The 57,671-nt window shown below is 67.6% G+C and carries 45 protein-coding genes, 1 tRNA gene and 1 pseudogene (2 of these 47 cut by a window edge); 24 read left to right on the top strand and 23 right to left on the bottom strand.

The genetic code is table 11. The annotated features are described in order from the left end of the window. On the bottom strand, window positions 1-3,276 hold the 5' portion of the coding sequence (locus ACMHYJ_RS04035) for a glutamate synthase-related protein (protein ID WP_414244930.1). The gene continues 1,530 nt to the left of window position 1, outside the view; only the first 3,276 of its 4,806 coding nucleotides appear in the window; it begins with the start codon at window positions 3,274-3,276; the stop codon falls past the left edge of the window. Window positions 3,277-3,293: 17 nt separating this feature from the next. Between ACMHYJ_RS04035 and ACMHYJ_RS04030 the strand changes: the two genes are divergently transcribed. After that, window positions 3,294-3,797: a hypothetical protein gene (locus tag ACMHYJ_RS04030; RefSeq protein ID WP_414244929.1), complete on the top strand. Its 504-nt coding sequence runs from the start codon at window positions 3,294-3,296 to the stop codon at window positions 3,795-3,797. On the opposite strand, the gene dhbA is transcribed toward ACMHYJ_RS04030, so the two are convergent. Genes dhbA through ACMHYJ_RS03970 form a run of 12 tightly spaced genes read right to left on the bottom strand, consistent with a single transcriptional unit; the run spans window position 3,788 to window position 18,203 of the window. Further along, window positions 3,788-4,621, bottom strand: a complete 834-nt coding sequence (gene dhbA / locus ACMHYJ_RS04025; RefSeq protein ID WP_414244928.1) for a 2,3-dihydro-2,3-dihydroxybenzoate dehydrogenase — start codon at window positions 4,619-4,621, stop codon at window positions 3,788-3,790. The two genes, ACMHYJ_RS04030 and dhbA, sit on opposite strands and share 10 nt — an antisense overlap. 47 nt (window positions 4,622-4,668) lie before the next feature. Next, window positions 4,669-5,316, bottom strand: coding sequence for an isochorismatase family protein (locus ACMHYJ_RS04020; protein ID WP_414244927.1), 648 nt, complete (start codon window positions 5,314-5,316; stop codon window positions 4,669-4,671). Further along, complete coding sequence (locus tag ACMHYJ_RS04015) at window positions 5,313-6,476, bottom strand: isochorismate synthase (RefSeq protein ID WP_414244926.1); 1,164 nt, start codon at window positions 6,474-6,476, stop codon at window positions 5,313-5,315. The genes ACMHYJ_RS04020 and ACMHYJ_RS04015 overlap by 4 nt, the downstream gene beginning before the upstream one ends. A gap of 2 nt (window positions 6,477-6,478) precedes the next feature. Further along, window positions 6,479-7,588 (bottom strand): YncE family protein, encoded by a 1,110-nt coding sequence (locus tag ACMHYJ_RS04010; RefSeq protein ID WP_414244925.1) that lies wholly within the window; start codon window positions 7,586-7,588, stop codon window positions 6,479-6,481. Further along, window positions 7,585-11,616 carry an amino acid adenylation domain-containing protein gene (locus ACMHYJ_RS04005; RefSeq protein WP_414244924.1) on the bottom strand — a complete coding sequence of 1,344 codons (4,032 nt, stop codon included), beginning with the start codon at window positions 11,614-11,616 and terminating at the stop codon, window positions 7,585-7,587. Before ACMHYJ_RS04005 ends, ACMHYJ_RS04010 begins: the two co-directional genes overlap by 4 nt. Beyond that, entirely contained in the window at window positions 11,613-11,867 is a 255-nt protein-coding gene (locus ACMHYJ_RS04000) for a phosphopantetheine-binding protein (RefSeq protein ID WP_414244923.1), read from the bottom strand. Before ACMHYJ_RS04000 ends, ACMHYJ_RS04005 begins: the two co-directional genes overlap by 4 nt. Window positions 11,868-11,890: 23 nt before the next feature. Further along, window positions 11,891-13,549, bottom strand: coding sequence for a (2,3-dihydroxybenzoyl)adenylate synthase (locus ACMHYJ_RS03995; RefSeq protein WP_414244922.1), 1,659 nt, complete (start codon window positions 13,547-13,549; stop codon window positions 11,891-11,893). Between the two features lie 27 nt (window positions 13,550-13,576). Continuing rightward, window positions 13,577-14,269 (bottom strand): 4'-phosphopantetheinyl transferase family protein, encoded by a 693-nt coding sequence (locus ACMHYJ_RS03990; protein ID WP_414244921.1) that lies wholly within the window; start codon window positions 14,267-14,269, stop codon window positions 13,577-13,579. 24 nt (window positions 14,270-14,293) lie between these two features. Continuing rightward, the gene (locus tag ACMHYJ_RS03985) at window positions 14,294-15,085 is read right to left on the bottom strand and encodes an alpha/beta hydrolase (protein ID WP_414244920.1); all 792 of its coding nucleotides are present in this window, start codon (window positions 15,083-15,085) and stop codon (window positions 14,294-14,296) included. After that, window positions 15,082-16,317, bottom strand: a complete 1,236-nt coding sequence (locus ACMHYJ_RS03980) for an ABC transporter substrate-binding protein (protein WP_414244919.1) — start codon at window positions 16,315-16,317, stop codon at window positions 15,082-15,084. The genes ACMHYJ_RS03985 and ACMHYJ_RS03980 overlap by 4 nt, the downstream gene beginning before the upstream one ends. Before the next feature lie 44 nt (window positions 16,318-16,361). After that, window positions 16,362-17,144 (bottom strand): ABC transporter ATP-binding protein, encoded by a 783-nt coding sequence (locus tag ACMHYJ_RS03975; RefSeq protein ID WP_414244918.1) that lies wholly within the window; start codon window positions 17,142-17,144, stop codon window positions 16,362-16,364. A gap of 3 nt (window positions 17,145-17,147) precedes the next feature. After that, complete coding sequence (locus ACMHYJ_RS03970) at window positions 17,148-18,203, bottom strand: FecCD family ABC transporter permease (protein ID WP_414244917.1); 1,056 nt, start codon at window positions 18,201-18,203, stop codon at window positions 17,148-17,150. 230 nt (window positions 18,204-18,433) lie between these two features. On the opposite strand from ACMHYJ_RS03970, the gene ACMHYJ_RS03965 reads away from it, so the two are divergent. The 8 genes from ACMHYJ_RS03965 (at window position 18,434) to ACMHYJ_RS03930 (ending at window position 30,244) form a co-directional block, all read left to right on the top strand. Continuing rightward, window positions 18,434-19,315, top strand: coding sequence for a serine aminopeptidase domain-containing protein (locus tag ACMHYJ_RS03965; protein ID WP_414244916.1), 882 nt, complete (start codon window positions 18,434-18,436; stop codon window positions 19,313-19,315). A gap of 88 nt (window positions 19,316-19,403) precedes the next feature. Beyond that, entirely contained in the window at window positions 19,404-20,003 is a 600-nt protein-coding gene (locus ACMHYJ_RS03960; RefSeq protein WP_414244915.1) for an RNA polymerase sigma factor, read from the top strand. Further along, a complete protein-coding gene (locus ACMHYJ_RS03955) occupies window positions 20,003-20,884 on the top strand; it encodes a FecR family protein (RefSeq protein ID WP_414244914.1) in 882 nt (293 codons plus the stop codon). The genes ACMHYJ_RS03960 and ACMHYJ_RS03955 overlap by 1 nt, the downstream gene beginning before the upstream one ends. Before the next feature lie 124 nt (window positions 20,885-21,008). Beyond that, window positions 21,009-23,417, top strand: coding sequence for a TonB-dependent siderophore receptor (locus ACMHYJ_RS03950; RefSeq protein WP_414244913.1), 2,409 nt, complete (start codon window positions 21,009-21,011; stop codon window positions 23,415-23,417). Between the two features lie 42 nt (window positions 23,418-23,459). Then, window positions 23,460-24,620, top strand: coding sequence for a YncE family protein (locus ACMHYJ_RS03945; protein WP_414244912.1), 1,161 nt, complete (start codon window positions 23,460-23,462; stop codon window positions 24,618-24,620). 13 nt (window positions 24,621-24,633) lie between these two features. After that, window positions 24,634-25,878 (top strand): efflux RND transporter periplasmic adaptor subunit, encoded by a 1,245-nt coding sequence (locus ACMHYJ_RS03940; RefSeq protein WP_414244911.1) that lies wholly within the window; start codon window positions 24,634-24,636, stop codon window positions 25,876-25,878. Beyond that, window positions 25,875-27,899, top strand: coding sequence for an ABC transporter permease (locus ACMHYJ_RS03935; RefSeq protein ID WP_414244910.1), 2,025 nt, complete (start codon window positions 25,875-25,877; stop codon window positions 27,897-27,899). Before ACMHYJ_RS03940 ends, ACMHYJ_RS03935 begins: the two co-directional genes overlap by 4 nt. A gap of 74 nt (window positions 27,900-27,973) precedes the next feature. Next, window positions 27,974-30,244 (top strand): TonB-dependent siderophore receptor, encoded by a 2,271-nt coding sequence (locus tag ACMHYJ_RS03930; RefSeq protein ID WP_414244909.1) that lies wholly within the window; start codon window positions 27,974-27,976, stop codon window positions 30,242-30,244. A gap of 76 nt (window positions 30,245-30,320) precedes the next feature. Here the strand turns inward: ACMHYJ_RS03930 and ACMHYJ_RS03925 are convergent, their stop codons facing one another. Beyond that, window positions 30,321-31,091, bottom strand: a complete 771-nt coding sequence (locus ACMHYJ_RS03925) for a hypothetical protein (protein ID WP_414244908.1) — start codon at window positions 31,089-31,091, stop codon at window positions 30,321-30,323. 346 nt (window positions 31,092-31,437) lie between these two features. Here ACMHYJ_RS03925 and ACMHYJ_RS03920 point away from each other — a divergent pair, with 346 nt between their 5' ends. The 11 genes from ACMHYJ_RS03920 (at window position 31,438) to ACMHYJ_RS03870 (ending at window position 46,320) form a co-directional block, all read left to right on the top strand. Continuing rightward, complete coding sequence (locus ACMHYJ_RS03920; protein WP_414244907.1) at window positions 31,438-33,861, top strand: 3-hydroxyacyl-CoA dehydrogenase/enoyl-CoA hydratase family protein; 2,424 nt, start codon at window positions 31,438-31,440, stop codon at window positions 33,859-33,861. A gap of 11 nt (window positions 33,862-33,872) precedes the next feature. Further along, window positions 33,873-35,069 (top strand): acetyl-CoA C-acyltransferase, encoded by a 1,197-nt coding sequence (locus tag ACMHYJ_RS03915; RefSeq protein ID WP_414244906.1) that lies wholly within the window; start codon window positions 33,873-33,875, stop codon window positions 35,067-35,069. A gap of 80 nt (window positions 35,070-35,149) precedes the next feature. Beyond that, window positions 35,150-36,736, top strand: a complete 1,587-nt coding sequence (gene pgi, locus ACMHYJ_RS03910) for a glucose-6-phosphate isomerase (RefSeq protein WP_414244905.1) — start codon at window positions 35,150-35,152, stop codon at window positions 36,734-36,736. 119 nt (window positions 36,737-36,855) lie between these two features. Then, window positions 36,856-37,416: a D-alanyl-D-alanine dipeptidase gene (gene ddpX / locus ACMHYJ_RS03905; protein WP_414244904.1), complete on the top strand. Its 561-nt coding sequence runs from the start codon at window positions 36,856-36,858 to the stop codon at window positions 37,414-37,416. A gap of 36 nt (window positions 37,417-37,452) precedes the next feature. Further along, window positions 37,453-39,015, top strand: a complete 1,563-nt coding sequence (locus tag ACMHYJ_RS03900; RefSeq protein ID WP_414244903.1) for an ABC transporter substrate-binding protein — start codon at window positions 37,453-37,455, stop codon at window positions 39,013-39,015. Window positions 39,016-39,028: 13 nt separating this feature from the next. Next, on the top strand, window positions 39,029-40,051 hold the full coding sequence (locus ACMHYJ_RS03895; protein ID WP_414244902.1) for an ABC transporter permease: 1,023 nt from the start codon (window positions 39,029-39,031) through the stop codon (window positions 40,049-40,051). Further along, window positions 40,048-40,881, top strand: a complete 834-nt coding sequence (gene ddpC, locus ACMHYJ_RS03890; protein WP_414244901.1) for a D,D-dipeptide ABC transporter permease — start codon at window positions 40,048-40,050, stop codon at window positions 40,879-40,881. The genes ACMHYJ_RS03895 and ddpC overlap by 4 nt, the downstream gene beginning before the upstream one ends. After that, window positions 40,881-41,951 (top strand): ABC transporter ATP-binding protein, encoded by a 1,071-nt coding sequence (locus ACMHYJ_RS03885; RefSeq protein WP_414244900.1) that lies wholly within the window; start codon window positions 40,881-40,883, stop codon window positions 41,949-41,951. The genes ddpC and ACMHYJ_RS03885 overlap by 1 nt, the downstream gene beginning before the upstream one ends. Further along, window positions 41,948-42,934, top strand: a complete 987-nt coding sequence (locus ACMHYJ_RS03880; RefSeq protein WP_414244899.1) for an oligopeptide/dipeptide ABC transporter ATP-binding protein — start codon at window positions 41,948-41,950, stop codon at window positions 42,932-42,934. The genes ACMHYJ_RS03885 and ACMHYJ_RS03880 overlap by 4 nt, the downstream gene beginning before the upstream one ends. A 112-nt stretch (window positions 42,935-43,046) precedes the next feature. Beyond that, a complete protein-coding gene (locus ACMHYJ_RS03875; protein ID WP_414244898.1) occupies window positions 43,047-44,474 on the top strand; it encodes a chloride channel protein in 1,428 nt (475 codons plus the stop codon). Beyond that, window positions 44,464-46,320 (top strand): cation:proton antiporter, encoded by a 1,857-nt coding sequence (locus ACMHYJ_RS03870; RefSeq protein ID WP_414244897.1) that lies wholly within the window; start codon window positions 44,464-44,466, stop codon window positions 46,318-46,320. The genes ACMHYJ_RS03875 and ACMHYJ_RS03870 overlap by 11 nt, the downstream gene beginning before the upstream one ends. A 124-nt stretch (window positions 46,321-46,444) precedes the next feature. Here ACMHYJ_RS03870 and ACMHYJ_RS03865 read toward each other — a convergent pair. The 6 genes from ACMHYJ_RS03865 to petA all read right to left on the bottom strand — a co-directional run bounded on the left by ACMHYJ_RS03865 (window position 46,445) and on the right by petA (window position 50,661). Next, window positions 46,445-46,520 (bottom strand) — tRNA-Thr (locus ACMHYJ_RS03865). 87 nt (window positions 46,521-46,607) lie between these two features. Then, window positions 46,608-47,027 carry a ClpXP protease specificity-enhancing factor gene (locus ACMHYJ_RS03860; RefSeq protein WP_414244896.1) on the bottom strand — a complete coding sequence of 140 codons (420 nt, stop codon included), beginning with the start codon at window positions 47,025-47,027 and terminating at the stop codon, window positions 46,608-46,610. 1 nt (window position 47,028) lies between these two features. Further along, the gene (locus ACMHYJ_RS03855; protein ID WP_414244895.1) at window positions 47,029-47,637 is read right to left on the bottom strand and encodes a glutathione S-transferase N-terminal domain-containing protein; all 609 of its coding nucleotides are present in this window, start codon (window positions 47,635-47,637) and stop codon (window positions 47,029-47,031) included. Window positions 47,638-47,710: 73 nt separating this feature from the next. After that, window positions 47,711-48,556 (bottom strand): cytochrome c1, encoded by an 846-nt coding sequence (locus ACMHYJ_RS03850; protein ID WP_414244894.1) that lies wholly within the window; start codon window positions 48,554-48,556, stop codon window positions 47,711-47,713. A gap of 27 nt (window positions 48,557-48,583) precedes the next feature. Beyond that, window positions 48,584-49,969 carry a cytochrome b gene (locus ACMHYJ_RS03845; RefSeq protein WP_414244893.1) on the bottom strand — a complete coding sequence of 462 codons (1,386 nt, stop codon included), beginning with the start codon at window positions 49,967-49,969 and terminating at the stop codon, window positions 48,584-48,586. A gap of 44 nt (window positions 49,970-50,013) precedes the next feature. Continuing rightward, window positions 50,014-50,661 (bottom strand): ubiquinol-cytochrome c reductase iron-sulfur subunit, encoded by a 648-nt coding sequence (gene petA, locus ACMHYJ_RS03840; RefSeq protein ID WP_414244892.1) that lies wholly within the window; start codon window positions 50,659-50,661, stop codon window positions 50,014-50,016. Between the two features lie 192 nt (window positions 50,662-50,853). Here petA and mscL point away from each other — a divergent pair, with 192 nt between their 5' ends. Beyond that, window positions 50,854-51,306 (top strand): large conductance mechanosensitive channel protein MscL, encoded by a 453-nt coding sequence (gene mscL / locus ACMHYJ_RS03835; RefSeq protein WP_414244891.1) that lies wholly within the window; start codon window positions 50,854-50,856, stop codon window positions 51,304-51,306. Window positions 51,307-51,310: 4 nt separating this feature from the next. Here the strand turns inward: mscL and ACMHYJ_RS03830 are convergent, their stop codons facing one another. Next, complete coding sequence (locus ACMHYJ_RS03830; protein WP_414244890.1) at window positions 51,311-52,090, bottom strand: Nif3-like dinuclear metal center hexameric protein; 780 nt, start codon at window positions 52,088-52,090, stop codon at window positions 51,311-51,313. Between the two features lie 58 nt (window positions 52,091-52,148). Here ACMHYJ_RS03830 and ACMHYJ_RS03825 point away from each other — a divergent pair. Beyond that, window positions 52,149-52,982, top strand: a pseudogene (locus tag ACMHYJ_RS03825) (S1C family serine protease); the annotation flags it as partial. Between the two features lie 104 nt (window positions 52,983-53,086). Here ACMHYJ_RS03825 and hemB read toward each other — a convergent pair. Continuing rightward, window positions 53,087-54,097: a porphobilinogen synthase gene (gene hemB / locus ACMHYJ_RS03820; protein WP_414244889.1), complete on the bottom strand. Its 1,011-nt coding sequence runs from the start codon at window positions 54,095-54,097 to the stop codon at window positions 53,087-53,089. Between the two features lie 112 nt (window positions 54,098-54,209). Next, a complete protein-coding gene (gene yihA, locus ACMHYJ_RS03815) occupies window positions 54,210-54,833 on the bottom strand; it encodes a ribosome biogenesis GTP-binding protein YihA/YsxC (protein WP_414244888.1) in 624 nt (207 codons plus the stop codon). 188 nt (window positions 54,834-55,021) lie between these two features. Between yihA and ACMHYJ_RS03810 the strand changes: the two genes are divergently transcribed. After that, window positions 55,022-55,711 carry a c-type cytochrome gene (locus ACMHYJ_RS03810; RefSeq protein WP_414244887.1) on the top strand — a complete coding sequence of 230 codons (690 nt, stop codon included), beginning with the start codon at window positions 55,022-55,024 and terminating at the stop codon, window positions 55,709-55,711. 264 nt (window positions 55,712-55,975) lie between these two features. Continuing rightward, window positions 55,976-57,671: the 5' portion of a cytochrome c biogenesis protein ResB gene (locus ACMHYJ_RS03805; RefSeq protein WP_414245197.1), read on the top strand. It continues 284 nt past the right edge of the window; 1,696 of the gene's 1,980 nt are visible here — the first part of the coding sequence; the start codon lies at window positions 55,976-55,978; its stop codon lies off the right edge, out of view.

The raw sequence follows: 57,671 nt of genomic DNA, 5'->3' as shown, positions 1-57,671 counted from the left end.
CTGTTCATTGACGTTCTTCAGATCGTGGATCAGCTGGGCCAGGTCTTCGATGGAATAGATGTCGTGGTGCGGCGGCGGCGAGATCAGCCCCACCCCCGGCACGGAATAGCGCAGCTGGGCGATGTAGTCGGTGACCTTGTGGCCCGGCAGCTGGCCGCCTTCGCCGGGCTTGGCCCCCTGGGCCATCTTGATCTGGATCTGGTCGGCGCTGCACAGGTATTCGGCGGTCACGCCGAAGCGCCCGGAGGCCACCTGCTTGATGCGCGAGCGCAGCGAATCGCCCGCCATCAAGGGGATGTCGGCGACGATGCGATCCGGCCCCAGCACCGAGGCGATGGTGTCGCCCTTGCGCACGGTGGGCTTTCCGCCGCGCAGGTCGGCGCGGTAGCGCAGCGCGTCTTCGCCGCCCTCGCCGGTGTTGGATTTGCCGCCGATGCGGTTCATGGCCACCGCCAGCGTGGTGTGCGCTTCGGTGGAGATCGAACCCAGCGACATGGCCCCGGTGGCGAAGCGCTTGACGATTTCCTTGGCGGGTTCCACTTCGGCCAGGGGAATGGCGCGGGCGGGATCCACGCGGAACTCGAACAGGCCGCGCAGCGTCATGTGGCGTTGCGACTGGTCGTTGATCAGCTGGGCGTATTCCTTGAACGTGGAATAGTTGTTGGCGCGGGTGGCGTGCTGCAGCTTGGCGATGGAATCCGGCGTCCACAGGTGGGTCTCGCCGCGGATGCGGAAGGCATAGTCGCCGCCTTCGTCCAGGCGGTCGGCCAGGATCGGGCTGGCGCCGAAGGCGGCCTGGTGCGTGCGCAGGGCTTCTTCGGCCACCTGGAAAATGTCGATGCCTTCGATGTTGCTGGCGGTGCCGTTGAAATATTTGTCCACCAGGCTGCTGTGCAGCCCGACGGCCTCGAAGATTTGCGCGCCGGTGTAGGACATGTAGGTGGAGATGCCCATTTTCGACATGACCTTTTTCAAGCCCTTGCCGATGGCGTGGATATAGTGGTCGATCGCTTGCTCGGCGGACAGCACGCCGTCAGGCGCAGCGTGGGGGCCACCCGTCGCCGCCGGGCCGCCCCAAGGCGATGGCGCCCCCCCGGGGGGCAGCAAGCCATCAGGCGCAGCGTGGGGGCCATATTCGCCTTTTGACAGCGTTTCCAGCGCCAGCCAGGGGTGGATCGCCTCGGCCCCATAGCCGGCCAGCAGGGCGAAATGATGGGTCTCGCGGGCCGAGCCGGTTTCCACCACCAGCCCCGTCTTGGTGCGCAGCCCGGCGCGGATCAGGTGTTGGTGAATGGCCGACGTGGCCAGCAGGGCCGGGATGGCGACGCGCTCGGCGTCCACCTTGCGGTCACTCAGCAGCAGAATATTGCTGCCGCTGCGCACGGCGTCGGCGGCGGTGGCGCATAGCGAGGCCAGGCTGGCTTCGATGCCTTCCCGTCCCCAGGCGGCGGGGTAGGTGATGTCCAGTTCGCCGCAGCGGAATTTGTCGTTGGTCTGGCGGCTGATGTGGCGCAGTTGCGCCATGGCCGCCTGATCCAGCACCGGCTGGCTGATTTCCAGCCGCAGCGGCGGGTTGACGTTGTTGATGTCCAGCAGATTGGGCTTGGGGCCGATGAACGACACCAGCGACATCACCAGCTGCTCGCGGATCGAATCGATCGGCGGGTTGGTCACCTGCGCGAACATCTGGCGGAAATAACTGTAGAAGGGCTTGGGCCGGTCGGACAGCACCGTCAGCGGGGCGTCGTTGCCCATCGATCCGATGGCTTCCTGGCCAGTTCTGGCCATGGGTTCCAGGACGAACTTGAAGTCTTCCTGGGTCCAGCCGAAGGCCTGCTGGCGGTCCAGCAGGCTGGCGCTGGATTCGGGCAGGTCGTCCGCCTTCAGGGGCGGCAGGTCTTCCAGCTTCATGCGCAGGCGCTGTATCCACTGCGGGTAGGGGTGGGCGTTGGCCAGTTGGGACTTGATTTCAGCGTCTTCAATGATGCGGCCCTGCTGCAGGTCGATCAGCAGCATCTTGCCGGGCTGCAGGCGCCATTTCTTGACGATGCGGTGCTCGGGGATCGACAGCGTCCCGGCCTCGGAGGCCAGCACCACCATTTTGTCGTCGGTGATCAGGTAGCGGGCGGGCCGCAGGCCGTTGCGGTCCAGGGTGGCGCCGATCTGGCGGCCATCCGTGAAGGCGACGGCGGCGGGGCCGTCCCAGGGCTCCATCATGGCGGCGTGGTATTCGTAGAAGGCGCGCCGGGATTCATCCATGTCGGCGTGCTGCTCCCAGGCCTCGGGGATCATGATCATCATGGCGTGGGCCAGCGAATAGCCGGACATCACCAGCAGTTCCAGGCAATTGTCGAAGGTGGCGGTGTCCGACTGGCCTTCGTAGACGATGGGGTACAGCTTGGCCAGGTCGTCGCCTAGCACGGCGGACTGCATCATGCCTTCGCGGGCGCGCAGCCAGTTGAAATTGCCCTTGACCGTGTTGATTTCGCCATTGTGCGCAATCATCCGGTAGGGGTGGGCCAGCGGCCAGGCGGGGAAGGTGTTGGTGGAAAAGCGCTGGTGCACCATGGCCAGGGCCGAAACCACGCGGGTGTCGGTCAGGTCGCGGTAGTACACCCCCACCTGGCTGGCCAGCAGCAGGCCTTTGTAGACCACCGTGCGCACCGAGATGGAGGGCACGAAATATTCCTGGCCGTGGGCCAGCCGCATGTGCTGGATGGCGTGGCTGGCGGTCTTGCGGATGACGTACAGCTTGCGCTCCAGCGCGTCGGGCACCATGATGTCCGGCCCCCGGCCGATGAACAGCTGGCGGATCACGGGCTCGCAGGCGCGCACCGTGGGCGACATGGGCATGTCGTGGTCGATGGGCACGTCGCGCCAGCCCAGAACCACCTGGCCCTCGTCGCGCACGGCGCGTTCCAGTTCGCGTTCGCAGGCCAGCCGGGACGCGGTTTCCTTGGGCAGGAACACCATGGCGACCCCGTAGTCGTCGGGGGGCGGCAGGGCGACGCCTTGCGCGGCCATGTCCTCACGGTACAGCTGGTCGGGGATCTGGATCAGAATGCCCGCGCCGTCGCCCATCAGTTCGTCCGCGCCCACCGCGCCCCGATGATCCAGGTTTTCCAGGATTTTCAGCGCCTGCTGGATCACGGTATGGCTTTTATGCCCTTCGATGTGGGCGACGAAGCCGACGCCGCAGGCGTCATGCTCGTATTCGGGGCGGTACAGCCCTTGGGCGGCCGGCAGGCCGGGGGGACAGGAGGCAGGATGGGTCATGGCAGGCTCGTCAGGTAATGCGGGGTTCCGCCCGCCAGGAAGACGGGATCGGCGGTGCCGCGCCGGACGCGGGCGTTTCCAGAAATCCCCTGGGCAGAATCGAGAAATTACGCTGTCAAGGCCTGGGTGACAATTATTTTTTTCTGATCCGTCCCTATTTATTTTCTATTGTCTGTCTTGTCCTTACAAAAGGGGTCGGATCAAAAAAATTGAAATTAAACTCGTTTTTCAGGATGCGGGTTTTCTTTGGAAAAAAAACCCTGCAGACAGGCACGGAATTTTTTTGCGCGGGCGAGTCGCCTGCGCGGGTCTCATGCGCGGGCGCTTCGGGCGAGGGCGGCGCGTTTGGTTCCGAGCAGCGCCGGATTTTGTTGGCCTTTGCCGATCAGCGCCCGCTACGTGCAAAGCACTGGGCTTGCGCGGCTTCAGGGCTTGCGCAGCTTCAAGATGATCGCCGGGGGGCGACAATGCCCCCGGCGCGCCAGGTTCCGGGGCTGACCAGTCGTCGGATTCAGCCCTGATCCAGGGTGGCGCCGCCGTCCACCCGCAGGTCGTGCAGGGTGATGTGGCTGGCCTGATCCGACAGCAGGAACAGGACGGCGTGGGCGATTTCGTCGGGGGTGGCGATCTTGCCCAGGGGAATCCCCAGGCGCCACTGGGCGGCGTCGCCCTGGATCACGGTGGCCCGTGAACTGCCGCGCGCCCACATGGCTTGCTGCATGGCCGTGTCGGTGGAACCGGGCGAGACAATGTTCACCCGGATGCCCCGGGGGGCGAGTTCCAGCCCCAGGCAGCGCGAAAACTGCGTCACGGCGGCCTTGGACGCGGCATAGGCCGACATGCCGGCGCGTGGCGTGGCGGCGGCGTTGGAGCTGACCACCGCGATGGCCCCGCCGGCATCCCGCGCCAGGAGCTGGCGGGCGACGGCGCGGCAGACGTGGAATACGCCGGTGGCATTGACGTCGAAGCAATGCGCCCACTGTGCATCATCCAGATCGACGACCGAGCCCATTTCCAGCACCCCGGCCACGCTGGCCAGGCCGTTCAGTGGCCCCAGGGCGGCCTGGGCCTGTTCGACGGCGCGGGTGACGGCGGTGGCGTCGCGCACGTCCAGGCGGGTTGACCACAGGCGTCCGGCCGTGCCGGTGGCCTGTCCGGCGTCGCCGTGGCTGGACGCGGCCTCGGGCGGCGGGTCGCCCAGTTGCCGCAGGCCGCTTTCGTCCAGATCGACGGCGGAGACACGCGCCCCCCGGGCCAGCAATTGGCGGGCCACGGCGGCGCCGATGCCGCTGGCCGCGCCAGTGACCAGGATGTGGCGGTCTTGAAAATCAGTGGAATGAGGCACGGTGTCTTGGATGTCCTGTCGGTCGGGTTGGTGTGCTGGGATGCGGATCAATCGGGATGCGCGGCCAGGGCCTGCAGGATTTCGGCGGTGGTCAGGCTCATGCCGCAGCAGCGCGACACGTGGCGGATGGCCATCCGGTGGTCGTCCAGGCTGAAGTCGGCGCAGGCGTCCAGCGCCAGGAAGGGCTGGACATCCTGCATGAAGGCTTCCAGGGCGGTGCTGAGGCAGCCGATGTGCGCATAGACGCCGGTGATGATCAACTGGTCGCGGCCCTGATCCGCCAGCCGCTGGCGCAGGTCGGAGCGCTGGAAGGCGCTGTAACGCCACTTTGTCAGCACCGTATCCTGGGCCTCGGGCGTCAGGGGGGCGGCGATGCCCGCCCCGGCCTGCTGCGAGGGTTCGGTCAGGCCGGGCCCCCAGAAATCGTTCAGCAGTGCGCGGTCTTCGACGGGCTGCACGGGCGGCTGGGCGGTGTAGTACACCGGGATGCCCAGGGTATGGCAGCGTTGGCGCAGGCGCGCAATGGCGTCGATCAGTGCCGGGATCGGGGCCTGGGCGATGTCGAACTTGCCCAGAAAATAATCCTGCATGTCGTGGATCAGCAGGGCGGCGCGAGCGGGGGCGATGGCCCAGTCGACCCGGTTGGATACGGGGTCGGCGGGCATCGGATAGGCGGTCAGGCTGGGGATGGTCATGGGGTGGTGTCAATGCCGAGCGCATCCAGAACGGTGCGCAGTTTGTTTCCGGTTTCAATACATTCTTGGGCGGGCACCGAGCCGGGCACGATGCCCGCGCCGGCGTACAGGGTCAGTTGGCGGCCGATGGCCTGGGCGCAGCGGATCGCCACGGCCCAGGCGCCGTCGCCCTGGTGGTCGCACCAGCCCACGGCCCCGGCGAAATAGCCGCGCTCGAAGGGTTCGATCCGGGCAATCGCCCGGCGGGCGTCGGCGGTGGGCAGACCGCAGACCGCGGGGGTCGGATGCAGGGCCAGCGCCAGATCCAGGGCGGTGATGGCCGGGTCGGCCAGTTCGCCCTGGATCGGCGTGCCCAGGTGCCACAGGCGGGCGGTGGCGGTCAGGCTGGGGCGGGCCGGGATATCCAGGGTGCGGCACAGGGGGCGCAGCACCGCGTCGATGGCTTCGACCACGACGGCGTGTTCATGCAGATCCTTGGGGGAATCCAGCAAGGTTCGGGCGCTGTCGGCATCCAGGGCCGGATCGGCGTGGCGGGTGGCTGTGCCCGCCAGCGGGTGCACCGTCACCTGGCGGCCGCGGCGGCGCACCAGCAGTTCGGGGCTGGCCCCGATGAAATAGCGCCGGTCGTCGCCCAGCGGCATGGCATAGGTGTAACCATGCGGGTTGCGTTGCCACAGGCGCTGGATGACATGGTGCAGATCCAGGTCTTGGGCCAGTTCCAGCTGCAGGGTGCGGGCCAGCACCAGCTTGCGCAGCGCGGGTTGGCTGTCCAGCTGATGCAGAGCGTCGCGCACGCCTTGCTCGTAGGCGGCGCGCGACGGGTGTTCGCGCCGTTGCAGGGTGCGCGCCCGAGGCATGGCGGGCAGTTGCGCCGGCGCCCCGGGCCGGTGGGTTTCACGCGGGATGCGCAGCTGCGCGGGCAGGGCCGGGTCGTAGGGCAGCAGCCCCAGCAGCACCGGGGCCGTCTGGCTGTCGGCCGCCTGGGCCAGCAGGCTGGCGGCCTGCTGGCTGACGCCGTCTTGCGGCGCGGCCTGCAACAGGCAGCCGCGCCCGTGAAACACCTCGTCTTCAGTGGCGAACAGGCAATCGCCCGCCTGGAAGCCGGTTGCGGGCGCCGGGCCGGCCGCCTGCTTGGATGATGCGCGCGTCAGCATGTCCATGGTCAGTGGCGGGCCTCGATGCGCACCACGCGATCGAGGCGGGGGTCGTCCTTGTTTTTCTTCACCAGGGCCCAGGCGGTGCCGTCGGGCGTGGTGGTGATGTGGTTGGGGGAGGAACCCGTGTCGATCTGCGCCAGGATGGCCCCGGCGTCATTGACGACGGTGACCGAACCGGCCCCGCGATTGGCCACGTAGGCCAGGCGGTTGACCGGATCGAAAGCCACATTCAGGGCGCCGGCCCCGGTGGCCAGCTGGTGCAGAACCCGGCCGCTTTGGGCGTCCAGAATGACCAGGTCGCCGGACTTCTGGGCCGTCACGTACAGCTGTTGTTTTTGGCTGTCGATGGCGATGCCCGCCCCGCCCTGGACGTTCGGGATCGGGTGGCTGGCGATTTGTTTACCCGTGGCGGTGTCGATGACGAACACTTCGGCCGTGTTCAGGCTGACGGTGTACAGGCGCTGATGGGCGCTGTCCAGGGCCAGGCTCATGGGCTTGGGCGCTTCGCCCGCGCCTTTCAGGGTGATGCCGGGCAGGGGTTTCAGCGTGGCGGTGTCGAAGACGAAAATCGTGTCGCCGGCGGGGCTGGAGACATAGGCGCGCTGGTGGGCGGCGTCGACCGCCACGTCGCGGGCGTGCGGGGCGGCCTTGTCGCCAAACTGCTTGACCAGCTTCAGGCCGTCCTGCGCATAGACGGCCAGCGAACCGCTGCGGGTGTTGGTGACCCAGATGTGCCCGTGCGGATCGTCCGTGGCGATCCCGTAGACGGCCTGCAGCTGGCCGTCCTTGTGGCCCGCTTGCACCGCCGGCACGACTTCGGCGCTGATGCGTTGGCTGGCGGGATCGAAGGCCACCAGGCGGGATTCGCGCACCGGCGGACGGCCCACGGCGCTGGTGATGTACAGCTGTTGGGTATTGGCGCTGTAGGCGCCTTGGTAGATGCCGGGGACGAGGTCGGTGACCTGAGTGGTGAAGGCCCAGGCGGACGTGGCGGCCGCGCCGGAGGAGGCGGTCGGTTGCGTGGCGCAGCCGGCGGCCAGGCCCAGGAGGGCGCTGGCGATCAGGATTTTTGTGCTGCGTGAAAACAGGCGGCCGTGGGCCGGGGCGGAAGTCATGCGGTTTCCTTTTGTGTGGGAAGAATCGAGGGCGTCGCGGCGGCTGAGTCGGCCGCTGCCAGACAAGGGTTCAGGAGAGGGGCGATCCGGGCGACCGCGTCTGCCCCGGGCAGGCCGGCGTGGGTGGCCGGGATCGCATGGCGGGTCAGGCGGGTGCAGTGGGCCTGCCAGGCCCGGGGATCCAGATCGGTTCCGGCGGTGTGTTCCAGGGCGGCCTGGAAGTGCAGCACCGCGCCGTCGTAGGGCCGTTGCCGGTGGCGTCGCACCAGCGCGTTGGTCTGGCCGACGGTGTCGAAGATCGCATCCAGGCGGGCATCGGGCAGTTCGCCCAGCGGGTGGCCTTCGGCGCGCAGGAAGTCGATCACGCCGGCGCGGTTCAGGCGCTCGGGCGGCAAAGCCTGGGGGTCGGCCCCGGCAATGTGCAGCAAAGCCTTGTATAGGTCGTCGGCGGCGGGTTCGGGGCGGTCGCGCCAGACTTCGCAGGGGTAGGCGTCCAGCAGGGCCACGACGCCGATGGCTTGCCCGCGTTGCTGCAGCTCGGCCGCCACGGCGTGCGCCAGGATGCCGCCCACCGACCAGCCGGCCAGGTGGTAGGGGCCCTGGGCCTGCAGGGCCTGAACCTGGTCGGCATAGCGGCGGGCCATGGCCGCCAGGCTGTCGTCGAGCGCTTGGCCAGACAGGGCGGGGGCCTGGATGCCGTGCACCGTGCGGGCGGGCGACAGGGCGCGCGCCAGGGTGCCGTAGCACCAGGACAGCCCGCCGGCGGGGTGGATGCAGAACAAGGCGGGCCGGCCGGGCGCTTCGCGCAGCGTGACCACCGGCCCGAAACCGGCGGTGTCCGGGGCGGCGGCGTCGGCCTGCGTATCCAGGTGCCGGGCCAGGCGCTGGACGGTGGGGTACTGGAAAATAGTGCCCAGGGAGATGTCGCGGGCGTCGCGCAGCCGCAGGGCCAGGCGGGCCGCCAGCAGTGAATGCCCCCCCAGGGCGAAGAAGTCGTCCTCGACGGCGGGGCAGTCGGCCAGGCCCAGCACGGCCTGGAAGGCTTCGGCCAGGCCCAGCACGGCCTGGAAGGCTTCGGCCACCAGTTGCTCGGCGGGGGTGCGGGGGCTGTGGCCGTGCGGGCGGGGATCCAGCGCGGGGCGCGGCAGGGCCTTGCGATCCAGTTTGCCGTTGGCCGTGACGGGCAGGGCGGGCAGCCGCACCCAGGCGGTGGGCACCATATAGTCCGGCAGCAGGCCGGCGGCGTGGGTTTTCAGGGCGTCGGGATCGGCGTCATGACCGGCGGCCGCCACCAGATAGGCCGCCAGATAGGCGCGGCCCGGCTCGTCCTCGCGCGCCAGCACGGCGACCTGGGCCACGTCCGGGTGATCGGCCAGGACGGCTTCGATTTCTCCCAGCTCGATGCGCTGGCCGCGCAGCTTGACCTGGTGGTCGAGCCGCCCCAGGTAGAGAATGGCCCCGTCTTCGCGGCGGCTGGCCAAGTCGCCCGTGGCGTACAGCCGTGGCCCGGGCAGGCCGTCGGGGGCGGGGATGAAGCGTTCGGCGGTCAAGTCGGGCCGCCCCAGGTAACCGATGGCCAGCTGGCTGCCGCCCAGGTACAACTGGCCGACGACGCCGGGCGGCACGGGGCGCAGTCCGGCATCCAGAACGTGCAGCTGCGTGTTCCAGACCGGCCAGCCGATGGGCATGGGCTGGCTGCGGTCGTCCGCGCCGGCGGCCCAGTAGGAAACGTCGACGGCGGCTTCGGTGGGGCCGTACAGATTGTGCAGCTGGGCCGCGACCAACTGGTGGAAGCGGTCGCGCAGCGCGCCGGGCAGGGCTTCGCCGCTGCAGAACACCAGCCGTGTCCGCAGACCGCGGGCGTCGGGTTCGTCCAGGATGGCGGCCAGCATGGAGGGCACGAAATGCAGCACGCTGATGGCATGTTGGCGGATCAGGCGGCACAGCCAGGCGGGGTCGCGGTGCGCTTCGGGGGGGGCGACGACCAGGCGGGCGCCCGACAGGAATGGCAGGAACAGTTCCCAGACCGAAACATCGAAGGTGGCCGGGGTTTTTTGCAGGATGCGGTCGGCGGGGCCGATGGCGTAGTGCGCCCGCATCCATTCCAGGCGGTTGACGATGGCCGCGTGGGACACGATCACCCCCTTGGGCGCGCCGGTGGAACCCGAGGTATAGATCAGGTAGGCCGGGTCTTGCGGGCCGGCCGGCCCGGGGTCGGGGGCCAGAGGCGCGGGCGCGTCGCCGGCGGGTTGATCCAGGGTGTCCGGGTCCAGGGCCTGGGTGGCCAGGCCCTCGCATAGATCCAGCTGTGAAATCAGCGCCAGGGCCTGGGCATCGTCCAGGATATGACGCAGGCGGGCGGCGGGCTGGGCGGGATCCAGGGGCAGGTAGGCCGCCCCGCTGCGCAGAATCGCCAGCAGGCACAGTACCCGCCGGGCCGATCGGGGCAGGGCCACGGCGATGCGGGTGCCGACCCGCGCGCCTTGCTGCCGCAGCCGGCGGGCGGCCCGGGCCGTCCAGGCGTCGATTTCGGCGTAGGTCCAGGGATGGGCGCCGTCCTCGGCGTCCTGCAGGCCGATGTGTTGGGGCTGCGCCAGCAGGCGGGCCTGAATGCGCGACCAGAGCGTGCCGTCGGGCAGGGGGTGGTCGGTGCGGTTGGGCGCCAGCGCCCAGCGTTCGTGTTCCGCCGGGGTCAGGGTGGCGACGTCGGCCAGGCGGCCGGCCTTCAGGGCGGCGGCCAGGAAATGGGCCAGCCGCGCCAGATAGGCGTCGGCCTGCTCGGCGCTGTACAGCTTGGGATTGGCTTCGATTTCCAGGCGCAGAGCGCTGCCGTCGGGCGCGGCGCGGAAGCTGAGGGTCAGGTCTTCGACGGGGCCGGTGCACAAGACTGTCTGGTGGGCATCCAGGCCGGCGGCGGCGTAAGGGGCGTCGAAGGGCAGCACGTTGAGGATCGGGCCGTGCAGGCGCGTCAGGCCGCCCGCCAGGGACAGGTCGCGGCGCAGGTGCTCGGCGCGATAGCGGCTGTGGCGGCGCACGGCGCGCAGGCTGCGGGCGCCCTGCGACAGGGTGTCCGCCAGGGGGGCGCTTTCGTCCAGCGGGCAGACCCAGGGGACGACGTTCATGACGGTGGCCACGGCCCGGGCGCTGCGGCTGCCGAGGCGGCCCATGGCGGGCACGCCCGCGATGCAGTCGGCGGGCCCCAGGTGGCGCGCCACGAAAGCCGCGCCCAGCACGGTCAGGATATCGGGCCAGCTGACGTCCGTGGCGGTTTCCAGCGCCTGCAGCGCCGCGACCAGGTCGGGCGCGGCGTCGATTTCGCGGCGCAGGCAGGTGTGGGCGCTGAACGCCGTGTCGGCCGCCAGACCGGCGGCGGGCAGGCGGCCCGCGCAGTGTTCGCGCCAGAATGCCTGTGCCCGGCTGCGCGCCTCGCTTGCGCGCCAGTGCTGGTCTTCGGCCCAGACGGGGACCAAGGGCGCCAGCGGGGCATCGGCCGGGCCGGGCGCTTGCCGGGCCGCATACAGGTGGAGGGCGCGGCTTTCGATCAGCGCCATGCCGTAGCCGTCGGCGGCCAGATGGTGGACGCGCTGATACCACAGCGTCAGCCGGGGGCCGCACAGGATCAACACCTGGCGGGACAAGGGCTGGCGCAGCGGGTCGACGAGGCGGGCCAGGTCGTCTTGAATCCAGGCCAGGGCGCGCTCATGCGCCGGGGCCGGCGCGCCCAGATCGCGCCAGTCCAGGATTTCCAGGCGGGGCGTCCGGGCGGGATCCAGCGCCTGCAGCGGGCCATCGGCGGTTTCCTGGAAGCGCAGCGACAGCGCCTCGGCCTCGGCCAGGGCCTGGTTGACGGCCTGGGTGAAGCGGGGGATGTCCAGCGGGCTGCGCACCGTGGTGCAGTGGGCCGGGTTGAAAATCGGGTTGCCCGGATCCAGCCGCTGGGCGTACCACAGGCCCTCCTGGGCCTCGGTCAGGGGCGCCCAGTCCAGCCCGCCGGCGGCCGGCGGGACGGGCGGCGCAATGCGGGTCATGGCGTGTCGTTGCCGGATGACGCGGCGCCGGCGTCGATCAGCGCCCACCATTGGCCCAGGGTGGCCTCGACGGCGAGGTCGGCGAACTCGACCCGGGCGCCCGCTTCGCGCCATAGCGAAGCCAGTTTCATCAGGCGCATGGAATCCAGCCCGAGATCCATCAGATTGTCGTCGTCGTGGATGTCTTCGGGCGGTTCGTGCAGCAGGCGGGCGACATCGGCGCGCATGCGCTCCAGGGTCAAGCGGTTCATGGTGGCAGGCAGGTGACGGGAAGTTATGGGTTGGACGGTGCGGCGGCCTGGGCGGCCTCCTGGGCCAGCAGACGCGCCCTGAGTTCTGCGCGCAGGGCCTTGCGGCTGATTTTCAGGGCGGCGGTGGCGGCGAACTGATCGACGAAAACGACTTGGTCGGGCACTTTGAAGTCGGCGATGCCGCGCCCGCGAATCCATTTCTTGAGTTCGGCGGCACGGGGCTTTTCACCCTTGGGGATGATGAAGGCGCAGCTGCGTTCGCCCAGGTATTCGTCGGGGATGGAGACTACGGCGGCGTCGAATACCTGCGGGTGCGACAGCAGGTGGTCTTCGATTTCCTCGGCGGAGATTTTCTCGCCGGCCCGGTTGATGTGATCCCCGGCGCGGCCCTGGACTTCCAGGTAGCCGTCGGCGGTCATGCGCACCATGTCGCCGGTGCGGTAGTAGCCGTCTTCCGTGAACGAGCGGGCATTGGCCGACGGGTTGTCGTGGTACGCCCGGATCGTGTAGGGGCCCCGGGTCAGCAGGTGCCCGACCTGGCCCGGCGCGACCGGCTGGCCCGCGTCGTCCAAGATCAGGATTTCGTCGTCGGGGCTGATGGGACGGCCCTGGGTGTGGATGATGGTGTCGTCCGGGTCGTCCAGGCGGGTGTAGTTGACCAGGCCTTCGGCCATGCCGAAGACCTGTTGCAGGGTGGCCCCCAGCACGGGCCGCACGCGGCGGGCGATTTCCGCGGAAAGCTTGGCCCCGCCGACCTGGATGGCGCGCAGGCTGCTGAGGTCGTGCGGGGTCTTGGCGGCCTGATCCAGCCACTGCAGCAGCAGGGGGGGCACCAGGCTGGTGACGGTGACGCGCTCGCGCTCGATCAGGGCGAAGCCGGATTCGGCGTCGGGCGACGGGCTGAGGACGACGCGGCCTCCGGCGTACAGCGTCCCCAGGAACCCGGGGGAGCTCATGGGGAAATTATGCGCGATGGGCAGGGCGCCCAGGAAGACGGCGTCCGCGCCCAGGCCGCAGATGCGGGCGGATTCGCGCAGCGTGTAGATGTAGTCGTCGTGCGTGCGGGGGATGAGTTTGGACAGGCCCGTGCTGCCGCCGGATATCTGCAGGAAGGCGACGTCCGACCCTTGGGCGGCGCTGGCGGGGATGGCGCTGCCGTCTGTGGCGGCCAGGGATGCCAGCGAGGCGAAAGGGCCGGCTTCGCCGCTGATCCAGACATGCTGGATGGCGGGCCGGCGTTGGCGCAGATCCGTCGCCAGGGCGCGGTAGTCGAATCCCGCGTGGCGGTCGGCCGCCACATAGGCGCAGGCGCCGGAACCCTGGGCGAAGTGTTCGATTTCGGTGATGCGGTGGGCGGGCAGGGCATAGACCGGGATCAATCCGGCGCGGAACAGCCCCATGACGACGGCGATGAAATCCGGGATGTTGGGCAGGTGCACCAGCACGCGGTCGCCGCGCACCAGGCCTGCCTGCAGAAACCCGGCGGCCAGGGCGGATGCCCGGTGATCCAGATCGGCGTAGGTCCAGCGCTGCGGCCCGCCCACGACCGCCACCCGATCCGGGTGCGCCAGGGCGCGTTCGCGCAGCCAGGCGCCAAAGGTTTCGTTGCGCCAGTAACCGGCCGCACGGTAACGGGCGGCGAATTCATCCGGCCAAGTTTGAACGGGAAGCAGCGACGACATATTTCATGCGTATGATAATGAGAATGGTTATATTCTAGTATAAAACCATGAAGACATTGTGTAGTGTTCCAGCCGCCAGGCGGTTTCCGTCACCGGCAGGCACAAGGCGGCGCAGTGCGCGTCGGATTGCCACAGCAGCCGGACATGCAGGCGGTTTGCCCGAGGCAGGCCGGAAACCCGCTGCCATCCGCCCGGGCCGGGATGCAGGCGCAGGGTGTCCATGGGACGGGCCAATCCGGTGCCGTGGGCCTTCAGGATCGCCTCCCGGCAAACCCATTCGCGGCAAAAGACCTGCGGGTCGGGCGGCAGGTTTGCCGGCCCGCCGGACTCGCCGGTCGTCAGTTGGTACAGGGCCGGGTCGACGCGCGTCGGGCAGGCTTCCACGTCCACGCCCAGCGGCTGGCGGCCGATCGCCACCAGCACCTGGCCGGCGCTGTGGGCGATATTGAAGTGCCAGCCGGGCGGGACATGCGGCGCGGCGGCCAGCAGGGGCTTGCCCCAGGGGCCGGCGGACAAGGGGATTTCCGTCGGCGGCATGCCCAGGCGCGGGGCCAGCAGCAGGCGCAGCGCTGCCCGCCCGCACAGGCTGCGCAGGCGGTCGTCGGGCCGGCGCAGACGCTGCACCCATTGCCATTCCGCCGCCGGCAGGGCCTGGCGCAGCCGCTGCGCCAGGGCCGTGTCGGGCAGGCCGTCGAGCGCCAGGACGAAAGGCGGGTTCATGAGGGGTGCCTTGGCTGCGGGGGGTCAGCCGGCGGCCAGATCCAGTGTGCGCTGGGCCGAAGCGGGCAGCACCTGGCCGTGGCCCAGCTGATCCAGCGGCATCAACTGGCAGTGCAGACGGGGGATGCGGGCCAGCCGGGCGGCCAATGCCCGCAGGGCGGGCAGGGTGGGGATGCCGTTTTGCCGCGTGCGCGGCGCGCCGGGGCCGGCGGGGCGGGGATACCAGTATTCATCGGTGCCCGCCATCAGGGTGACGCGGATGGGCCGGCCGGGCGGGTGCTGTTCCAGGCGATCCAGGTGCCGCAGGATCGCCGGGTCGCGCCACCATAGCGACGGGCTGGCGCAGACGATGTGGGTGAAGTCGTCCGCCCGGTGCGCCAGGGCGAACAGGGCGCACAGGCCGCCATAGGAATGGCCGTACAGGGTGCGCCGGGCGTCGTCCAGCGGGGCCTGCGTGCGCGCCCAGGCCAGGATCGGGCCGGCCAGGCAGGCCAGGAAAGCGGCGGCACCCCCGCCCCGCCACTGCGGCATGCGGGGGTCGGGCCAATGGCCGCCGTCGGGGGCCGGGGGCGTGTAGTCCAGGGCGCGGCGCGCCAGGGCCTGGGATTCGGTGGCCGCCGCCGGGCCGTGGCTGGGGATCAGGACGGCGCAGCGCGCCAGGGCCGGGCCTGCCAGGGGCCAGACCCAGTCGCCGTCCAGCAGGATCAGCAGGGGCCATCCCGCCGGCGGCGCGGCGGCGTCCGGGACGTGCAGGCGCAGGCGGCGGGCGGTTTCGTTGTCCGTCGATGCGGGCAGCTGCGTTTCCAGCAGGCTCACGGCGAGTCCCGCAAATCCACCAGGTAGGTGCCGTCCAGGGGGACGGCGAGGAATCGCTGATTGATTTCCGCCAGGGTCTGGGCGGGGTGGATGCCCGCCATGCGATCCGGGTGTATCCAGTGCGCCAGCGCCTCGATGAACACCACGTGCAGGGGCGAATCATTGAAGGCGTGCCAGATGCCGTGGCTGTTGCCCGAACGGACCGCGGGCAGGGCGCCCAGGTGGTTGCCGTCGATCAGGCGCTGCAGGCTGGCGCGGGCATCCGCCTGGCTGACCCCGGCGCCGATGGCCAGGCCGGTGGCCGCCCGCGATCCGGTGCCGGTGGCCACATAGACTTTGGGGGCCTTGGCGTTGATGTATTCGAAATTGAGCTTGCCGGTGGCGCTTTTCAGGACGTCGGCCCCGATGTTGTGTCCGCCCGCGTAGGTGATCATGTCGTTGAAGGTGCCGACCCCGGGTGAATTGCAGCAGTCGGTGCTGCCCGCGTGGGCGTGGACGAAGACGGGCGGGCGCTGATCCGCGGGCAGGTCGGCCAGCCGGTCGCGGATGGCCCCCATGTGAGACTCGTAGAACTGGATGAAGGCGTCGGTGCGGGCGTCCTGGCCGATGGCCCGGCCCAGGGCGCGCAGGCTGGGCACCGTGTTTTCCATGGGCTGCATGAAAAAATCGATCACGATGACCGGGATGCCCGCAGCTTCCAGCCGAGTGATGAGGGGGGATTCGCTGGCGGGCTGGCCCGCGCGCAGGCCGGCGAACGAAGCCGTCATCACCACCAGATCCGGGCGCAGCCCCAGGGTCGTTTCCACGGAAAAGGAATCCGCGGTGTGGCGCCCGACGATGGGCACCTTGGCCAGGCTGGGAAAGCGCATCAGCGCGACCTCGTAGTCCGGCTTGAACGACGTGCGGAATTCATCGGACCAGCCCGCCAGGATGGCGGCCGGATCCGGGGTGAGCAGGGAGAGCACCTGGAAGTGCCGGGCCTGGGCCAGCACCACGCGCTGGGCGGGCTGGGGCAGCGTCACCTGGCGGCCCAGCACGTCCGTGACCTGGATGGGGGCGGCCAGCGCCGGCCCGGCCAGGCCGAGCGCCAAGCCCAGCAGCCAGGCCCGGGCGGCGCGCCGCAGGGTGGCCCAGCGGCCCATTCGGGGTGTGGGCGGTGTGGCGCTGCGGGCGGGCAGGGCACGCTGCGGGCGTTGAGCCTGTTGGGCCAGGGAGGCGGCGGGAAGCGGCATAGGAGAGTCGTCCTGGGAAAAAGACGCCGAGGCTTGGCCGGGCGTCAGGGCGTGGTGGCGCACAGGCCATCGATCAGAATGTGGGGCAGCCCGCGCGAGCAGGTCTCGACCCGGGCGCGCACCTGGTAGACCTCGGCCAGGGATTCCGTCGTGATGACGTCGGCGGGCCGGCCATGGCCGACGAGTTCGCCCGCCCGGATCAGCAGGGTGTCGTCGCTGCGCTGCAGGGCGATGTTCAGGTCGTGCAGCACGATCAGCGTGGTCAGGCCGTGCTCGCGGGTTTCCTGGGCCAGCAGATCCATCACGTGGCATTGATAGTTCAAGTCCAGGGCGGACAGCGGTTCGTCCAGCAGCAACAGGCGCGGGGTGCGGATCAAGGCCTGGGCCAGGCCCACCAGTTGTTTTTGACCGCCCGACAGCTGATCCAGATAGTGCATGGCCAGGTGCTCGATGCCCAGGCGCTTGAGCACATCCAGGATGCGCTGCGGGTCCGCCGCCTGGGCGGCGGGATCCAGGTCGGAGGCGCGCGCGGCCACCATGACGGATTCAAACACCCGCAGGTGCACCGAGGCGGGCAGGGACTGCGGCAGGTAGACCACGCTTTGCGCGCGGCGCTCGAAGGACAGGCGGGTCAGATCCTGGCCATCCAGGACGACCTGCCCCTTGGCTTTCAGCAAGCCGGCCAGGGCCTTCAGCAGCGTGGATTTGCCGCTGCCGTTGGGGCCCAGCAGGGACACCACCCGGCCCGGCATCAGCGGCCCGGCGGACAGGTGGTGGATGATGGTGCGGCGCGCATAGGCCACCGACAGGTCTTGGATCTGCAGCATGGTTTATTTGATTTGCCGCCGCAGCACGACGGCCAGGAAGAACGGCACCCCCACCAGCGAGGTGACGATCCCCACGGGGATGATGATGCCGGGCACGATGTTCTTCGAGGCGATCGAGGCCAGCGACAGGATGGTGCCCCCCACCAGGGCGCTGCCGGGCAGGTAGAAGCGGTGGTCTTCGCCGAACATCCGGCGGGCGATGTGCGGGGCGATCAGGCCGATGAAGCCGATGGTGCCGACGAACGACACCGCCATGGCGGCCAGAATGCTGATGCGCACCAAAGCCGTCAGGCGCAGCCGGGGAACGTCGATGCCGAAGCTGGCGGCGCGGTCTTCGCCCAGCCGCAGGGCGGTCAGTTTCCAGGTGTCGCGCAGCGACAGCGGCAGCAGGATGGCGAAGGTCAGCAGCATCAGGCCCACTTTGGGCCAGGACGAGCGCGCCAGGCTGCCCATGGTCCAGAACACCAGGCCCTGCAGGGCTTCGGCGCTGGCGACGAACTGCACCAGCGAGACTGCCGCGTTGAAAGAAAACACCAGGGCGATGCCAAACAGCACCAGCCCGGACGTGCTCATGGAACCCCAGCGCGCCACGGCGTCCAGCAGCAGGGCCGAAACCAGGGCGAAGACAAACGCATTGGCGGCGATGGTCCAGGACTGCGGGACGCCCGGCAGCGACAGGCCCAGCACGATGGCCAGCGAGGCCCCAAAGGCCGCCGCCGATGAAATCCCCAGAGTAAAGGGGCTGGCCAACGGATTGTTCAGGATGGTCTGCATTTCGCCGCCCGCCAGCCCCAGGGCCAGGCCGATGGCCACGGCCATCAGGGCGAAAGGCAGGCGGATGTCCCAGACGATGACGCGGGTGGTGGGATCGGCCAGATCGGGATGCAACAGCGCGTGGCTGAGTTCACCCCAGCCCAGGCCGGAAGGCCCCAGCATGAAGTCGGCCAGAATGGAGGCCAGGATGATGAGGAGCAGGAGCGCCACCATCAGCCAGCGGCGGCGCAGCATGTGCCGGTAGTCGGCCAGAGCGGGTGGGGGCGGGGTCAGGGATGCGTCCATTCAGGGGGCGGAAAAGAGACAGGATGCGGCGTGGACGGGGCCGCACATCGAGGGGCGGAACCGGACGCCTGAAGCCTTGAAAGAATGAGAACCGTTTACAATACCTACATTGCGGGCATTGTAAAGGATGACGCCGTCCGACGTCTTGCGCCGCAAGCACACCGGGGTTCCGGGCGCACGGCCAGTGCCCTGTTGCCGCGTCCGATGGTTCGGGTTCTCATTGTTTTTCCATGCACACAGTCGAGCTTTCTCCTTTCCCGGTTCCGGGCGTGCGTCCCTGCACGCTGCGCGTGGCGCTGCCGCCCGGCCTGATGCCGCCCCGGGGCTGGCCGACGGCCTATGTGCTGGATCAAAAACAGTTCGATGTTATGTGCGCCGATCCCGGCGGCCTGCCCGGCTTGCTGGTGGGCCTGGGGCCGCGGGTGCCAGCGGATCGCGCTCGGGAATACGTCCCGGCGGGCTGGCAGCCGCTGCCCGGCCCGGCCGATGCCGCTTTGGCCGGGGCGCTGCCGATGGTCTCGCCGCGGCTTGTCCCGTCGCCCGCCTCGGTAGGGACGGCCCCGGCGCGCGCCGGGGCGGCGGCCTGGCTGCGTACCCTGGATCAGGCGCGCAGCCACATCGCCGGGGATTTTCGCTTGGATCCCGACCGTCAGGTGTTCTGCGGACATTCGCTGGGGGCCTTGTTTGGCCTGTATGTGCTGCTGCACCGCCCCCGGGCGTTTTCCGGCTATGTCCTGTCCAGCCCTTCGGTGTGGTGGGGCGGGCGCTATCTGGATCGCCTGCTGCGCCGCCGCCTGGCCTGGCTGTGCCGCCAGGGCGTGCCGCCCTTGGGGCTGTGGCTCAGTGTGGGCGCCCACGAACAGGGCCTGAGCCCCCGCGAGGCAAGGGATCCCGCCCTGGACGCGGCGGCGCGCCGCCAACGCCTGTCCCAGCGCCAGGCCCGGGGCATGGTCGATGGGATGCGGGCCTTGTCGGCCCGTGTTGCCGCTTGTCCCGATCTGCGGCTGCACAGCGCGGTGCTGCCCGGGCATACCCACCAGAGCGCTTCAGTGGATGCCTTGATGCCGGGCTGGCGCTGGCTGCTGGCCGCGGCCGGCGAGCCGGACGCCTGATCAATGCTATATTCTTCAATCAAGATTTATTCTCATTCTCATTATTTATCCGGCGATCTACCGCCGGATACCTGTTTTCCCGTATTTCATGGAACCCAACCGGCCGGGATCAGGCGGCCTGCTTGCCAGCCTGATTCGTCATTATGATGATCTGGTTCGCTATGTCGGACATCGCTTCGGCGATGCCGACCTGGCGCGTGATGTCGTGCACGAGGTCTGCGTCGATCTGCTGAATCGGCCGGAGCCCGCCGGCGTGCGCCAGCCACTGGCTTTTTTGCACCGGATGCTGCGCAACCGCGCGATCGACCACCGGCGCGGCGACGCGGCGCGCGGGCGATTGGCCGAAACCCTGGCGGGCGGCGCGCCCCAGGTTTGCCACGAAGACGCGGCCGCTTATTTGCGCGGGCTGGAAACCGTGGACGACCTGGCCGATATCATCTGCCGCCTGCCCGACCGGGCGCGGCAGGTATTCATTCTGCATCGCCTCTATGACATGCCGTTGGCGGCGATTGCCCGTGAACTGGATCTATCCTGCAGCGTCGTTGCCAAGCACCAGGCGCAGGCCTTGCGGCTGATCCAGGCGCGCTGGACGCCCGCGCAGGCCGCCGGCCCGGTGCGCGGCGGCTGGACGGCAAGTCCCGACTCCGTTGTCGGCGTGCCGCTGCGCTGCGGGTCGCGGGACGCCTGATGTCCCGGCCGCCAGAATCGTCGGCGGACGCCCGCCGGGCGCGCCGCCGCCCGGCCGCCGATCCCTTCATGCCCTACGAGGACGTGCTGCGGGCCCGCCTGCCGTCGCGCGAGGATGTCCTGCGCGAGGCCAAGGCGCAATCGGCCCAGCGGCGGTTGCGCCGCCGCCAGGGGGTCGCCGCCGCGTGCGTGGCGCTGTGCGCCGGGCTTTGGGTCTGGAATCCGGTGCTGCGGGAACGCACGGTCTCGGTGGCGGCGGGCGCCCCCCGGGCCTGGACTGCCCGGGACGGCACGGTGATCGCCTTGGACAGCCGGTCGGTCTTGACGCTGCAGCGTCGGCTGCGCACCCGCGATCTGCGCCTGGACGCGGGCCAGGCGGTCTTGACGGTGGCGCCGAACTGGCGGCCGCTGCGGGTGATGGCGGGCGATGCCGTGATCCGCGATATCGGCACCACCTTCCGGGTCCGGCGGGCGGGGGCGGGCGCCCAGGTGGCCGTGCTGGAAGGGCGGGTCGAAGTGTCCAGCCCCGCCGGACGGGCGGTGCTGGATGCCGGCCAGGCCGTGGATGCCGACACCCTGCGCCGAATGCCGGCCAGCGTCCCCGCGCTGGAGCGCGAGACAGCCTGGCGCGAAGGCCGCCTGCGTTTCGACGGCACGCCGTTGGCCGAGGTGCTGGCTGTGCTGGATCATTACCGCGCCGCCGCCGTCGTCTGGACAGGCGATCAGCCGCCCGATGCCGCCGCGTGGCGGCTGTCCGGCGATTACCGCATCCGGGATGTCGAATCCCTGATTGACAGTCTGCCTTTGATGATGCCGCTGCGGATCGAGCGCCGGCCGGATGGCGCGGTCTGGGTGTCGCCCCGATTAAATAGTAAAAAATAGTAACTTCATTGCCTTGTGGACGTGCGGCAAACGTCTTTGATCTGATCAGACCAATTATCAATCTCATTATTGATTTCAGGGAGTGAAGACAATGAAGACCCCCAGGAGGCCCCGACGCGGGGCCATGGCCGTATGCGCTGCCGCGCTGATCGCCGGCGGGCTGGCGGGGATGGCCGGCGCCTGGGCGCAGGCCACCGTGCTGCGCCTGGATCAGCCCGCCCAGGCGCTGGATCAGGCGCTGAATGCCCTGGCCGCCCGCACCGGCATGCAGGTGGTGTTTCCCACGGCCTTGGCCGAGGCGCGGCGCGCGCCCGCGCTGCAAGGGGATTATTCTGTGCCGCAGGCCCTGGATCGCCTGCTGCGGGGTTCGGGCCTGGAGGCTCGCATGACCGGGCCCAACCGCTACACCATCGTGCGCCAGGGGGAAGCCGCCGCCGGCGATGCGCAGGTTCTGCAGCCGGTGGTCGTGCGCGGCGTGCTGAATCCCGTCACGGAGGGGTCGGGGTCGTATGCCGCGCAGGCCAGCAATACCTCCACCCGCCTGAACCTGTCGATCCGCGAGACACCGCAGTCGGTCAGCGTGATCACGCGCCAGCGCATGGATGACCAGGGCATGACCCAGCTGGCGGACGTGGTGGACAACACGCCGGGCCTGGTGATGCCCGCCTCGGGCAATCGGGGGTCGGACACCAGCCCGGTCTATGCGCGCGGATTCCGGGTGGAAAACTACCAGATCGACGGGGTCAACCTGGTCAACAGCGGCTACAACGGGATTTTCCAGACGGCCGACATGGCCCCCTACGACCGCGTCGAGGTGATCCGCGGGGCCAACGGCCTGATGAGCGGCGTCGGGGCGCCCGGCGCCACCATCAACCTGATCCGCAAACGGCCGACGCGGGAATTCCAGGCCAATGCCAGCGTCGATACGGGTTTCTGGGATTTGTACCGAACCGAGGCGGATGTCTCCACGCCCTTGAACGCGGCGGGCACGGTGCGCGGCCGGCTGGTGGCGGCCTGGCAGAAGAATGGTTCGCACCTGGAGCGGCTGGAGGAGCGCGGCAAGACTTTGTATGGCATCGTCGAAGCCGATCTGGGCCCCGACACCCTGGCCACCCTGGGCTTTCTGTATCAAAACCAGGATGCCACCGGCCATGCGCGCGGCGGCCTGCCCCTGTTTTACAAAGACGGCGGGCTGACGGACTGGGATCGCGCCAAGTCTTCGGCCGCCCAGTGGGCCTATTCCCGGCGCCACAACCAGACGTGGTTCGCCGCGCTGGAACATCGCTTCGACAGTGGCTGGAAGATCAAGGGCACACTGGAGCACAGCACTTACCGCTATGACGAGGTGCTGGGCTATGCCGTGGGCGGCAGCGTCGACCGGGCCACGGGCGCCGGGGCGATCCTGTACACCGGCCGCTGGGCGGGCAAGCCGGAACAAAACGCCCTGGACGTTTATGCCACAGGCCCCTTTACGCTGCTGGGGCGCGAGCATGAGCTGGTGGTCGGCGCCACCGTGTCCCGCACCCGCGACAAGCCATCGCCTTACCAATCGCCCGATGGCGCGGGGTGGTTCGCGCCAACCCTGGCGGATATTTATACCTGGGACGGCCGCACCCCCGCCGAGCCCTTCAATCCCGCCGTGGGCGACATCGACAACCAGGAAAACCTGACCAGCGCCTACGCGACCGCGCGCTTCAAACCCACCGACCGCCTGTCGCTGATCGTCGGCGCGCGCATCACCAGCTGGGAAAACATCAAGGATACCGAATACGACGATGGCCGCAGCACGCACCTGGATCGCCATGAATCCGACAAACTCACGCCTTACGTCGGCCTCGTCTATGACCTGAGCGACGAGTGGTCCGTCTATGCCAGCTATACGGATATCTTCAAGCCGCAGAACAACCAGGATCCCGACGGCAACTATCTGGAACCGCTGCTGGGCCGCAGCTATGAGCTGGGCGCCAAGGGCGAGCTGCTGGATGGCGGGCTGAATGTCTCGGCGGCCCTGTTTCGCGCCCAGCAGGACAACTTCGCCGTGGTTCTGCCGGGTGTGAAGACACCCAATGGCGGCCAGGCCTATACGGCGGTGTCCGGGACGACCACCCGGGGGATCGACCTGGAAGTCTCGGGCGAAGTGCTGCCGAACTGGCAGATGGCGGCCGGCTTTACCCGGGCCTTGTCGCAGGATCGGAACGGGGCGGTCTTGAACACCAATGTGCCCCAGAACACCTTCAAGCTGTTTACCAGCTACCGCTGGCCCGGCATTGGCCAGGGCTTGACCGTGGGCGGCGGCGTGCGCTGGCAGAACAGGGCCTATACCGAGCGCACGGATCCCCTGGGCGCCCAGCGCACCCTTGAACAGGATGCTTACGCCGTGGTGGATCTGATGGCGCGCTACCAGGTCAGCCGGAGTGTCTCGGCCCGCCTGAACGTCTACAACGTCTTCGACAAATACTATCACCCCGATCCGGGCTCGACCTATTACGGCGCGCCGCGTTCGTTCCGGCTGGGCCTGGATCTGCGTTTCTAAGGCCCGAGGCCGCCCCTCTGTTTCATGAAAGGAATTCGCTTCATGCCAATACGATCTCTCCGTTTTTCTTGCCCGCCGCGCGGACGCGCGCCGATGCGTCTGGGCGTGCTGGCGCTGTGCGCCGCACTGACAGCCTGCGCCGCGCGGGGCGGCTTGTCCAGCCAGGCCGGGCCGGCCCCGGAAGCCGTTGCCGACGCCCCGGCGCGCCAGGCCGTGCTGCGCCGCGATCTGGCTCCCGGACTCTATGAACTGGTGGTGGCCGGGGGCGATGTGCTTGTGGCTTCCGCCGGGGGCAGTTTCAAGGCCGATGAAGGCGGCGCAATCTACCGCCTGGACCCGGATACCCTGGAAACCAAGGCCGTCATCCAGACCCGGCGCAAGCCCTATGGGCTGGCCTATGATGCCGCCGCGGACACGCTGTACGTGGGCAACACCTTGAATGGCATTGTCCAGGCCATTGATTTGCGGGCGGCGCAGTCGGTCGATTATCGATTGGGCCAGGCCACCGCCAAAGGCGGCTTCGAGCACGTCCGCCAGATTGCCTTGGATGAAGCGGGCGGCCGCATGTTCGTCACCAACCCCGACTCGGCGGGCAAGGTCTGGATCGTGGACTTGAAGCGCGGCGCCGTCCTGCACACGGTGTCCGATCTGCGCAAATGGCCGGCCGGCGCGGCCTACGATGCGGCGGCGAACCGTCTGTACATCGGCCAGGGCGGCGATTATGGCGTGACGGTCATCGACCCGGACAGCGGCCGGGTGCTGCGGCGCTTCACGCTGGACGGCGCCGAACCCTTCCTGGTGAATGTCGCGCTGGACGACCGGGGGGCGCGCCTGTTCGGCGCCGATGCCAACAGCGGCCGCCTGGTCGTCTTCGACACCGCGACGGGCCGTGTGCTGGCTGCGGTTGCCGTGGGTGAAAGCGCGCTGGATGTGCTGTATAACCCGGTGCGCGACGAAATCTACCTGAGCAACCGGGGGGCTTCGCGCGCTCATCCCCAGGGCACCGGCGCGATCACGGTGATCGACGGCACCACCTATGCCGTCAAGGCCCGCCATGACTTGCCGGCCCATCCCAACAGCCTGGCGCTGTCGGCGGATGGCCAGATTCTGTACGCCACGGTCAAAGGCCCGCACGACGACAAGCATCCCGCCTATCGAAGCGACAGAATGGAAAGCGTCGTGCGCATCGACCTGCGCGGGTAAGGCGACCGTGCGCATGGCGGTGTCCGGCGACGGGCGGGCGGATCGCGTCGCCCGCCGGCCTTGGTTGGGCTGGCGGGGGGCCTGGCTCATGCTGATCCTGATGGCGGGCGCGGCGGCTGTTTGGGCCGCTGTCCGGCCGGAAGCGCCCGCCTACGAAGTGGCGCGGGTCGAGCGCGGCCCGGTGCGCGCCACCGTCCATGCGCTGGGCACGCTGCGCCCCCGACGCTATGTGGATGTGGGCGCGCAGGTGTCCGGCCAGATCCAGCATCTGCACGTCCAGGCGGGCGATACGGTCGTGCCGGGGCAGTTGCTGGTGGAAATCGACGCCGCCGTGCAGCAGGCGACCGTGGCGGCGGGGCGCGCCTCGCTGGATGCCCTGCGCGCCCAGCTGGACGAGGCGCGGGCCGCCGCCGTCCTGGCGCGGGCGGATGCCGGCCGCCACCAGCGTCTGCTGCGGGCGGGGGCCACGCCGGCCCAGCAGGCGGATGCGGCGCATGCCAGCCGGTTGGCCGCCGAAGCGGCCGTCCGGCGTATCCAGGCCGATATCCGCCGCACCCGGGCGACGCTGCAAGGCGACGAGGCGCTGCTGGGCTATAGCCGGATCTATGCGCCGATTGCCGGCACCGTGGTGTCGCTGGACGCCCGGCCCGGCCAGACCCTGAACGCGGCCTACCAGACGCCGACGCTGCTGCGGATCGCCGATTTGTCCACCATGACCGTCTGGACCCAGGTGTCGGAGGCCGATATCCCGCACCTGCGCGTCGGCATGGCGACCGTGTTCACGACCCTGGCCCAGGACGGACGCCAGTGGCGCGGCACGGTGCGCCAGGTGCTGCCCATGCCGCAGGCCGAGGCGGCGGAATCGCCGGACGCGGGCGGCGCGCAGGCCGCCGGGGGGGCCAAGGCCGTGTTCTATACCGTTTTGTTCGACGTCGCCAATGTGGATCGCGCCTTGTTGCCCCGGATGAGCGCGCAAGTGGCCTTCGTCACGCGCCATGTCGAAGATGCCGTGCTGGTGCCCTTGGTGGCGTTGCAGCCTGCGGCCGATGACGCGGGGGCCGGCCTGGAATCGGATGCCGAGGCTGGCCGCACCTACCGGGTTCGGGTGCTGGAAGACGGCCGTGCCGTCCAGCGCGTGATCCGCATCGGCGCACGCGACCGCCGGGCCGCTGAAGTCCTGGACGGCCTGGCCGAGGGCGAGCACCTGATCCTGGGCGATCCGGCCCCCGAGGGCGGCATGCCGCGCTTCGTGCTGTGAGCGCCTTGATCCGCCTGGAAGGGATAGGCCGGGCTTATGGCGGCACCGACGGCGCGCCCGCCACCCGGGTCTTGCATGACGTGTCTCTCGCCATCCAGGCGGGGGAGTACGTCGCCATCGTGGGCGCATCGGGCTCCGGCAAGTCCACACTGATGCATATTCTGGGCTGTCTCGACCAGCCCGATTGCGGCGCGTACCACTTCGAAGGCCGGGATGTCGCGGCGCTGTCCGCGGATGAACGGGCCGGCTTGCGCCGCGAGGCCTTTGGCTTCGTCTTCCAGGGCTATCATCTGATCCCCACCGACAGCGCGCAGGAAAACGTCGCCCTGCCGGCCCTCTACGCGGGGGAAGATCGGGCTGGCCGCGCGCGGCGGGCCGCCGCGCTGCTGTGGCGTTTGGGCCTGGGCGAGCGCCTGGCGCACCGGCCGGCGCAACTATCCGGCGGCCAGCAGCAGCGCGTGTCGATTGCCCGGGCGCTGGTCAACGGCGGGCGCGTCATCCTGGCCGACGAGCCCACGGGTGCCCTCGACACGCGCAGCGGCGCGGCGGTCATGGCGCTGTTCGACGAACTGTCCGCGCAGGGCCACACCCTCATTCTCATCACACATGATCCGCAGGTGGCGGCCCGCGCCCGGCGGGTGGTCGAACTGCGCGATGGCCGCATCGTCGCCGATACCGCGTCCGCCGGGCCGCCCGTCGTGGCCGCCGCGCCCGCCGAGCCGGCTGCCGGGCGCGCCGATGCGAGCGGCCCGAGGCCGGCGGGTTCCGCGCCGGCGGCCGGGCGACCGGTGGCCGCTGGCCGCCCGGGCCGGGTGTCCGCCGCCCGTCCGGCCGCCGCCGCTCTGGCCGAGGCCTGGCGCGCAGCCTGGCGGGCGCTGGCGCTCAATCGTGTGCGTACCGCCTTGACGTTGTTGGGCATCGTGGCGGGGGTGGCCTCGGTCATCGTCATGTTGGCCATTGGCCGGGGCGCCAAGGAGCAGGTGGTGCGCCAGATGGGCGCGCTGGGCGCCGCCATCTTGTATGTCAATGGCAGCGTGGCGCCCGAGGGCGGCGTGGCCGGCGTCGTCACCCTGGACGACTTGGCGGCGGTCGCCGCCCTGCCGGAAGTCGCCCGCGTCATGCCGGTGATCGGCAATCCGGTCATGCTGCGCCACGGCGCGTATGCCCGTCCCGTCTACGTTGTCGCCAGCACGGCGGCCCTGCCGGCCATTCATCGCTGGCCCGTCGCCCGGGGCCGTTTCCACATCGCCGCCGAAAACCGCGAGCTGGCGCCTGTCGTGGTGCTGGGCAGCCGCTTGCGGCAACGGCTGCTGCCCGATGTGGCCGAGCCCATTGGCCAACTTGTCCTGATCGACTCGACCCCTTTCGAGGTGATCGGCGTGATGAGCGCCAAGGGGGCGGAATCGGGATCGGAAAACTACGATGACCAGGCATTTATCCCTTTCGACACGGGCCGGGCGCGCGTCTTCACCACCATTGGCGAACCGGAGTACGCCGTGGTCGAGGCCCGTTCGCCGCAAGACGCCGTGGCGGCCGAAGCCGCCATGCGCGATACCCTGCGCAGACGCCATGGCCGCGAGAGCTTCAGCATCGGCAATGCGGCCGCCAAGCTGCAGGCCGCCGCCGAGTCGCGCAATACGATGACCTGGATGCTGGGCCTGATCGCCGCCGTGTCCCTGCTGGTCGGCGGCATCGGCGTCATGAACGTCATGCTGATGACCGTGCGCGAACGCACGCGCGAGATCGGCATCCGCATGGCGGTGGGCGCGCGGCCGGGCGATATCCAGCGCCAGTTCCTGACTGAAGCCGCCCTGGTGTCCCTGTGCGGCGGTGCCGCCGGGGTCGTGCTGGGCCTGGGTGTGGGCGGCCTGCTGCTGGCGGCGGGCATTGATCTGGTGTTTTCCCTGACCGCCATCGTGGGCGCCTTTTGCTGCGCCGTGCTGACCGGCCTGGTGTCGGGGCTCATGCCCGCCCGCGCCGCGGCCCGACTGGATCCGGTGGCCGCCTTATCCGGGGAGTGATTTGTAAATAAGAACGTTTATCGTTTATATTCTCATGGATTTTTGACACATTGCAACAATCCAAGGAATTCCCCATGTCCGTTCGCAAGATCCAGGGCCGCGCCCTGCCACCCCTTGGCCTGCTCATCGCCCTGGGCCTGATCCCCGCGCCCGCCGGGGCGCAGTCGCCCGAGGGCGTCGCCCAATTGGAGCGCGTCGTCGTCAATGCCGAGCAGGAATTGAAGCAGACGCCGGGGGCTTCCACGATCACCGCCGCCGACATCCAGAAATCTCCGCCGGCCAATAACCTCGACGAGATCATCCGCACCATGCCGGGGGTCAACCTGACCGGTAATTCCTCCAGCGGCCAGCGCGGCAACAACCGCCAGATCGACATCCGCGGCATGGGCCCGGAAAATACCTTGATCCTGATCGACGGCAAGCCCGTGTCGTCGCGCGGCGCGGTGCGTTTTGGCTGGCGCGGCGAGCGCGACACCCGGGGCGACACCAACTGGGTGCCGCCGGAACAGGTCGAGCGCATCGAAGTGCTGCGCGGCCCGGCGGCGGCCCGCTATGGCAATGGCGCGGCGGGCGGGGTGGTCAACATCATCACCAAGCCGGCCGGAGACAAACTCAGCGGCTCGGTGTCCGTCTATGCCAATGCGCCGCAGCACGGCGGCGATGGGGCGACCGCCCGCAGCACCTTCAGCCTGACCGGCCCGCTTGGCGACAACCTGAATTTCCGTCTGGCGGGCAGCGCCGCCAACTTCCAGGGCGACGACTGGGACATCAACCAGGGCTATGAATCCCACCGAGGCAGCCACCCGTCGGTCAAGGATACTTTCCCCGCCGGGCGCGAAGGCTTCAAGAACCGCGCCATCAGCGGCGCATTGAGCTGGACGCCCGCCGCCGGCCACACGCTGGATTTCGAGGCCAGCTATGGGCGCGACGGCAACATCTACGTGGGCGACACGCAAAACACCAATACCAACGCCAATGTGCAGGCCCAACTGGGCAACGAAACCAACCGCATTTACCGGCAGACTTATGCCATCACCCACAAGGGCGACTGGAATCCCGACACCCATACCCTCAGCTATCTGCAATACGAATACACCCGCAATACCCGCGTGCTGGAAGGGCTGGCCGGCGGCACCGAAGGGATTTTCGCCGGCAATGATTTCGGCGACAGCAAGCTGCGCACGCTGACCGCGCACACAGAGCTGAACCGCCGCCTGGATTGGGGCGGCATCGACCAAATGGGCACGTTCGGCCTGGAATGGGTGCGCCAGGATCTGAATGACCAGGCATCGGATCTGGCCGGGCGCAATCCGTCCAACAGCAAGATGCCCGCTGTGCCTTTTGCCTACCAGCCCAAGGCGCATGCCAATATCTATTCGGTCTTTGCCGAAGACAACCTGTACATCGGCGACGACTGGACCGTCACCCCGGGCCTGCGTTTCGACTACCACAGCATCCAGGGCAGCAACTGGAGTCCTTCCCTGAACCTGTCCTATCAGGTCAACGCGCAGTGGGCGATCAAGGCCGGCATCGCCCGGGCCTATAAGGCGCCCAACCTGTATCAAAGCAATTCGGGCTACGCCCTGTACAGCGCCGGCAACGGCTGCTGGGGCAATGCGGCGGGCAGCACTACGGGCTGCTTTCTGCTGGGCAATTCGGACCTGAAGGCCGAGACCAGCATCAACAAAGAACTGGGCATCGAATTCTTCGATCCGTCCGGGCTCGGGGCCAGCCTGACGTATTTTCACAATGATTACCGCAATAAAATCGAGGCCGGCCGCACGCCGGTGGGCGATTTCGTCAACAGCCTGGGCGACGTCACCAACGTCTTCCAATGGACCAACGTGCCGCGCGCCGTGGTGCAGGGCCTGGAAGGCAACCTGACCTGGCCGCTGGCCCAGGACTGGCTGTGGTCCACCAACTTCACCTACATGATCGAGTCGAAGAACAAGGACACCGGCGAACACTTGTCCACCATCCCGAAATACACCATCAACAGCACCCTGGATTGGTCCGTGACCCCGGCCTGGTCTCTGCGCGCCAAGGCGACGGTGTATGGCGAACAGGAAGGCCCGAAATACGACTACTACGGCCATCCGCTGACCGGCAGCGCCACCGATACCGTCCCGGCCTACGCCTTGTTCGGCCTCAGTTCGCAGTACCAGGTCAACAAGCACCTGCGCGTCACCGCCGGGGTGGACAACCTGCTGGACAAGCGCATCCACCGCCGTGGCAATGCCATCGGCGTCAATCTGGGGGCCGTCAACGAAATCCAGGGGGCCGGGGCCTATACCTACAACCAGCCCGGGCGCACGTTCTACCTGGAAGTCAACAGCACGTTCTGATCGCGCCTTCGCCGCCCTCGCTTGGCCATATCGCGCCGGGGGCGGCGCCGTCCGCCGCCAGTGCCGGTGCGGGCCGTCAAGCCGCCGGGTTTTGCGCGGGCCGCCCCCTGGGGGCGGGCTGGATGCGCCGCGAGGCCTGGCGGCCCAGGTGGGCCAGGAAAATCTTTTCCCCCAAGGCCCATTGGCCGTGCAGGGCGGCTTCCAGCGACTGGGCTTGATCGGCGGCCAGGCCGGCGGCCAGGCGCTTGCGCCAAGCCGCCTGGCGCGCAAAGGGCGTGTCGCCCGCCGCCCAGAAATCCGGGTGATCCAGCAGCCAGCCGCCCTGGCGGACGGGTTCTCCCGCATGTTCCGCCGCCGAGGACCACGGCCATTGGTCGGCCTGGGCCACCCGCCCGTCGGCCACGGCCAGCGATTCGACCCACACCATGGCGGGCAGCACCCAGCGCCCCGGTTCCAGCAAGGCGTTGCGATAGCGTCCCGCCAGCACGCGGCTGCGCAGCAGCCCCGATCCCATGCGCCGCCCCAAGCCTTGCATCAGGAGTGGCAGAGCCCGGGCATCCCCGGGCGTGGCCAGCAGCACGATTTGTTCAGGCAAGACAGCCCAGGCGTGGATGGCCAGTGCCGCTGCACCGGGCGTGGCCGCTTGTGGGTTGGCGTGTGGCAGCTGCTTTGTCGCCAAAAGCCGGGTTGATTGGTTGGCACCCTGTACCGCTTCGCCCAGCCAGCGGGCAATGATATCCAGGGACTCACTGGGCGTAGCACGATCATCCCCTGCCAGAGGCCGAAAGAAACGGGCCTGGATCAGTTGAGGGATGCGCGGGGCATACAGGCGGGGCAGGCGGGCCATGGATGATGGTTTTTAAATGGCCTCGGCCGGGGAGTGAGTGGCGGCGGGTACGGCATGCATGCTGAAGTCTCCCATGGTGAAGGGGTATCTATCATCCCACAAGCGTCGATGACCGCCTATTGTCCGGCGCAGTCAGCAGAGAAGTGAGAAATTCAAACAATCGTTTGAATTTTGCCAAAAAATCAGCGACAATCGAAAGATCGGCCATTGGCACACGGCGGTTTCGCCACCAGAGCCCCGCCAGCGGATTGAATCCAGGTCTTGTGGATTCGGCCCGCCGCTACAGGCCCGCCATGCCGGGAAGCTGCCCACCCGGGATCTTCCATCATCGTGAGAGGACACCATCATGCAAACCAGTCAGTCCGCCCCCCTGTTCGTCCGCCGCGTGGCGGTGTGCGGTGCCGGGGTCATGGGCGCGCAGATTGCCGCCCATTGCGTCAACGCCGGCGTGCCGGTCGTGCTGTTCGACCTGGCCAAAGACGACGGCCACGGCGGCAAGAACGCCATCGTGGCGCGCGCCATCGCCCAGCTGAAAAAACTGAACCCCGCGCCGCTGGGCGTCAATCGCCTGGCCGATCTGATCACCCCGGCCAACTACGACGAAGACCTGGGCCTGCTGGCCGACTGCGACGTGGTGATCGAAGCCATCGCCGAACGCCTGGACTGGAAACGCGACCTCTATCACAAGCTGGCCCCGGCCCTGAATCCCCAGGCCATCGTCGCCAGCAATACCTCGGGCCTGTCGATTGCCGCCCTGGCCGAAGCCCTGCCCGAGACCCTGCGCCATCGCTTCTGCGGCGTGCATTTCTTCAACCCGCCGCGTTATATGCCGCTGGTCGAACTCATTCCCACGGCCGATACCCAGCCCGACCTGCTGGATCACCTGGAAACCTTCCTGGTGTCGCAGCTGGGCAAGGGCGTGGTGCGCGCCAAGGACACGCCCAACTTCATCGGCAACCGCATCGGCGTGTTCGGCATCTTGTCGGTTTTCCATCATACCCAGGCCTTCGACCTGCCCTATGAATTGGTGGACGATTTGACCGGCACGCGCCTGGGCCGGGCAAAATCCGGCACCTACCGCACGGCCGACGTGGTGGGCTTGGACACCCTGGCGCACGTCATCCACACCATGCAGGAACAACTGCCCAACGATCCCTTCCATGCGCATTTCGGCGTGCCGCCCGTGCTGGCGGCCCTGATCGAAAAAGGCGCCCTGGGCCAAAAGACCAAAGCCGGCTTCTTCAAGAAAGCAGGCAAGGAGATTCTGCGCCTGGATCCGAAAGCCGGTGAATACGTGCCCACGGGCGAAAAGGCCGACGATGAAGTCAAGGCCATCCTGAAAGAACGCGACCCGGCCAAGCGCCTGCAGGCCCTGCACGATTCCGATCATCCCCAGGCCCAGTTCGTCTGGGCGGTGCTGCGCGACACCTTCCATTACAGCGCCGTGCACCTGGGCGACATCGCCGACAGCGCGCGCGAACTCGACCAGGCCATGAAATGGGGCTTTGGCCACAGCTTCGGCCCCTTTGAAATCTGGCAGGCCGCCGGCTGGCAGCGGGTGGCGGGCTGGATCAACGACGACATCGCGGCGGGCAAGACCCTGGCGTCCGCCCCGTTGCCCGCCTGGGCCACCAGCGGCCCGGTGTGGGACAAGCAAGCCGTGCATACGCCGGAAGGCTCGTTCTCTCCAGCCAAAAATGCCTTTGTGCCGCGCAGCGCGTTGCCGGTTTACCAGCGTCAAGTGGGGGCGCCGCGCCTGGTGGGCGAAGGCCCGGCCATCGTGCCCCAGGTCGTCTACGAAAACGACGCCGTGCTGTGCTGGACCCTGCCCGCACCGCATCCCCAGGACGTGCTGATCACGTCCTTCAAGACCAAGATGCACACGCTCAGTCCCGATGTGGTGCGCGGCGTGGTGCATGCGGTGGATCTGGCCGAGCAAGGCTACAAGGCCCTGGTCATCGGCCAGCTCGAAGACCCGTTTTCCGCCGGGGCCGATCTGAAAGCCATGCTGCCCGCCTTCATGACGGGCGGCGTCAAGGCGGTTGAACCGATTCAGGCGGAGATGCAGGACATGGTGCTGCGCCTGCGCTATGCCCAGGTGCCGGTGGTGGCCGCCGTGGCGGGCCTGACGCTGGGCGGGGGCTGCGAACTGTCCGTGCATTGCGCCCGCCGCGTGGCGCACCTGGAAAGCTACATCGGCCTGGTTGAAGTCGGCATCGGCCTGGTGCCGGGGGCGGGCGGCATTACCTACAGCGCCCGCCGGGCGGCGGAAGTCCAGGCCCAATCGGCCCCGGACGCCCCGCTGCTGGCCTATGTGAAAAACTTTGTCCTGGCCGTGGCCACGGCGCGGGTGTCCAAATCCGCCCTGGAGGCCCGCGAAATCGGCTATCTGCGGGATTCCGATCCCATCGTCATGAACCGCCACGAACTGCTGTACGTGGCCGTGCGCGAGGCCGCCAATCTGGCCGAACAGGGCTACCGTCCGCCGCTGCCCGCCCGCTTTCCGGTGGCGGGGCGCGACGCCATTGCCACCTTGCGTGCCCAGCTGGTGAACATGCACGTGGGCGGGTTTATCACTGATTACGACTTCCACATCGGCCTGACGGTCGCCACCGCCATTTGTGGCGGCGATGTGGATCCCGGCAGCCTGGTGGACGAGGCCTGGATGCTGAAACTGGAACGCCAGGCTTTCCTGGGGCTGCTGGCCAACCCCAAAACCCAAGAACGCATTGCCGGGCTGCTGCAAACCGGCAAGCCCGTGCGCAATTAAGGAGACTTACGATGACTGCTTTGCAACAAGCTTATATCGTCGCGGCAACCCGCACGCCCATCGGCAAGGCCCCGCGCGGCATGTATGCCCACACCCGGCCCGATGAATTGTTGGCCAAGGTCATCCAGGGCGTGCTGGCCCAGGCGCCCAGCCTGGATCCGGCCGCCATCGAGGATGCCATCGTCGGCTGCGCCATCCCCGAAGGCCCCCAGGGGCTGAACGTGGCGCGCATCGGCGTGCTGCTGGCCGGCCTGCCCCAGTCCGTGGGCGGGGTCACGGTCAACCGCTTTTGCGCGTCCGGCCTGACCGCCGTGGCCATGGCCGCCGACCGCATCCGCGTGGGCGAAGCCGACGTCATGCTGGCCTGCGGCACCGAATCCATGAGCCAGGTGCCCACAATGGGCATCAATACGTCGTTCAGCCCCGATGTCTACCTGAATGACGACAATATCGGGATCGCCTACGGCATGGGAGCCACCGCCGAACAGGTCGCCGAGCGCTGGGATATTTCCCGCGCCGACCAGGACGCTTTCGCTCTGCGCTCGCACCAGCGCGCCCTGGCCGCCCAGCAGTCGGGCGAATTCACCGACGAAATGCTGCCGGTGGACATCGTGCGCCGGGTGCCGGATCTGGCCACGGGCGAAGTCCGCGAAACCCACCGCACCGTCACCCTGGACGAAGGGCCCCGGGCGGATACGTCCCTGGAAGCCCTGGCGCGCCTGCGCCCGGTGTTTGCCGCCAAGGGCAGCGTCACGGCGGGCAACAGCTCGCAGACGTCCGACGGGGCCGGCGCCCTGCTGGTGGTGTCCGAACGCGCCCTGAAAGAACACAACCTGACGCCGCTGGCGCGCTTCGTGTCCTTCGCCGTGCGCGGCGTGCCGCCCGACATCATGGGCATCGGCCCCAAGGAAGCCATTCCCGCCGCCTTGAAAAAAGCCGGCCTGACCCTGGATCAGATGGGCTGGATCGAGCTGAACGAAGCCTTTGCCGCGCAGTCTCTCGCGGTCATCCGTGACTTGGGCTTGAACGAGGACGTGGTCAACCCCCTGGGCGGCGCGATCGCCCTGGGCCACCCGCTGGGGGCCACCGGCGCAATCCGCTCGGCCACCACTATCCACGGGCTGCGCCGCCGCAACCTGCAGTACGGCATGGTCACCATGTGCGTGGGCTCCGGCATGGGGGCGGCGGGCATCTACGAGCGCTGCTGATCGCTCGGCGGCCTGGCCCGCCTGGCGGTGCCTGGGGGGCGGGTCAGCCAAATGGGGCGGTATGCTTTTATACTGCGCAGATGCCCACGAACGCCCCTCCCGCCTCCCCGATGGATATTGCCCCTTTGACGACGCTGCCCGAGTGGCGGCGTTTCGTGCAGGCGGCCCAGGCCTGTCCCGGCCAGGCCGATGGCCTGGATCTGATCGAGGCCCCCGGCCTGACGCTGGATGCCAGCGGCCAACGCCATGCGCCCGCGCTGCTGGCCGCCGGTCAGGCGCTGCTGCAGGCGCGCGGCTTCGACGCGCAGCGCCGCCGCCTGCTGGCGGGCGGCATCGTCAATGTCACCGAGCACCGCGCCGCCTGGCATACGGCGCTGCGCGCGCCCACCGCCCCGGACGATGTGCAGGCCGAACGCGACCGCATGGACGCCTGGGTGCGCCGGGCCGATGCCGAACGCCGCTGGCGGCACATCGTGCACATCGGGATCGGGGGGTCGGACTGGGGCGTGCGCCTGGCGGTGTCGGCCTTTGGCTATGCGGGCACCTGGCGCGAGGCCCGTTTCGTGGCCAATATCGACGGCCATGCCATCGAAGGGGGGCTGGCCGGGCTGGATCCGCGCGACACCCTGGTGGTGCTGGTCAGCAAATCCTTCACCACCACCGAGACCCTGGAAAACGGCACCCGGGCGCGTGAGTGGCTGCGGGCCGCCGGGCTGGATCCCGCCCGGCACATGGTGGCGGTCACGGCCCGCCCGGATCGGGCGCACGCCTGGGGGATTGCGCCCGCGCATGTTTTCCGTTTGTGGGACTGGGTGGGGGGGCGGTTCTCCGTCTGGTCCGCTGTCAGCCTGACCACCGCCCTGTCGGTGGGGGCCGATGTCGTGGCCGGGCTGCGCATGGGGGCGGCGGCCATGGACGCGCATTTCGCCCAGGCGCCGCTGGCCGTCAACGCGCCCGTGCGCATGGCGCTGGCGGGGATCGTCAATCGCAGCATCCTGGGGCAGGGGTCGCTGAATATCGCGCCATACGATTCGCGTCTGGTCAATTTGGTGCCCTATGTGCAGCAGCTGGACATGGAATCCCTGGGCAAGTCGGTAGACCTGTCGGGTCGCCCGGTGGGGGTGCCCACGGGGCCGGCGGTGTGGGGCATGCCGGGCACTGATGCCCAGCATACGTTTTTCCAGTGGATGCACCAGGGCAGCGATGGCGCGCCGGTGGATTTCATCCTCTGCAGCCAGGCCGACCACCACTGGCCCAGCCATCACCGCCAGTTGCTGGCCAATTGCCTGGCCCAGCGCGAGGCCCTGATGCGCGGCAAGACGCTGGATCAAGCCCGGGAAGAATGCCTGGCCGAGGGCCTGGCCCCCGCCCAGGCGGCGGCCTTGGCCCCCCATCGGGTTCACCCGGGCGGGCGGCCCAACCACTTGATCGTCCTGCCGCGCCTGTCGCCATATGCCTTGGGGGCGTTGCTGGCTTTGTACGAACACCGGGTCTTTACCCAGGGCGTCGTCTGGGGCATCGACCCCTTCGACCAGTGGGGGGTGGAATACGGCAAGGTGCTGGCGCGCGGGATCGTCCAGGCCCTGTCGCCGGATGCGGACGCCGCCGCGGAGGCGTCCGCCCACGACGCCTCCACGCGCCACTGGATCGGGCTGCTGCGGGGCTGACACGGCCGGGCTGGCGATTTTCCGGCAAAATGGGCGGCCCGTCCCCAAATCGCGGGCGATTCGGTATATTGGTTCTTTGCCCTCGCACCGTCGATGGGCGCGGCAGTAACGGAGTCTCCATGACGGATTTGATCGAAATCACCCCGGCGGACGGGGTGCAGGTTTCCCTGGTTTATGCCACGCCGGACAATCTGGTGGGGCGGCCCGTCTATGCGCCCGGGGCGCGCTGCGCCTTGCGCCCGCCGGCGGCGGACTGCCTGCGGCGGGCGGCGTCGGCGGCGCACCGCGCGGGCCTGATGCTGGTGGTCTACGATGCCTACCGGCCCGCTGCGGCTCAGGCGGTGTTCTGGTCGGCCCTGCCCGATCCGCGCTACGTGGCCGACGCCGCGCAGGGATCCAACCATACCCGGGGGGTGGCGGTGGACGTGGCTTTGCTGGAAGCCACCGGCCAGCCGCTGGACATGGGCACGGATTTCGACGACATGCGCGATCAATCCCACCACGACCGCGACGACCTGCCGCCCGAAGTCCAGCGCAACCGCCACCTGCTGCTGGGCATCATGCTGCAGGCCGGTTTCCACTCGATCCCCACCGAGTGGTGGCACTACGAGTTGCCCAATGCGCAAGAATATGCGTTACTGCCCGAGAGTGATATGGTCCGGGTGTACCAGACACACTGAATCCACGACACCCTTCATCTGAAAGACGGAGACACCATGCAATCCATGATTCAGACTCGCCTGTGCCGCGCTTTGATGGCCGTCCTGCTGGGTGCGGGGGCGCTGGCCTGGTCCGCCGGGGCCTGGTCCGCCACCCCCGCCGACACCCTGGTCATCGGCAAGCCGGCCGACCCCCAGACGCTGGATCCGGCCGTCACCATCGACAATAACGACTGGACGGTCACCTACCCGGCCTATCAGCGCCTGATGCGCTACAAGCAGGTGGACGGCAAGGGCTCCACCGAAGTCGAAGGCGACCTGGCCGCCAGCTGGACGGCCTCGCCCGATAACCTCGTCTGGACCTTCACCCTGGCCGATGGCCAGCAGTTTTCCGATGGCTCGCCGGTGGACGCCGAGGCCGTCAAACTGTCTTTCGAGCGCCTGTTGGCCAAAAAGCAGGGGCCGTCCGAAGCCTTCCCCGCCGATCTGCAAGTCGACGTCATCGACCCCAAGACCGTGCGCTTCACCCTGAAACAACCGTTTGCGCCGTTTTTATATACCCTGGCCAATAACGGGGCGTCCATCGTCAATCCCAAGGCCATGCAGCGCGACGACGCCGATGCCTGGCTGTCGGGCAACACGGCGGGTTCCGGCCCCTACCAGTTGGTGTCCTGGCAAAAGGGCCAGGCCCTGACGCTCGAACGCAACCCGCACTATGCCGGGACCAAAAAGCCCATCCTGGATAAGTTCGTCGTCAGGATCGTGCCCGAATCCTCGGCGCGCCGGCTGCAGCTGCAAAAAGGCGACCTGGACGTCGCCGAAGAACTGCCGGTGGATCAACTGCAGGCGCTGAAGCAGGATAAGGCCGTGCAGGTGGCCGAATTCCCGTCCTTGCGGGTCACGTATCTGTACCTCAACAATGCGACGGGCCCGCTGCAAAGCGCGGATTTGCGCCATGCCGTGGTGGATGCGCTGGATTACAACGGCATTGTCGACGGCATCATGATGGGCCAGGCTAAGCCCATGCGCGGCCCCATCCCCGAAGGCATGTGGGGGCACGACGACAGCCTGCCGCAGCCCGCGCAGGATGTCGCGGCCGCCAAGGCGCTGGTGGACAAGGCCGGCGGGGTCAAGACCCCGCTGATGCTGCGGTATTCCACCCAGGATCCGGCCTGGGAACCCATCGCCCTGACGGTGCAGGCCAACCTCGCCCAGGTCGGCATTCCGGTCAAGCTCGAAAAACTGGCCAACGCCACGCTGCGCGAAAACCTGGGCCAGGGCAATTTCGATATTTCCATCGGCAACTGGAGCCCGGACTTCGCCGACCCCTATATGTTCACCAGCTATTGGTTCGACTCCGATAAAAAGGGCCTGGCGGGCAACCGATCCTTCTATGCCAACCCCCAGGTGGATCAATGGCTGCGCGAGGCCGCCACGCTCAGTGACCAGAACCAGCGGGTCGTTCTGTATAAAAAGGTGCAGGATCAGGTCATGCGGGATGCCGCCTATGCCTACCTGTACCAGAAGAACTACCAGGCGGGGCTGGGGGCCAATGTGCAGGGCTTCGTCTTCAACCCCATGCTGGAACGCGTCTTCAACGTCGCCGACATGAGCAAATAGGCTGGGCGGCGGCATGCGGGGCACGTGGCTGCCGGTCGTGGGCCGGCGCCTGTTCAGTCTGGTCTGGGTGGTGCTGGGGGTATCTCTCATCACCTTCACCATTTCGCACCTGGTGCCCGGCGATCCGGCGCGCCTGATCGCCGGCGACCGCGCCACGCCGGAAATCGTCGCCCACATCCGCGCGCAGCTGGGGCTGGATTTGCCCCTGCCCCAGCAATACCTGCGCTACATGGGGCAATTGCTGCAGGGCGATCTGGGCATCTCCATCCGCACCCATCGGCCCGTGCTGCAGGATTTGGCGGCGTATTTCCCGGCCACCCTCGAACTCGCCCTGGTGGCGCTGTGCCTGGCCACGCTGCTGGGCATTCCGTTGGGCGTGCTGTCGGCGGTGTACCGCAACCGCTTCGTCGACCATATCGCCCGCACCGTGGCCGTGGCCGGGATTTCCACCCCGGCCTTCTGGCTGGGCCTGGGGCTGATCGTCATTTTCTATGGCCAGCTGGGCTGGTTGCCCGGCGGGGGACGTCTGGCCCAGGGGATGGCGCCGCCGCCCGCCGTCACCGGCCTGTACCTGATCGACGCCGCCCTGGCGGGCGAATGGGCCGTGTGGCGCAGCGCCTTGCGGCACATTCTGCTGCCCGCGCTCACGCTCAGCTTTGTACACCTGGGGGTGGTGGCGCGCCAGGTGCGGTCGTCCATGCTCGAACAGCTTGCCGAAGACTACATCCGCACTGCGCGCGCCTATGGCTTGTCGGCCTGGGCGGTGGTGCTGCGCCACGCCCTGCCCAATGCCATGATTCCTTCGGTCACGGTGCTGGGGCTGGCGCTGGGCGATTTGCTGTACGGGGCCGTCCTGACCGAAACCGTGTTCAGTTGGCCCGGCATGGGGGCCTATGTGGTGGATTCCATCCAGGCGCTGGATTTTCCCGCCGTCATGGGGTTTGCCGTGGTGGTGTCCTTCGCTTATGTGCTGCTGAATCTCTTGATTGACCTGGCCTACCGCTGGCTGGATCCGCGCATCCGGGGGGTCGGATGACGTACTTTCTCTATCAGCTGCGCCGCAGCCCGTTGATGCTGGCCGGGTTGCTGATCCTGCTGGCGGTGTGTCTGGCCGTGGGGCTGGCGGGCTGGATCGCCCCCTACGATCCCGACCAGATCAATCTCGTCCAGCGCCTGGCGCCGCCTTCGGTCCAGCACTGGTTCGGCACGGACGAAGTCGGGCGCGATATCTTCAGCCGGGTGTTGTATGGCGGCCGGCAGTCCATCGGCGTCGGGCTGTTCGTGGCCCTGTGCGCCAGCGTGACGGGGGCCGTCGTGGGCTGTTTTTCCGGCATTCTGGGGGGGCGGCTGGATGGCCTGATCATGCGCGCCATGGATGTCGTCCTGTCGGTGCCGTCGCTGGTGCTGATCATGGCGCTGGCCGCCGCCCTGGGGGCCAGCCTGTTCAATGCCATGCTGGCCATTACCGTGGTGCGCATCCCCTTTTATGTGCGCCTGGCGCGCGGCCAGACCCTCGGCATCCGCGAAATGGCCTATGTGCAGGCCGCCTGGACGTTCGGCGCCACGCGCCGCCATGTGGTGCGCTGGCACGTCGTGCGCAATGCGGCCTCGCCCATCGTGGTTCAGGCTACGCTGGACGTGGGCGGTGCCATCCTCATGGCCGCCGCGCTGGGCTTTATCGGCCTGGGGGCGCAGCAGCCCACGGCCGAATGGGGGGCCATGGTGGCCACGGGGCGCAACTACTTGCTGGATCAATGGTGGTACACCGTGATGCCCGGCTGTGCCATTTTGATCACCGCCCTGGCCTGCAATCTGGTGGGCGACGGCGTGCGCGACATGCTGGACCCGAAATCCAGGGTGAAATAATGCCGCCGGAACCCATTCTCGACATCCAGAATCTTTCATTGGCCTTTCCGGTGTTCGGCGGGACGGTGCAGGCGCTCAACGGCGTCAGCCTGCGGGTGCTGCCGGGCGAGATCGTGGGTGTCGTGGGCGAGTCCGGCTCGGGCAAGTCGGTCACCGCCATGACGGCCCTGCGCCTGTTGCCGCCCGGCGGCTATCGCGTCCTGCAAGGCTGCGCGCGCCTGAAGGGCGAGGATGTCCTGGCGGCGCCCGAGGCCGTCTTGCGCCAGTGGCGCGGCCGGCGCGCCGCCATGATTTTCCAGGAGCCCATGACCGCCCTGAACCCCACGCGCCGGATCGGCGACCAGATGGCCGGCGTGCTGCGGGTGCACCAGCGCGGCCTGGGGCGGCGCGAGGCCCTGGCGCAGGCCGAATCCCTGCTGCGCGAAATGATGATCCCCGATCCCGCCCAGGTGCTGCGGGCCTATCCCTTCGAGCTGTCCGGGGGGATGCGCCAGCGCGTCATGGTGGCCATGGCGTTTTCCTGCCAGCCGGATCTGCTGATTGCCGATGAACCCACCACGGCCCTGGACGTCACGGTGCAGCGCCAGGTGCTGCAGCTATTGCGCCATCACGCCCGCGCCCGCAAGACGGCCATTTTGTTCATCACGCACGACATGGCCGTGGTCTCGCAGCTGTGCGACCGGGTCTACGTCATGTATGCCGGCGCCGTGGTCGAGCAAGGCCCCACGCGGGATGTCCTGCGGGATCCGCGCCATCCTTACACCAAGGGTTTGCTGGATGGCTTGCCGGAAGGGGCCGAGCCCGGCGCCGCCCTGGCGGCCATCCCGGGCCAGGTGCCGGATCTGCGCCACCCCCCGGCGGGCTGTTTGTTCTACGACCGCTGCGCTTATGCCGACGCGGCCTGTCGGGTGCGCCCCACGCTGCATCCGCTGGCCGCCGCGTCCGACGCCGCGCCGGGCGGCATTGCGCCGGCTGGCGCCGATCCGCGCCACGATGGCTCCGCCCCCGGTTCGATGGGCGGGGATCGCCAGCTGGCGTGCTGGCATCCACTGCCCGGAGGCGGGATATGAGCGGCGGCGGATCGGCGCAGGCCCTGGCCCTGGATGTCCAGGGCCTGCGGGTGCGCTTTCCCGTCCTGCGCGATTGGCGCGGCCGCGTGGCGCAGTCCGCCCATGCGCTCAATGGCGTCGATCTGCAGGTGCATCGCGGCGAAGCCTTTGGCATCGTGGGTGAATCCGGCTGCGGCAAAAGCACGCTGGCCCAGGTGCTGATGGGCCTGCTGCCCCTCAGCGCGGGCGCGGTGCGGCGGCCCGCGCGGGCGGATGGCGCGCCCGTCAATATCCAGATTGTCTTTCAAGACCCGCAATCCTCGCTCGATCCTCGGCTGCCCGCGTGGCGGGTCATCGTCGAACCCCTGGTCGTCCGGGCGCGCGGGACGGCGGCCGGCCGGACGCCGGAACTGCGCGCCCGCGCCGCCGAATTGGCCGCGCAGGTGGGGCTGCGGCCCGAGACCCTGGGCCGCTATGTGCATGAGTTTTCCGGCGGCCAACGCCAGCGCATCGCGATTGCCCGGGCCTTGTCGTCCGGGCCCGATGTGATGGTGCTGGACGAGCCCACTTCGGCGCTGGATATTTCCGTCCAGGCGCAGATTCTCAATCTCCTGCGGGATTTGCGCCGCCGGCATGGACTGACGTATATTCTGATTTCTCACAATGTCTCGGTCGTGCGCCATCTGTGCGACCGGGTCGCCGTCATGTACCTGGGGCAGATTGTGGAACAAGGCCCCACGGCCGCTGTGCTGCGCACGCCGCGCCACCCTTATACCCGCGAACTGCTGGACGCCGTGCCCCGGCTGGATCGGGCATGGCGGGACGATGGCCCGCCGGCATCGGTCGAGCTGCCCGGCAACCGGGTGCTGCCGTCCGGCTGTTTCTTCCGGGATCGCTGCCCCTGGGCGACGGCGGGCTGTGAGCAGCCGCAGGCCTGGTATGCCCGGCCCGATAGCCCCGAGCACCCGTTCCGCTGTCATGTGGCCGTGTCGCGCGATGACTGAACCGCAGTGCCGCCGGCGTCTTGCCGACGCCCACCGGCACGCGTGTCATCTATCCTCGGCGTCTTTGTGAAAAAAACCGCCGATACGGGACACTGAAGCCAAACACGCCAAGATGAAATTACCGCCCGGACTACGAATCAATCTTCTGGAACCCGCCATCATGCTGGCCACGGTTGTGCAGTGGCTGGTGCTGGCGTCGCTGGTCGGCCTGGTGGTGGGGGTCGGGGTCAGCAGCTTTCTGCATGCGCTGCTGTATTCCATCGACCAGTCTTCGCGGATGCCCGCCTGGGCCTATTGGATCACCTTGCCATTGGCCGGCTTGGCCAATGGCCTGTTGATGACCTACGGCTATCGCTGGCTCAATCCCGGCGGTCTGCGGGATTCCATCTTCGCGGCGGTCTACGACCAAGGCGGGCGCATGCCGTGGCGCACCATGCTGATCAAGCCCCTGGCCACCATCCTGACCCTGGCCGGCGGCGGATCGGCGGGCAAGGAAGGGCCATGTTCCCACCTGGGGGCGTCGTTGGCGGCGTTGATCGGGCGTGTGTTCCACCTGAATCGTGAAATGCGCCAGCGCATGGTGGCCTGCGGGGTCAGCGCCGGCTTCGCCTGTGTATTCGGCACGCCGGTGGCGGGGGCCATTTACGGGGTGGAAATGTTGACCATCGGCCGGATTCGCCATGATTTTCTGTTTCCCGCCCTGATCGCCGGGATTACTTCGTACCAAGTCAGCCAGGGCATGGGCGTGCCCTATGCACACTATGACATCACGGCCTTGCCGGTGTATTCCGAGTCCATCTTCCTGCGCATCATCCTGATCGGCATGCTGTGCGGCCTGGTGGCGCGTGTCTTCGTCGATCTGGTCGACGCCGTGCGCCGCTTGTGCCGCTACCTGCAGCAGCGCTACCGCCTGTGGCCGCCGCTGTTGCCGGTGCTGGGCGGCCTGCTGGTGGCCGCCCTGGTGCTGGTCATCCCCAGCGATTACCTGGGTTTGAGCCTGCCTTTGATGGACAGCGCCTTGCGCGGCGAGGCCATGCCCTATCTGGGTTTCCTCTGGAAGGCCGTGCTGGTGGCGATTACCCTGGGATCCGGATTTTACGGGGGGATCGTCACGCCGCAATTCGTGATCGGGGCGGTCGCCGGCAACGCCTTTGCGCATTTGTTCGGCATCAGCCCCATGTTGGGGGCGGCCGTGGGCCTGGTGTCCGTGGTGGCGGCCTCGTCCAATACCCCGCTGGCGGCCATCCTGATGGGGGTGGAGCTGTTTGGCAGCCTGATCGGCACGATGTATGTGTCCGGCGCAGCCATCGCCGCCTATCTGATCATCGGCCATCGCAGCGTCTACCCCGAGCAGCGCCTGGCGTATGCCAAATCTTCCTGGATTCGAGTGCAGCAGGACATTCCCGTCGGCCAGGAAAAAACCCATTTATCGTATGGCTTGTTGAAAAGCTGGCGCCAGGTGCGGTCCCAAGGGTTGGGCGCCTGGCTGTGGGCCTGGTGGCACGCTGTCAAACAAGGAAAACCCCCCCATGACGATTAGTCCCGAACTGCTGTTGGCCAGCATTGGCATGATTGCCATGGCGGCCCAGTGGCTGGCCTGGAGAATCCGTGTTCCGGCCATTTTGATTCTGCTTCTGTCGGGCATTGCCGTGGGGCCCGTGGCGGGCTGGCTGGAGCCCGACGCGCTGTTTGGCCCCTTGCTGTTTCCCATCGTGTCCCTGGCGGTGGCCGTGATCCTGTTCGAAGGCAGCCTGACCCTGGAATTCCACCAGATCCGGGGGATGAAGCAGGTGGTGCGCCGGATGGTGTCCGGCGGCTTGATCCTGACCTGGGCCGTGGCCGCGATTGCCGTCCATGTGTTCCTGGATTTTCCCTGGGATCTGGCCATTTTGTTCGGGGCGCTCACCTGCGTGACCGGGCCCACGGTCATCGCGCCCTTGCTGAAGACCGTCAAGCCCGTTGCCCCGGTTGCCCATGCCCTGCGCTGGGAGGGGATTTTGATCGACCCCATCGGCGCGATCCTGGCGGTGCTGTCCTATGACTTGATGATGGCCTTGCGGGCCAACGAGACACTGGGCCATGCCCTGTGGTCCCTGGGGGCGACTTCCGTCGCCGGCTTGTGTTTCGGGGTCGCCATGGGCTGGCTGCTGGAAATCCTGCTGCGGCGCGCCTGGATACCCGAGTCCCTGGTCAATCTGTCGGTGTTGGCCTTTGTGTTCACGACGTTTGCGCTGTCCAACACCGTGCAGTCCGAGTCCGGCCTGCTGGCCGTGACGGTGATGGGGATCTGGCTGGCCAACCGGCCCGGTGTGCCCGTGCACGATATTCTCGAATTCAAGGAAACCCTCAGCCAGATCCTGCTGTCCGCCCTGTTCATCCTGCTGGCGGCGCGGGTGGCGCCGGCCCAGCTGTTCGACCTGGGTTGGCCCGCCTTGGCGGTGCTGGCTTGCATGCTGTGGATCGGCCGGCCGCTGAAAGTCCTGTATGCCACCTGGGGATCCAAACTGACCTGGCGCGAAAGGGCGCTGGTCGCCTGGATCGCCCCGCGCGGGATCGTGGCGGCGGCGGTGTCGGCCCTGTTCGCGCTGCGGCTGGAAACCCTGGATGTCCCGCATGCCGGTAAGCTGCTGCCCATGACCTTTCTGGTCATCATCGGCTCGGTCATTCTGCAGAGCCTGACGGCGCGGCCCGTGGCGCGGTTGCTCAAGGTGACCGAACCCGACCGTGTCGGGTTCTTGATCGCCGGGGCCAACCCCGTGGCGCGCGCCATCGGCCAGGCCCTGCATGAACAGGGCGTGCCCGTGCGCCTGTGCGACAGCGACTGGTACAGCTTGTCGAAAGCCCGCATGATGGGGCTGCCGACCTACCACGGCAGCCCGGTCTCCGAGCATGCGCAGCGCAATCTGGACACCGGTGGCCTGGGCCGCCTGCTGGCCCTGGGCACACGCGATCATGTCAACCAGCTGATCATGGTGCGCGGCCGGGATGACTTCGGCAAGCAAAAGGTGTTCAGCCTGCCTTTGTCGCAGGATGGCGACCCCGCCGAGAAGCACGCCTTGAAGCCGGAGTACCGGGGCCGCACGCTGTTTGCCCCGGGCATCGGCTACTGGAAATTATCGAACCTGCTGATGGCCGGCGCCCAGATCAAGGCCACCCGCCTGTCGGAGACCTTCGATTTTTCCCAGTACCAGGCTTTGCAGGATGACAGCCGGGATGTGATCCCCTTGTTTGCCCTCAATCCCAAGGGCTATGCCATCCCCTTTACCCTGGATCAGGACGTCCAGCCGCAGTCCGGCTGGACGGTGATCGGGCTGCATGTGGGCAATGACCGGGGCGGTGCCCATGCCAATGGCGGCGTCGATGGCGAGGCCGCGGTCGCGGCTTGATGCCGATCTGCCGGACTGCGGCTGCACGCGCAGATCCGGCGCATCAAGATGCGACGTCTTACCCAAAACTTACCCAGCAAAGAAAACGCGGCCCCGGCAAAAGCCCGGAAAGCCGCGTGAATTCTGGTGCCGGTTAGAGGAGTCGAACCCCCGACCTTCTCATTACAAGTGAGCTGCTCTACCAACTGAGCTAAACCGGCGAAAGACCGCCATTCTACAATAAAAGCAGCCTTTCCTGAGCCGCCGCACGCGGCTCGGGGCGCTTGGAAGGCCCCGGGCGGTGCCGCTTATTTGATGACTTTCAGGTGGGACGGCTTGGGGACGTCGGCGGCGGGCGCGGGCGCTGCGCGGGGTTTTTCGGGCGGGGTGTCGTCGCCGCCGGGGTAGGGCTGGGAGGCCGCGACCTCGAAGCCCATGCCCGCCCCGGTTTCGCGGGCGTACACGGCCGATACCGCCGCCACCGGGATGAACAGGTGCTCGACCACGCCATTGAAGCGCGATTCGAACTCGATGTATTCGTTGCCCAGGGTCAGGCGGTTGGTGGCCAGGTGGCTGATGTTCAGCGTGATCTGGCCGTCATGCACATGCGCCGCCGGCACCACCGTGTTGGCGTCCACCGTGACCACCAAATAGGGCGTGTAGCCGTTGTCCGTGCACCATTCGTGCAGGGCGCGGACCAGGTAGGGTTTGGTTGACGTTTCCTGCATATCAGCGCCGCATGACCTTTTCGGATGGGGTCAGGGCCTCGATGTAGGCGGGGCGGGAAAACAGGCGCTCGGCGTATTTCTGGATGGGGGCGGCGCTCTTGGGCAGGTCGATCCCATAGTGGGCCAAGCGCCACAGCAGGGGGGCGATGGCCACGTCCAGCATGGAGAATTCGTCGCCCAGCATGAATTTGTTCTTGACCAGCAGGGGGGCCAGCTGGGCCAGGCGGTCGCGGATGTTGGCGCGCGCGGCGTCGCGGACTTTTTCGTCGGTGATACCGCGATTTTCCAGCGTGGAAACGTGGATAAAGAGTTCTTTTTCGAAGTTGTACAGGAACAGGCGCGTGCGGGCCCGCATGATGGGATCGGCGGGCATCAGCTGGGGATGCGGAAAGCGTTCGTCGATGTATTCGTTGATGATGTTGGATTCGTACAGCACCAGGTCGCGTTCGACCAGGATGGGCACCTGGGCGTATGGATTCATGACCGCGATGTCTTCGGGCTTGTTGTACAAGTCGATATCGCGGATTTCAAAATCCATGCCCTTTTCAAACAGCACGAAGCGGCAACGTTGTGAAAACGGGCAGGTCGTCCCGGAATAAAGCACCATCATATCGAGGATTCCAATACAGAAAAAGCGGAGAATGCGCCCCGAGGGGCGCACGAATGGCCGGATATGCTACGGATTACCGGACGTGTTTCCAGTAGGCGCGGTTCATGCGAATCGCCACGAACAGGAACAGGAACAGGAACAGCAGGACGACGGCGCCGATCTGCTTGCGCAGCGTTTGCTGGGGTTCGGCCACCCAGCCCAGAAAATTGCTGAGGTCGGCGACGTCGCTCTTGAACGCGTCGAAGGTTTTTTCGTCGGCGGCCTGGAAGTGGCCGGCATGCGAGGTCCCGCCCGTGTAGTTGTCCAGGGTTTCGTGCTTGACCGTCACGAAGCCCGCGTGATCGTAGGTCTTCGTGGTGCGCGTCCATTGGGCCTTGCCCTGGTCGTCGGTGACTTCGTGCACCTGCACGTCCGTGTAGGTGCGCGGGCCTTCGAGTTCCCAGAGCACGTTGGGCATGGCGACTGTGGGAAAGACGGTGTTGTTCCAGCCGGTTTTCTGGGCGGTGTCGCGGTAGAAGCCCAGCAGGTAGCTGTAGACGTAGTCTACGCCGGAGGGGCCGAAACTGGTGTTTTTGGCGCGGGTGATCAGGGAGAGATCGGGCGGGGTGGTGCCAAACCATGCCTTGCCTTGCGCGGGCGTCATGGAGATGGTCATCAGATCGCCGACCTTGTCGCGGGAAAACAGCAGGTTTTTCTTGATTTCCGCTTCCGTCAGGCCGATCTCGGTGAGGTTGTTGTAGCGCATGGCGTTGGCGCTATGGCAATTGAGACAGTAGTTGACGAACAGCTTGGCCCCGTTTTGCAGGGCCGCCAAATCGGTGATGCGGTTGGGTGCGTGGTCCAGGGGCGCGCCACCTTCCGCGAAGGCAAACGTGCTGATCAGGGACAGGGCCAGGGCACCGAGCAGTTTTTTGATCATGATCTTTCCGTAGCAGTCAGTGGGCCATTAGTGGGCGCGGAAGGTGACGCGGTCGGGGACGGGCTTGAAGGTGCCAAGCCGGCTCCAGATGGGCATCGCCAGGAAGAACGCCAGGTAGATCACCGTGCAGACCTGGCCCATGAGCGTGTTGGCCGGGGTGACGGGCTGCGTGCCCAGCCAGCCGAGGATCAGGAAGTTGACGATGAAAATGGCATACAGGAACTTGTGCCACGTCGGACGGTAGCGGATGGACTTGACCGGAGACTGATCCAGCCAGGGCAGAAAGAACAGGATGACCACGGCGCCGCCCATGGACACCACGCCCCAGAATTTTGCGTCCAGGACTTTCATGAGGATGGCGACCACGACCAGGATGGCCGGGACGGCCAGGCGCCAGATGCCCGAGAGCCGGCCCTTGGCGAACAGCAGGACGGCGGCCAGCAGGGCGCCCGCGGCCAGAATCCAGGTGAAGTCGCTGGTGGTGGCGCGCAGCATGGTGTAGAACGGCGTGAAATACCAGACCGGCGCGATGTGCGACGGGGTCTTGAGCGGGTCGGCGGGCAGGAAGTTGTTGTATTCCAGGAAGTAGCCGCCCATTTCGGGGCCGAAGAAGATGATGGCGGCGAAGACGATCAGGAAGCCCGCCACGCCCACGATGTCGTGCACCGAGTAGTAGGGGTGGAAGGGGATGCCGTCCACGGGCCGGCCGTATTTGTCTTTGGGGCCTTGCTTGATTTCGACGCCGTCGGGGTTGTTGGAGCCGACTTCGTGCAGGGCGATGATGTGCGCCACGACCAGGCCGATCAGCACCAGGGGGATGGCGATGACGTGGAAGGAGAAGAAGCGGTTCAGGGTGGCGTCGGATACGACGTAGTCGCCGCGAATCCACAGGGACAGGTCGGGGCCGATGAAGGGGATGGCGGAGAACAGGTTGACGATGACCTGGGCGCCCCAGTAGGACATCTGGCCCCAGGGCAGCAGGTAGCCGAAGAAGGCTTCGCCCATCAGGCACAGGAAGATGGCCACGCCGAAGATCCAGACGAGCTCGCGGGGCTTGCGGTAGGAGCCGTAGAACAGGCCGCGCAGCATGTGCAGGTAGACCACGACGAAGAACATCGAGGCCCCGGTGGAGTGCATGTAGCGGATGATCCAGCCGCCCGGGACTTCGCGCATGATGAATTCGACGGACTCGAAGGCGAAGCGCGCATCGGGCTTGTAGTTCATCACCAGGAAGATGCCGGTGACCACCTGGATGACCAGCACCAGCAGGGCCAGCGACCCGAAGAAATACCAGAAGTTGAAATTCTTGGGAGCATAGTATTCGGACATATGCTCTTTGAACATTTTTGTGAGGGGGAAGCGGCGGTCTACCCAGCCCAGCAACCCAGTCGTCTCGACGTTATTTTCGGCCATGAACGGCTCCTGTCAGTGTCTCGAAAAGATGAACGCGGGGTTCATCAGGCCTTGGCGGGGTATTCATCGACCCCGATCATGACGTGGGTCCCGTCGGCGGAAAACGCATAGGGCGGGATTTCGAGGTTATCGGGGGCGGGTTTGTTTTTGTAGACGCGGCCGGCCAGATCGAAGGTGGAGCCGTGGCAGGGGCACAGCCAGCCGCCCGGCCAGTCGTTGGAGATGCCGGACTGCGCGCCGGTCTGGAAATAGGCCGTGGGCGAGCAGCCCAGGTGGGTGCAGATGCCGATGCAGACGAAGATTTCGGGCTTGCGCGAGCGGTATTGATTTTTCGCCCATTCGGGGGTGAAGCCGGGGCGGTCGGAATCCGGGTCGGCAAGTTCGGGATCGAGCTTGGGGAGTTCGTCGACTTCGGCCTTGGTGCGGCGCACGATCCAGACCGGCTTGCCGCGCCATTCGACGGTCATCATCTGGCCTTCGGGCAGGGCGGAGATGTCGGCTTCGACCGGCGCGCCGGCGGCCTTGGCTTTCTCGGACGGAGCAAACGACCCAACCAGCGGCACGGCGGTGGCGACACCGGCGACACCCCCAAGGGTACAGGCCGAGGCCACCCAGAAACGGCGCGAAGGATCGGGTGGCAGGTTCGGGTCGACTGCGCCCTGTTCGTCGGACTGTGTCGGATTCTGACTCATTTGTTATCCCTGGTAGCCGCCCAGCGGGCGGAGCGTTTGACAATGATCTGTGCGGGCCGCCTGACACGAGTGCCGCCAGCGTCCCGGGCCGTGAAATGGCGCCGGCCTGACACGCAGGCGCCCCACGAGGGTTCTTCAACCGCGTATTATAGCGTTACGACCAGTGGGGTAAATGCTTAGGAGGATCAGGCCATGGCCGGTGCACGCAGTTTCATCAAAGAATTCCAGGAGTTTGCCGTCAAGGGCAATATGATGGATCTCGCAATCGGGGTCATTATCGGGGGGGCCTTCGGCAAGATCATCGATTCCATCGTCAACGACCTGTTCATGCCCTTGATCAATTTCATCCTGGGCGGGCAGGTCAACTTCGATAATCTGTTCTGGGTGCTGCGCCTGCCCGAGGGCTATGCGGGCGCCATGACCGCCGACGCCTTGACCAAGGCCGGGGCCGTGGTCTTTGCCTGGGGGCATTTCCTGACGATCTTCGTCAATTTCATCTTGCTGGCCCTGGTGGTGTTCGTCATGGTCAAAATGATCAACAACGCCCGCCGCCGCTTCGAGGCCCCGCCCGCGCCGGCCGAGGCCCCCGCCACCCCCGAGGACATCGTCTTGCTGCGCGAAATCCGCGATGCGCTGAAAAAATAAACCGTCAGACCGGGTTGTCGATATCCACGAAGGTGCAGGACACGCCGAATTGCGCCTCGATGGCGGCCCCCAGGGCCTGCACGCCGTAGCGTTCGGTGGCGTGGTGGCCCGCGCCGATGTACGCGCAGCCGGTTTCGCGGGCCAGGTGCACGGTGGGCTCGGAGATTTCGCCGCTGACGTAGCAGTCCGCCCCGGCGTCCAGGGCGGCTGCCATCATGCCCTGGGCCGCGCCGGTGCACCAGGCCAGGCGGCGCACGGGCTGATCCAGCTCGCCGATCACGATCGGCTTGCGGCCCAGGCGCTGGGCGAGGTCGGTGCTGAGTTCCGCCACGGTGCAATCCCAGGCGGGGGCGCCCAGCCAGATCAGCTGATCCGGGCCGCAGCGGTGCGGTGTGCCGTCCGGCAGGATGTCGGGGGTCCAGTCCATGACGCGGGCCAGCTGGGCGTTGTTGCCCCACTCGGGGTGGGCGTCCAGCGGCAGGTGGTAGGCGAACAGGTTGATGTCTTGCCCCATCAGGGCCGCCAGCCGCCGGTGCTTGGGCCCGCGGATGCAGGGGTTCTCGTTTTTCCAGAACCAGCCGTGGTGCACCAGGATGGCGTCGGCCTGGCGGGCGATGGCGGCGTCGATCAGGGCTTGCGAGGCGGTCACGCCGGTGACGATGTGGCGGATTTCGGCGCGGCCCTGCACTTGCAGGCCGTTGGGGCAGTAGTCCTTGAAACGGTCGATCTGCAGGGTGGTGTTCAGCCAGGTTTCCAGCGCGGATCGAGAAATTTGTGGTTTCATTCAGGGTTTCCTTTATCGGGGGTGCGGGTTCGATGCACCAGACCGGAGTGTGCTGATGATGAAGCGATTGTGGCTGATTTTCGCCCAGACCGTGACGGTCTGCCTGGCGATCCTGTTTTTGTTGATGACTTTGCGCCCGCAATGGCTGCCCGGCGCGGGGCCGGCGTCGGTTCCCGTTCCTGCTCCTGCCCCGGTGTCGGCCCTGGCCCCGGCTCCGGCCCCGGCGGTGGACAGCTATGCCTTGGCGGTGGCGCGCGCAGCCCCGTCAGTGGTCAATATCTACACGCGCAAGCACGTGGACATCCCCCTGGTGTCGTTGCCCTACAATCCGGCGCTGCAGCAGCTGCTGCGCAATGTGCCGGGGTTCACCCAGCGGCGCGATTCCACCAGCCTGGGGTCGGGGGTGATCGTGCGGGCGGATGGCTATATTTTGACCAATTACCATGTCATCGAGGCCGCCGATGCCATCGAGGTTCGCCTGCAGGATGGCCGCCAGGCGGCGGCGCGTCTGGTGGGGGCTGACCAGGCCAATGATCTCGCCGTCCTGAAAATCGGCCTGACGCGGCTGCCCACCATCGTGTTCGACCCGTCGCGCTCGGTGCGGGTGGGCGATGTGGTGCTGGCCATCGGCAACCCCTTCGGGGTGGGGCAAACAGTGACGCAGGGGATTGTGTCGGCGCTGGGGCGCAACGGCCAGGATACGCCGTCGCCCCATGGTTTCATCCAGACGGATGCGGCCATCAATCCGGGCAATTCCGGCGGGGCGCTGATCGACACCCAGGGGCGCTTGGTGGGCATCAATACGGCGATCTATTCCGCCACGGGCGGATCGCTGGGGATCGGTTTCGCCATCCCGTCCGGCCCGGCGCACCAGATCATGGAACGGCTGATCAATCCGTAGCGCGGGGCCGGGCCGCGTTGGCCCGATCCGCCCTGCCGGCGCGGACGGCGGTCGGGCGGCTCAAGACGTTGCCCGGCTCGCCGGGGCCGGGTCGCTCATGACTTCAGCAGGGTGGCGGCGGCGATGGCGAAGTAGGTCAGGATGCCGTCGCCGCCGGCGCGCTTGAAGGCCAGCAGGGATTCCATCATGACTTTGTCGTGATCCAGCCAGCCATTGGCGGCGGCGGCCTTGATCATGGCGTATTCGCCGCTGACCTGGTAGGCGTAGGTGGGCATGCCAAAGGCGTCCTTGACTTCGCGCAGCACGTCCAGGTAGGGCAGGCCGGGCTTGACCATCACCATGTCCGCGCCTTCGCGGATATCGGCGGCCACTTCGCGCAGGGCCTCCAGGCGGTTGGCCGGATCCATCTGGTAAGTGGCTTTGTTGGACGCGCCCAGGTTGGCCGCCGACCCGACGGCATCTCGAAACGGCCCGTAAAAGGCGCTGGCGTATTTGGCGGAATAGGCCATGATGCGGGTGTGGATCAGCCCGCGTCCGTCCAGGGCCTGGCGCACGGCCCCGATGCGGCCGTCCATCATGTCGCTGGGGGCCACGATGTCCACCCCCGCCTGGGCGTGGGTCAGCGCCTGGCGCACCAGCATGGCCACCGTGGGCTCGTTCAGCAGTTGTCCGTCGGCGTCGATCAGGCCGTCCTGGCCGTGGCTGGTGTAGGGGTCCAGCGCCACGTCGGTCAGCACCCCCAGTTCCGGGAAATGCCGCTTCAGCAGCGCCACGGTGCGCGGGATCAGGCCGTCCGGGTTGGCGGCCTCGATGCCGTCGGGCGTTTTCAGGGCCGGGTCGATGTGCGGGAACAGGGCCAGCACCGGGATGCCCAGCCGCAGGCAGTGTTCGGCGGTGCGCAGCAGCGTATCGGGCGAATGGCGCACCACGTCGGGCATGGACGTCACGGGTTCACGCACCCCCGCGCCTTCCTGGACGAACACCGGATAGATCAGGTCGTCGGCCGTCAGGCGGTGCTCGCGCACCAGGCGGCGGGAGAAATCATCCCGCCGGTTGCGGCGCAGGCGGGAGACAGGGAAGTCGACGGGAGGTAGAAAGCGGGTCATGGTGTGGCCTTTCAGTCATCTGGTGAGGTTGCCCGAAGCGTGGCCGGGGCGGGGGCGCAGCGGCTCGCCGGGGGCGCGAGGGGGCGCTTTGCCTTTTGGCGCGGCGCGGGCGTCAGGGCACGATTTGCGGGGAGATCCAGTTTTCGATGTGCGCGGCGGCGTCTTCCAGGCCGATGCGGTGCGTGGCGGAAAACGGCAGGGCCGCCAGGGTGCCGATCTCGGCCAGATCCTGGCGCACCTTGGACACGGCCTTGATGCGCTGGCCGTAGGGCAGTTTGTCGGCCTTGGTCAGCAGGGCCAGCGTGGGCAGGCCGCGCAGGCCGATCCAGTGCGCCAGGCGGCGATCCAGTTCGGTGACCCCGCGGCGGATGTCGATCAGCAACACCACCCCGGCCAGGCTGCTGCGTTCGTGCAGGTAGCCGCCCAGGACGTCGGCCCATTCGTCGCGCGCCGCGCGGTCCACGGCGGCGTAGCCGTAGCCCGGCAGGTCGACCAGGAACCCCAGCCAGGCGTCCGGGGTCAGCGGGTCGGGGAGGCCGAACAGATTGATCAGGCGCGTGCGGCCGGGTGTTTTGCTGGAAAAGGCCAGGCGACGCTGGTTGGTCAGCACGTTGATGGCGGACGATTTGCCCGAATTGGAGCGGCCGGCGAAGCAGACTTCGGCCGTGGTCGGGGCGGGAAGCTGATCCAGCCGGGCGGCGGAGACAGTGAAGCGGGCGCGATGCAGTAGGGACACGGGGGAATCCGGGGTAATGGGCAGGGTGGGCTGGCCGCCAGGGGGCAAGCGCAAAGCATGCCTGATCCCTATTGTATAATCTTCGCTTGTATTTGTTGTGTCGGCTGGTGCGCCCCTCGCGGGGCGACGCGTCGGCCCCATGATCCGATGGCGCCCGCCGGCGCCCGTACCAAACATCCGAGGACCTCATGAAGCGTGCGCTTTCCAGTATGTTGATGGTCGGCAGCCTGGTGCTGGCCGGCGCTGTGCCGGGTGTGGCCATTGCGCAGGACGCCAAGCTCCCCGACGCCAAGGCCGGCGAACAGCTGTTTGTCCAGGGCGATATGTCGCGTGGCGTGCTGGCCTGTGTCACCTGTCACGGGGATGCCGGCAACAGCACCATCCCGGCCAACCCCAACCTGGCGGCCATGCCCCACGAATACCTGGCCAAGCAGCTGCACGACTTCGCGCCGCAAGGCGACAAGCCCGCCGTGCGCACCGGCCCGGACGGCGCGCCGTCCATCATGTCCACCATCGCGCCCGCGCTGACCCCGGAAGACATCCAGAACGTTTCGCTGTATCTGTCCCAGCAGGCGCTCGATTGGGACGCCGCCGGCACCGCCACAGACGAAGCCACCATGGATCACGGCCAGAAAATCTGGCGCGCCGGCATCGAAGACCGCAAGGTTCCGGCCTGTGCCGCCTGCCATTCGGCCAATGGCGCCGGCTTGCCCGGCGAGTTCCCGCGCCTGGCGGGCCAGCACCCGGAATACATTCTCGAACAGCTCAAGCTGTTCAGCTCGGGCGACCGGGCCAACGCCATCATGCACGACATCGCCAGCCGCATGACGCCGCCCGATCTGGCCGCGGTCGCCAATTACGCCGCCGGCCTGCGCTAGCCGGCTGTTCCGCTGGCCGGGCGTTTGCATCCGCCCAGCGGGGCGCAGGGGCCGGCGAAGCCCGCCGCGTAGCGACGGGCGTGATTTCCCGGTTGTTTCAGGGGTCTTGAGGGGGGCTCCCGTTTCATCCGATGTATGGTTTAACTTTAAAATTTCATCAGGGGGATACGCACTGGCGTGCCCTCTTTTTTTTGAGCTGCTCCTGTGACTTCCACTGCCAGTTCCCGTTCGCGGGGTGCCGACATCATCGAACTCCTGGGTTCGATGCGCTTCGCCATCAGCCTGCTGATGTTCATCTGCATTGCCAGCCTGATCGGCACAGTGCTGCCCCAGAACCAGGCGGCCAATGCGTACATTGATCAATTCGGGCCGTTCTGGTTCGCCGTGTTCGACCCGTTTTCCATCTGGCACATCTACAACAGCCCCTGGTTCTTGCTGATCATGGCGTTTCTGGTGGTGTCCACCACCTTGTGCGTCATCCGCAATACGCCCAAGATGCTGCGCGACATGCGGACGTTCCGGGAATATGTGCGCGGCAGCAGCCTGAAGGCGTTTCACCATAAAGTCGATGTCGACAGCGCGCTGTCGCCCGACCAGGCGGTCGACCAGATCGGGGCGCTGCTGCGCCGCCAGGGCTTTCGCTACCGGGTGCGCGTGGATGGCGACAGCCGGATGGTGGCCGCCAAAAAAGGGGCGGCCAACCGGCTGGGTTATATCTTCGCCCACGTGGCCATTGTTGTGATCTGCCTGGGCGGGCTGCTGGACAGCGAACTGCCCGTGCGCCTGCAGACCTGGCTGTTCGACAAGCAGCCCATTATGGGCAATATGCTGATTTCCGAAGTCCCCGAGTCCGGCCGTCTGTCGGCGCACAACCCTAGTTTCCGGGCCAATATGCTGCTGCCCGACGGCCAGCAGAGCAGCGTGGGTATCATTGCCGCCGGCCAGGGGGTTTTGCTGCAGCCGCTGCCGTTTTCCCTCCGGCTCAAAAAGTTCTACGTCGAATACTACGACACCGGCATGCCCAGCGACTTCCGCAGCGATGTGGTGGTCACCGATCTGGCCACCGGACACGCTTTCGAGCAGACCATCCAGGTCAACGAGCCCTTGCACTACAAGGGCATTACCGTCTACCAGTCCAGTTTCGACGATGGCGGCAGCGGCCTCGCCCTGAAGGCCTGGCCCTTGTCGGGCGCCTCGGCCCAGCCGCTCGATCTTTCCGGCACGGTGGGGCGCGAAGAAAAACTGCCCGCCAGCCTGGGCAACCTGACGGTCGATTACACGGGGCTGCGGGTGATCAACGTCGAAAACCTGGGCGATCCCGATCCCCAGCCCGCGAATCTGGTGCGCGACGTGGCGGCCGTGACCGGCAGCGCGGTGCGCCCCCGCAGCGACAACCTGCATAATGTGGGCCCCAGCGTGCAGTACCGGCTGGTGGGCGCGGATGGCCAGGCGCACGAATTCACGCAGTATATGTTGCCTATCCAGCTCGACGGCTTTCCCATGTTTCTGCTGGGCATGCGCAATACCCCGGCGGAGGCCTATCGCTACCTGCGCATCCCCGCCGACGATCAGGGCACGATCGAAGAATTCATGCAGCTGCGCGCCGCCCTGGCGGATCCGGCCCTGCGCGAACAGGCCGCCCGCCGGTTCGCCGAACTCAACGCGCCCGCGGGCGAACAGCGCGACCTGATGTTCCAGGCGGCCCAGGGGGCCTTGCGCACGTTCGCGCAGCGCGGCTTCAATGGCATTCTGGATGCCGCGCCCGTGGATCAGCGTGAAAAAATCCTGAATTTCGCGGTGCCCATGATCCAGATCAGCCTGCACGAACTCCGCGCCCTGATGCGGGCCGAACACGGCCTGCCGGCCTTGGCGGAGACCGGCCCGCAGGCCGAGCGCGATGCCCAGTGGCTGCGCCTGTCCGTCCTGGCCCTGGCTTCGCTGCCGGACTATCCCGCGCCGG

It is taken from the genome of Castellaniella hirudinis, from assembly GCF_047468865.1.
In the GTDB taxonomy this organism is placed as follows: Bacteria; Pseudomonadota; Gammaproteobacteria; order Burkholderiales; family Burkholderiaceae_B; genus Castellaniella; species Castellaniella hirudinis_A.
This window is presented reverse-complemented; position numbering and strand designations above follow the sequence as displayed.

Coding starts and splice junctions, on each gene's coding strand:
- ACMHYJ_RS04030 (WP_414244929.1), top strand. CDS start 3,294: ATGCGGGGTTCCGCCCGCCAGGAAGACGGGATCGGCGGTGCCGCGCCG.
- ACMHYJ_RS04020 (WP_414244927.1), bottom strand. CDS start 5,316: ATGACCATCCCCAGCCTGACCGCCTATCCGATGCCCGCCGACCCCGTA.
- ACMHYJ_RS04015 (WP_414244926.1), bottom strand. CDS start 6,476: ATGGACATGCTGACGCGCGCATCATCCAAGCAGGCGGCCGGCCCGGCG.
- ACMHYJ_RS04010 (WP_414244925.1), bottom strand. CDS start 7,588: ATGACTTCCGCCCCGGCCCACGGCCGCCTGTTTTCACGCAGCACAAAA.
- ACMHYJ_RS04005 (WP_414244924.1), bottom strand. CDS start 11,616: ATGACCCGCATTGCGCCGCCCGTCCCGCCGGCCGCCGGCGGGCTGGAC.
- ACMHYJ_RS04000 (WP_414244923.1), bottom strand. CDS start 11,867: ATGAACCGCTTGACCCTGGAGCGCATGCGCGCCGATGTCGCCCGCCTG.
- ACMHYJ_RS03995 (WP_414244922.1), bottom strand. CDS start 13,549: ATGTCGTCGCTGCTTCCCGTTCAAACTTGGCCGGATGAATTCGCCGCC.
- ACMHYJ_RS03990 (WP_414244921.1), bottom strand. CDS start 14,269: ATGAACCCGCCTTTCGTCCTGGCGCTCGACGGCCTGCCCGACACGGCC.
- ACMHYJ_RS03980 (WP_414244919.1), bottom strand. CDS start 16,317: ATGCCGCTTCCCGCCGCCTCCCTGGCCCAACAGGCTCAACGCCCGCAG.
- ACMHYJ_RS03975 (WP_414244918.1), bottom strand. CDS start 17,144: ATGCTGCAGATCCAAGACCTGTCGGTGGCCTATGCGCGCCGCACCATC.
- ACMHYJ_RS03970 (WP_414244917.1), bottom strand. CDS start 18,203: ATGGACGCATCCCTGACCCCGCCCCCACCCGCTCTGGCCGACTACCGG.
- ACMHYJ_RS03965 (WP_414244916.1), top strand. CDS start 18,434: ATGCACACAGTCGAGCTTTCTCCTTTCCCGGTTCCGGGCGTGCGTCCC.
- ACMHYJ_RS03960 (WP_414244915.1), top strand. CDS start 19,404: ATGGAACCCAACCGGCCGGGATCAGGCGGCCTGCTTGCCAGCCTGATT.
- ACMHYJ_RS03955 (WP_414244914.1), top strand. CDS start 20,003: ATGTCCCGGCCGCCAGAATCGTCGGCGGACGCCCGCCGGGCGCGCCGC.
- ACMHYJ_RS03950 (WP_414244913.1), top strand. CDS start 21,009: ATGGCCGTATGCGCTGCCGCGCTGATCGCCGGCGGGCTGGCGGGGATG.
- ACMHYJ_RS03945 (WP_414244912.1), top strand. CDS start 23,460: ATGCCAATACGATCTCTCCGTTTTTCTTGCCCGCCGCGCGGACGCGCG.
- ACMHYJ_RS03940 (WP_414244911.1), top strand. CDS start 24,634: ATGGCGGTGTCCGGCGACGGGCGGGCGGATCGCGTCGCCCGCCGGCCT.
- ACMHYJ_RS03930 (WP_414244909.1), top strand. CDS start 27,974: ATGTCCGTTCGCAAGATCCAGGGCCGCGCCCTGCCACCCCTTGGCCTG.
- ACMHYJ_RS03925 (WP_414244908.1), bottom strand. CDS start 31,091: ATGGCCCGCCTGCCCCGCCTGTATGCCCCGCGCATCCCTCAACTGATC.
- ACMHYJ_RS03920 (WP_414244907.1), top strand. CDS start 31,438: ATGCAAACCAGTCAGTCCGCCCCCCTGTTCGTCCGCCGCGTGGCGGTG.
- ACMHYJ_RS03915 (WP_414244906.1), top strand. CDS start 33,873: ATGACTGCTTTGCAACAAGCTTATATCGTCGCGGCAACCCGCACGCCC.
- pgi (WP_414244905.1), top strand. CDS start 35,150: ATGCCCACGAACGCCCCTCCCGCCTCCCCGATGGATATTGCCCCTTTG.
- ddpX (WP_414244904.1), top strand. CDS start 36,856: ATGACGGATTTGATCGAAATCACCCCGGCGGACGGGGTGCAGGTTTCC.
- ACMHYJ_RS03900 (WP_414244903.1), top strand. CDS start 37,453: ATGCAATCCATGATTCAGACTCGCCTGTGCCGCGCTTTGATGGCCGTC.
- ACMHYJ_RS03895 (WP_414244902.1), top strand. CDS start 39,029: ATGCGGGGCACGTGGCTGCCGGTCGTGGGCCGGCGCCTGTTCAGTCTG.
- ddpC (WP_414244901.1), top strand. CDS start 40,048: ATGACGTACTTTCTCTATCAGCTGCGCCGCAGCCCGTTGATGCTGGCC.
- ACMHYJ_RS03885 (WP_414244900.1), top strand. CDS start 40,881: ATGCCGCCGGAACCCATTCTCGACATCCAGAATCTTTCATTGGCCTTT.
- ACMHYJ_RS03880 (WP_414244899.1), top strand. CDS start 41,948: ATGAGCGGCGGCGGATCGGCGCAGGCCCTGGCCCTGGATGTCCAGGGC.
- ACMHYJ_RS03875 (WP_414244898.1), top strand. CDS start 43,047: ATGAAATTACCGCCCGGACTACGAATCAATCTTCTGGAACCCGCCATC.
- ACMHYJ_RS03870 (WP_414244897.1), top strand. CDS start 44,464: ATGACGATTAGTCCCGAACTGCTGTTGGCCAGCATTGGCATGATTGCC.
- ACMHYJ_RS03860 (WP_414244896.1), bottom strand. CDS start 47,027: ATGCAGGAAACGTCAACCAAACCCTACCTGGTCCGCGCCCTGCACGAA.
- ACMHYJ_RS03855 (WP_414244895.1), bottom strand. CDS start 47,637: ATGATGGTGCTTTATTCCGGGACGACCTGCCCGTTTTCACAACGTTGC.
- ACMHYJ_RS03850 (WP_414244894.1), bottom strand. CDS start 48,556: ATGATCAAAAAACTGCTCGGTGCCCTGGCCCTGTCCCTGATCAGCACG.
- ACMHYJ_RS03845 (WP_414244893.1), bottom strand. CDS start 49,969: ATGGCCGAAAATAACGTCGAGACGACTGGGTTGCTGGGCTGGGTAGAC.
- petA (WP_414244892.1), bottom strand. CDS start 50,661: ATGAGTCAGAATCCGACACAGTCCGACGAACAGGGCGCAGTCGACCCG.
- mscL (WP_414244891.1), top strand. CDS start 50,854: ATGGCCGGTGCACGCAGTTTCATCAAAGAATTCCAGGAGTTTGCCGTC.
- ACMHYJ_RS03830 (WP_414244890.1), bottom strand. CDS start 52,090: ATGAAACCACAAATTTCTCGATCCGCGCTGGAAACCTGGCTGAACACC.
- hemB (WP_414244889.1), bottom strand. CDS start 54,097: ATGACCCGCTTTCTACCTCCCGTCGACTTCCCTGTCTCCCGCCTGCGC.
- ACMHYJ_RS03810 (WP_414244887.1), top strand. CDS start 55,022: ATGAAGCGTGCGCTTTCCAGTATGTTGATGGTCGGCAGCCTGGTGCTG.